The organism is Streptomyces sp. NPDC006463, from assembly GCF_042870715.1.
Taxonomy (GTDB): Bacteria; Actinomycetota; Actinomycetes; order Streptomycetales; family Streptomycetaceae; genus Streptomyces.
Genome location: NZ_JBIAHP010000014.1, coordinates 109,439 through 163,553, shown reverse-complemented (window position 1 = coordinate 163,553; position 54,115 = coordinate 109,439). Strand labels below are relative to the sequence as shown.

Here is a 54,115-nt window from a genome sequence, read left to right as displayed (position 1 = left end):
ATGCCGAGAACCGGCTGGCCGACCGGATCCAGGCCCGGCAGGGGCTGGCCGGGACCGCGGAGGTGGATATCCACGGATTCCCGTTCCTCACCCAGGCGCTCAGCCACGACCTGGACCGGGTGGACCTGAGGCTCCGCGGCGTGGACGTCGCCGCGGAGGGCCGCAAGACGCGGCTCTCCGAGCTCGACGCGAGCTTCCGCGACGTGAAGCTGAACGGGGACTACAGCGGCGGCACGGCCAAGCGTGCCGAGGGCACCGGCCTGATCACGTACACGGACCTGACCGCGGCCTCGCAGACCGGCGCGACGCTCTCCTACGGCGGGGCGCCGGGCAAGGTGAAGGTGACCGCGGCGGTGGACCTCCTGGGCAAGACGCTCACGCGCAGCGTGGTGTCGACCATCACACTGGAAGACGCGCAGGACGGCAAGGGCGGCCGGATCGTCCGGGTGCGCGCCGACGAGGTGCCGGGCGAGGGCATCCCCGGCGTCGAGAAGCTGATCCGCAAGAAGACCGACTTCGACCGCACCCTCGACAGCGGGCTGCCGTCCGGGCTGCACCTGTCCGCCCTGACCTCGGACGAGGCCGGTGTGCACCTCACGCTGGGCGGTACGGACGTGGCGCTGGCCGGATCGTGAGACGGAGCGGTCCGATCCGCAGAAGGACGGGCCGCAGGGCGGCTCCGGAGGGCGGCGCGGCGGCCGTCCGCGGAGCTCCTATCCCACCATTCGGACGATCCTGTCTCGGAATATGACACACCGGTGACAGGGCGGCTGATTCGTCCCTACGATCCATGGCTATGAAGCATCAGCAGGCGGACCTCACGAAGCGGCGGGCAGTAGACCTGTGTCGCGTCGCCGCCATGCTCTGTCGATCCATGTGACGTGTGAGCGCATCCGCTCCATCAGCCGGACGACGGCCCTTCCCGCGTGACCGCACCTGCCTCCTGATCCCCTGAGCCTCCCCGCACCGGGGAGAACTTCGAGGTACCCGGACGCACGCACCAAGCAACACCCGCAGCCGGTCCAGCCGGTTTGCAGCAGTATCCGCACCGCCCCGCCGCACACTGCCCCGGAGGAGAACACCATGAGCCGCAGCGACGTCCTCGTAGACGCCGACTGGGTCGAGGCCCACCTGAACGACGCCGACGTCGTCATCGTCGAGGTGGACGAGGACACGTCCGCCTACGACAAGAACCACATCACCAACGCCGTCCGGATCGACTGGAAGCAGGACCTCCAGGACCCGGTCCGCCGCGACTTCGTGGACCAGGAGGGCTTCGAGAAGCTCCTCTCCGCCAAGGGCATCTCCAACGACGACACCGTCGTCCTCTACGGCGGCAACAACAACTGGTTCGCGTCCTACGCCTACTGGTACTTCAAGCTCTACGGCCACCAGGACGTGAAGCTCCTCGACGGCGGCCGCAAGAAGTGGGAGCTCGACTCCCGCGACCTGGTCGACGGCAAGGACGTCCCCAACCGCCCCGCCACGCAGTACAAGGCCAAGGCGCAGGACACGTCGATCCGCGCGTTCCGCGACGACGTCGTGGCGGCGATCGGCTCCCTGAACCTGGTCGACGTCCGTTCGCCCGACGAGTTCTCCGGCAAGCTGCTCGCCCCGGCCCACCTCCCGCAGGAGCAGTCGCAGCGCCCCGGCCACGTGCCGAGCGCCCGCAACATCCCGTGGTCGAAGAACGCCAACGACGACGGCACCTTCAAGTCGGACGAGGAGCTGACCGCCCTCTACCAGGCGGAGCAGGTCGACCTGGCGAAGGACACCATCGCCTACTGCCGCATCGGCGAGCGCTCCGCGCTCACGTGGTTCGTCCTGCACGAGCTCCTCGGTCAGGAGAACGTCAAGAACTACGACGGCTCGTGGACCGAGTACGGCTCCCTGGTCGGCGTGCCGATCGAGCTCGGCGCCAACAAGTAACCCTGCCGGGCACGCAGGGCCCGTAGAAGCCAGTACGACTCTCTAGGACAGGACAGAGAACATGTGTGGAGCACCCATCGGCGGGCCCGACCTCGCGACGCTCAAGCCCGGTGAGACCGCGATCCAGGGTCAGATCACCAAGGAGGGCGAGCCGGTGTCCGGCTACGTCCGCCTGCTGGACTCGACCGGCGAGTTCACCGCGGAGGTCCCGACCTCGGCGACCGGCCAGTTCCGTTTCTACGCGGCCACCGGCTCCTGGACGCTGCGTGCGCTCGTCCCGGGTGCCACGGCGGACCGCAACGTCGTCGTCGCCGAGGCCGGCGGCGTGACGGACGTGGCGATCGCGGTCTGATCGACAGCTGAACCGGCCGAAGGGCCGCACCCCCGGGGGTTGGACGCCACTGGACCGGGGTGCGGCCCTTCGTGCCGTCCGCGTGCCTTGCCTTCGCAGGGCCCGGCCCTACGCTGGAGTCATGTACGCCCGGCGTCGGCGCGTCTACTTCCTGCTCATGGGCGGATGCCTGTTCCTCTTCGTCTCCGCCTGGTCCTTCGTGCGCCTGTTTTCGGTCGAGGCCGCGGTGGCCATGTGCGTCGTCGCCATGGTCATCCCGCCGGTCGCCGCGATGATCGCCAACCGGCGCGGCCCGGACGACCGCTGGTGGGACGATCCCTCGGGCGATCCCAAGTCCGACGAGTGGTGGGACGAACTGGACGGAAAGCGTCGTCACGAGGACTGAGACGGGGCGCGGACCGAGCGAGATAAGAATGTAATAAGCATCCATACAACTGCTTCCCCCAAGATCGGGTCATCGGTACGCGCGGGTAATCGAACCCGCGTCGCATGTCCTGTGGGGGGACCCTTTGGAACACGAACAAACCTTCCCTGAGCAGCGGAAAGAGGGGGAGACCGGCCCGGAATCGAACACCCCGGACACCCCGGACACGCCGGATGTGCCGGACGCGCCGGACGTGACCGCGGCCGGGCCCGCCCCGCGCCGCCGCCCGGCCCGTACGACCCTCCTGATCGCGGGCGCGGCCGCCCTCGGCGTCCTCGCCGGGACCGTCACCGGTTACGCCGTCCAGTACCACCGCGAACCCACCCCGCTGCCGCCGCTGGCCCAGCAGAAGCTGGTGACGCCGAAGGCCCTCGTGCCGGACGACGCCACCACGAACAAGACGATCAACGCCAACCGCTGGCACAAGACCGATGACGACATCAGCAAGCTGCTGATCGAGGCACCGGGCGGGGCGAAGATCATCGAGGAACCCGGCTACGACACCCTCGACTCCTTCGCGAGCCACTTCGAACGGCCGGGCCCGGCCCTCAGCGATTTGGCGAGCGACAGCTTCCGGCGGGTCGCCACCGAGATGTGGGAGGAGGACGACCGGGTCACGGAGGTCCGGCTGGTGCAGTTCAATGACTTCGCCGGGGCCAACGAGTTCCAGCGGGACCAGTCGGGCTACATGTCCGAGAAGAAGTACGCGGGCAACGGCGGTGCGGCAATCCCGGGCGTCCCCGCGGACCTCGGGCGGGTCTGGGTGTTCTCGGAGCTCCGCGAGAAGCCGGGTTACTACCCGATGCGCCAGTCCCGGGCCATCGTCCGGCGTGGCGACATCGTCGTTGAGGTCTTCTACAACGACAAACGCGGCCGGAACATCTCCGAGAGCGATGTCATCGACCTGGCCAAGCGACAGCTGGAGCGACTGTGACCGAGCCGCAGAACGACATGACCCCGGCTCTGGCCCCCGCTCAGGAGCCGGCTCAGGCGCCGACTCCGGCCCCGGCAGAGGCCGAGGCCCCGGCTCACGAGCCGGCGAAGCCCGCGCGTACGGCGGGCCGTAAGAAACTCGCCCTCATCGCCGCGGGCGTGGCCGCCGCCGTCCTCGTGGGCGGTGGCGTCTGGGGCTTCTCCGCGATCGCGGGCGCCGACAGGACCGCGCCCACCGCCTACTGGGTGGCTGCGGGCGAGCGGGTCCCGACGGCCGAGGAGGCCGCGGAGGTACCCCCGAACGCCCTCACGGGCAAGCTGCTCCCGGTTCCGGGCGGCTTCTCGCTCGGCCCCGACCTCGACGGCGACGGCAACAACTTCTTCGTCTCCGGCGAGAAGGCCGTCGAGAACCTCAAGGAAGCCAGGAACGGACTGTCCAGCTCGGAGCGCAAGAAGCGCGACGACATGCTGGCCGACCTGAAGCTGAAGGGCCTGGCGGGGCGCGGCTACACCGGGCGCCACGGCGACGTGGTCGTGGAGGTCAGCATCATGCAGGCCGACCCGCAGGCCCTGGGGAAGTTCTCCGAGATCAGCAAGAAGCTCCTCGAATTCGCCGGCGACGGCCGGGAGGCGCCGAAGGTGGACGGCTTCCCGGACGCCAAGTGCTCGCTGCTGGCCGTCGGTGAGGACGAGAAGAAGGAGAAGGTCGACTCCCTCTACTGCGTGGCGGTCGAGGGGGACGTACTGGTCAACTTCCGCGCGTACGGGCGCACGCCCTTCCAGACCTCCGACGCCGTCGCCTTCTTCAAGAACCAGCTGAGCCACCTGAAGTCCCCCGGGGAGTCCGCGTGACCGAGCAGAACACCACCGGGGCCCCGGCCGACGCCGTCGCAGCCCCGGTCGCCACCGCCCCCGCGGAACCCCTCGCAGCGCCGCAGGCCGCGGCCCCGGCGCCCAAGAACCGCCGCAGGCTGTTCGCTTTCCTGCGGTGGACCGCCGCCGTCGTCGTCTTCGCCGCCGCCGGCACGGGGGCCGCGTACGGGATCGCCCAGCCCGAGCGCACCGACATCCCCGGCCTGTCCACCCGGGACGACGGCCGCTGGGTGTACCCGGCACTGGTCAAGCCCACCCTGCCCCCCGGCGCGGCCCTGCCCTTCGCCAAGGACAACCCGGACGGCATCCACTACGCCGGTCTGACGGAGCTGCTCCTGCCGGCATCGAAGGGGTCCGCCCCGGACGCCACGCTGAAGCTGGAGAAGGATTCGGAGGTGTCCGCGGACACCTTCCTGGAGGAATACGAGCCCGCCGTGCGCGAGCGGCTGAAGCAGGACTTCACGGACAATGGCCTGCGCCAGATCGTGGCGCGCGGCTGGACCACCCCGGACGGCACCCGCACCCGGATCTACCTGCTGCGCTTCCACGCGTCCGGGTTCACGGACGCGTGGAAGGGCTGCGGCTCCGACCTGAGGCTGAACGGCGTCAAGCGGATCGAGGGCGACAGCGACTGGGCCAAGGCCAAGGGCGTCCAGCCGCAGCCGGACCTGCGCGGGATCTCGCTCCGCAAGGAATCCGCCCCGTTCGGCGACGAGCAGGTCAAGGTCGCGTGCATCCAGTCCGGTGACATCCAGGCCGTGATCCTCCAGACCCGCAAGGGCGAGGTGGCCACCGTCCCCTTCCACCAGACGGTGATCCTGCAGCACCAGCTGCTGGGCTGAGCCCCGCGACGAGCGGTACGGCCCACCTCACACAGTGCGCCGGTCCCCGGGCCAGTAGGCTTGGGGACCGGCCGTACCTCCCCCGAACGAATCCTCCGAGGAGCACCCCGTGCTTGAGGCAGTCTTCACCTCCCTGCTGGTCCTGGTCTGCGTCGGCGTCCTCGCCTTCACCGGCCTGGCCGTCAAGAAGCTGTACCAGGGTCAGCGCTGAGCATCCGCCCAGCTGACCGCGCCGGAACCCCTCCCACAGATCGCCTGAGCAGCCAATCATGATCCAGATCCCGTCCGACCTGAATCCGGGACTCGTCCCCCTCGCCTTCCTCCTGGGCAACTGGGAGGGTGCGGGAGTCTTCGACTTCCCGGGCGAGGAGAAGTGCAACTTCGGCCAGGAGGTCGTCTTCAGCCACGACGGCCGGGACTTCCTCCAGTACACCTCCCACACCTGGGTCCTCGACACCGAAGGCAACAAGGTGCGGCCGCTGGAGTCCGAGTCGGGTTACTGGCGCATCGACAAGGACCGCAAGGTCGAGGTCGTCATGGTCCGCGACCAGGGCGTCGTGGAGATCTGGTACGGCGAGCTCGCCGACCAGAAGCCCCAGATCGACCTGGCCACCGACGCGGTCGCCCGCACCGCCGCCTCCGGCCCGTACAGCGGCGGCAAGCGGCTCTACGGCTACGTGAAGAGCGACCTCATGTGGGTCGGTGAGAAGACCACCCCGGACGTCGAGCTGCGCCCGTACATGTCGGCCCAGCTGAAGAAGGTCGTCACCCCCGAGGAAGTCGCCGAGATGGCGCGCAACCTCCCGGACATGCCGGACGACGGCATCGCCTTCTTCCGCTGACCGGACCGGACCGGCCGGACATATCCACAGGCTGTGCAGGAAGGGGACCGCGGAGGAAGTCCGCGGTCCCCTTCGCGCGCTTACACTGGCCGGGTGGTGAGCACCGAGAGCACCGAAGGCACCGACTGGAAGACCGACCTGCGGCAGCGCGGATACCGCCTGACCCCGCAGCGCCAGCTTGTCCTGGAAGCGGTCGACGCCCTGGAGCACGCCAGCCCGGACGAGATCCTCGCCGAGGTGCGCAAGACCGCCTCCGGCGTCAACATCTCCACGGTCTACCGCACGCTGGAGCTGCTGGAGGAGCTGAAGCTCGTCTCGCACGCCCACCTCGGCCACGGCGCGCCCACGTACCACCTCGCCGACCGGCACCACCACATCCACCTGGTCTGCCGCGACTGCAGCGACGTCATCGAGGCCGATGTGGACATCGCCGCCGAGTTCACCGCCAAGCTCCGCGACGCCTTCGGGTTCGAGACCGACATGAAGCACTTCGCGATCTTCGGTCTGTGCAGGAAGTGCGCCGCCAAGCACCGCGACGGCCACGCGTAGGCAGCGCGGGTCCCGTCACCGCCGGGTCGTACGCTTGGTCCCATGACCAGCAGCCCTTTGCTCCATCTTCCCGGCGCCGTAGCGGCCGAAGGCCGTGACGAGGGCGTCGCCGCCCACTACGGAGAGCTGTACGGCGAACAGCGCGCCCTCGCGGACGGCCGCGGCTTCGTCGACCTCTCGCACCGCGGAGTCGTCACCGTCACCGGACCGGATCGGCTGAGCTGGCTGCACCTGCTGCTGACGCAGCACCTCACCGAACTGCCGGCCGGGCAGGCCACCGAGGCGCTGATCCTCTCCGCCCACGGCCACATCGAGCACGCGCTCTACCTCGTCGACGACGGCGAGACCACGTGGGCCCACGTGGAGCCGGGCACCCAGGGCGAGCTGATCGCCTACCTGGAGTCCATGAAGTTCTTCTACCGCGTCGAAGTCGCCGACCGCACCGAGGAGTTCGCGGTCGTGCACCTGCCGGCCGGCTCCATCGCCGAGGTCGCCGAGAAGCTCGTCGTACGGGAGACCGCGCACGGCCGCGACGTCTTCCTGCCCCGCGCCGAGCTGGAGGCCTTCGCCGCCTCGCACGGCCCGGCCGCGGGCCTCCTCGCCTACGAGGCCCTGCGCGTCGAGGCGCACCGGCCGAGGCTCGGCCTGGAGACCGACCACCGCACCATCCCGCACGAGCTGGGCTGGATCGGGACCGCCGTGCACCTGCAGAAGGGCTGCTACCGCGGCCAGGAGACGGTGGCCCGCGTCCACAACCTGGGCAAGCCCCCGCGCCGCCTGGTCTTCCTGCACCTGGACGGCTCCGAGGTGCTCCTCCCGGCGCACGGCGCGCCCGTCCGGCTCGCCGCCGACGGGGAGGAGGGCCGGCAGCTGGGCTTCGTGACCACCGCCGTCCGCCACCACGAGCTGGGCCCGATCGCGCTCGCGCTGGTCAAGCGGAACGTTCCGGTGGACGCGCCGCTGCTGGCCGGCAAGACGGCCGCCGCGCAGGAGGTCGTCGTAGCGCCGTAGTGGCGGCGGCTCAGACGTCGATGACGATGGTGAACGGGCCGTGGTTGGTGAGCGAGACCCGCATGTCCGCGCCGAACCGGCCCGTCTCCACCGTCGCGCCCAGCGCCCGCAGCTGCGCCACGACCTCGTCCACCAGCGGCTCGGCCACCGGTCCCGGCGCGGCCGCGTTCCACGTGGGGCGACGGCCCTTGCGGGCGTCTCCGTACAGCGTGAACTGGGAGATCACCAGCAGCGGCGCGTCCACGTCACTGCAGGACTTCTCCGCCTCCAGGATCCGCACGGACCACAGCTTGCGCGCCAGCAGCGCCGCCTTCTCCGGTGTGTCGTCGTGGGTCACCCCCACCAGCACGCACAGCCCTTCGCCGACGATCTCGCCCACCGTCTCGCCGGACACGACGACGCTCGCGCCGTCCACCCTCTGCACCACAGCTCGCATACCACCTGTGTACCAGGCGTGCACCCATCAGGGGCCGATCGGGTGGCGTGGGACTGCACCGGCACCACGGAGAGTGGCACGATGCACGCAGGCGGTGCGGGTGCGCCGCACCGGTCGAGGGGACGGGCTCGTTCGTATGACTACTTCTGGTACTTCCGTACCTGCATCGCCCGCGTCCATGTCCGCTGCCGCGGTACGACCGCCCGCGCAGCGCACCTCCGACGCACTGGGAACGGCCACGCTGGCGATCGCGCCGACCAGCGCGCTCGGGCTGCCGGAACTGCGCGCGCTGCGCCGCGACGCGCAGCGCGACGAGGCCGACCTGAGCTACGTACGCAGATTGCTCCAGGGCCGCATCGACATCCTGCGGGCCGAGCTGGCCCGGCGCACCGATCCCGAGACGCCGGTGGTGGACCGGCTCTCCGAGATCCTCGCCGACGCGCCCTCCAGCCGCAGCGCCTCGGCCCGGCACGTCACGCTGGGCACCCCGCACAGCGAGGAGTACCGGCTGCTGGCGGCGGAGATGCTGGCCGACGTGGAACTCTCGGACCTCGGCGCTCGCACGGACGGCGAGCTCTGCGACGGGATGGGGAAGCTGATCCGCTACGAGCAGCAGGTCTCGCGGCGCCGCTCGCAGCTCCAGCGCACGGTGGACGAGTGCAGCGCGGAGATCACCCGGCGGTACCGGGAGGGCGAGGCGCAGGTGGACGACCTGCTGGCCTGAGGCGCGGGAAAACCGGGCGACTTGGGCAGGCCCGGCGTTTAGCGTTGCTCGCTATGAGTGCTGACGTCCGGCCGATCGCCGAATCCGAACTCCACGAGTGGCTGAACACCCTGAACACGGGGTTCCTGAGCACGGCCCGGGCGACGGAGTCCGATGTCGCCCAGCGGGCCAAGTACAACGACCTGACCCGTCTCCAGGGTGCGTTCGACACCGACACCGGCCGCTGCGTGGCGGCCTTCCGCTCCTTCGCGCAGGAGCTGACCGTGCCCGGCGGGGCGGCCGTTCCCGCCAGCGCCGTCTCGAACGTGGCGGTGCTGGCCACGCACCGCCGCCAGGGCGTCCTGACCCGGATGATGGCCGCGGAGCTCGCCGCCGCCCACGCCCGCGGGGACGTGCTGTCGACGCTGATCGCCGCCGAGTACCCGATCTACGGGCGGTACGGCTACGGGGCGGCCACCTCGGTCTCGGAATGGGAGATCGACGTACCGCGGACCGGACTGGACCGGCGCCTGCCGCCCGCCCTGGACGGTGGCCGGATCGACTTCGTGGACGCCGCCGAGGTCCGGCGCGTGGGCCCGGAGCTGCACGAGCGGCTGCGCGCGGTCACGCACGGCGCGGTGGACCGGGACGAGCGCTGGTGGAGCCTTGCGACCGGCCTGGAGCAGATGTCGTACCGCCCGTACAAGGACAAGTTCCACGCCGTGTACCGCACGGCGGCAGGTGAGGTGGCGGGCCTGGTCGTCTACACGGCCGACGACAACTGGACGGATGCGAAGGTCCCGCAGAACACCGTGCGGGTCCAGGACCTGCTGGCGGTCACCCCCGAGGCGCAGCGGGCGCTGTGGCACTTCCTGTGCTCCATCGACTGGGTGCTCAAGGTCCGCACCGGCTACCGGGCCCCCGACGACCTGGTCACGCAGCTGCTGCCCGACCCGCGCTCCGCCCGGTCCCTGACCTGCTCGGACTTCCTGTGGGTGCGGCTGCTCGACGTCGTACGGGCGCTGAGCGCGCGGACGTACGCGGTGGGCGGGGTGCTCGTGCTCGACGTGACGGACGCGGCGGGCCCGGCGGGCGGCCGCTACCGGCTGGACGCGGGCGCGGGGACGTGCGAGCGGACCGAGGAGGCCGCGGACCTGCGGCTGGACGTGTCCGCGCTGGGTTCCCTCTACCTGGGCGACGAGTCCGCGGTGCGGCTGGGCGCGCTCGGCCGGGTGACCGAGGAGCGGCCGGGGGCGCTGGCGCTGGCCGACGCGGTGTTCCGCACGGCGCGCCGGCCGTGGTGCCCGGACGTCTTCTGATCCCTATCGTTTGATCATTCGAGATGACCGAGCAGTGAGCACCGAGGACTGAGGTATTTGACGACTGTCGTGGAACAACTGCGTGCGGCGGGCTGTGTCTTCGCGGAGGAGGAGGCGGACCTGCTGGTCTCGGCCGCGCGGGACGACGGCCACCTGGCGGAGCTGCTGGGCCGCCGGGTCGGCGGCGAACCGCTGGAACACGTGGTGGGCTGGGCCGAGTTCTGCGGGCTGCGGATGGAGGTGGGCGCGGGGGCCTTCGTACCGCGCAGGCGCACCGAGTTCCTGGTGGCGCAGGCGGTGGCGCTGGCCCGGCCCGGTGCGGTCGTGCTGGACCTGTGCTGCGGGGTCGGCGCTCTGGGCGCGGCGGTGGCGGCGCAGGTGCCGGGCGGTGTGGAGCTGCACGTGGCGGACATCGACGCGGCGGCGCTGGCGTACGCGCGGCGCAACGTGGCCCCGTACGGCGGCAGCGTGTGGGAGGGCGACCTGTACGCCCCGCTCCCGGCGTCGCTGCGCGGGAGGGTGGACGTGCTGGTGGTCAACGCCCCGTACGTGCCGACGGAGGAGATCGGTTTCATGCCGTCGGAGGCCCGGGACCACGAGCCCCTGGTCTCCCTGGACGGCGGCGCGGACGGCCTGGACGTCCACCGCCGGGTCGCGGCGGGCGCGCTGCCCTGGCTGGCTCCGGGCGGCCACCTGCTGATCGAGACGAGCGCCCGCCAGTGCCCGTCGACGGCCGCGGCCCTGACCTCGGCGGGCCTGGCGACCCGCGTGGCGACCTCGGAGGAGCTGTACGCGACGGTGGTCGTCGCCGCGGTCTGACCGCTACACGGGTGGGAGATGTTGCAAGCGTCTGCTTGCAATAGTTAGCAGAATCGGGCAGGATTCCATACATGGCAACGCTCAACGTCGGAAACCTCGGCGAGTACCTCCGTGAGCAGCGTCGGCAGGCCCAGCTCTCGCTGCGGCAGCTGGCCGACGCCGCGGGGGTGTCGAATCCGTACCTGAGCCAGATCGAGCGCGGGCTGCGCAAGCCGAGCGCGGACATCCTCCAGCAGCTGGCCAAGGCGCTGCGGATCTCCGCGGAGACGCTGTACGTGCAGGCCGGGATCCTCGATGAGCGGGACCGGGACGAGGTGGAGACGCGGGCCGTCATCCTCGCCGACCCGTCCATCAACGAGCGGCAGAAGCAGGTGCTGCTCCAGATCTACGAGTCGTTCCGCAAGGAGAACGCGCTCGACACGCCTGATGACGCCGACGAAGAGACCCCGTCGAAGACGACGGACTGAACTTGATCCGGGAGGACCAGCACATGGCCATCGCCGATGACCTGAAGAAGACCCTCACCGACCCCACCCCGCTCTACTTCGCGGCCGGCACGGCCGACCTCGCCGTGCAGCAGGCCAAGAAGGTGCCGGGGCTCATCGAGCAGCTGCGCGCCGAGGCCCCCGCGCGCATCGAGGCCGTGAAGAACACCGATCCGAAGGTCGTGCAGGAGAAGGCCAAGGAGGCGGCCAAGGAGGCGCAGGAGGCGGTCACCGCCAAGGTCGCCGAGGTGTTCGGCGCGATCGACCCGAAGAAGCTCGGGGAGGCCGCGCAGGACCTGGCGCTGCGCGGCGTCGGCGTGGCCGCCGAGTACGCGGTCCGCGCCAAGGAGACCTACGACAAGGTCGCCGAGCACGGCGAGCAGGCCGTCCGCACCTGGCGGGGCGAGGTCTCGGAGGAGATCGTCGAGATCGCCGTGGCCGTCGAGCCCGCGGCCGAGCCGGCCGCCGGGTCCGCCTCCGAGGCGTCCACCGGCGAGGAGAAGCCCGCCGCGAAGCGGACCACCGCGCGCAAGACCACGGCCAAGAAGGCCACCGTCACCGCGGGCGACGAGAGCTGAACCGAATGACAGACGGCGGGCCGGGCACCTTGAGGGTGTCCGGCCCGTTGTGGTTCATGAGGGCGTTTGTGCCGGTAGCGTGGGATCAGGCGTGCGGAAGACGAGCAGGAGAAGGCGGTCGAAGCGATGTTGATGGACGGGTTCGATCGAGGCGTGATCCCGCTGCTCGGGCTCGCCATGCTGGTGCTCGCCGTGGTGGCCTTCGTGTTCGCACTCGTGGCGCGCGAGGACGCCTACCGGGCGGCCGGCAAGCAGACCAAGACCTTCTGGCTGGTCATTCTGGGCATCACCGTCGTCGTGGACTTCTTCCTGCCCGGGATGCTGTTCCTGACGATCGCCGGCCTGGTCGCGACCATCGTGTTCCTCGTCGACGTACGCCCCGCGCTCAAGCAGGTCTCGGGCGGCGGACGGCGCAGCGGCGGCAGCAGCAGCGACGGGCCGTACGGGCCGTACAACGGCGGGCGGTAGCCGCTCCCGCCGTCACGCCCGACGGCATGCAGGTCGTCGCTCCGGTCGTTGCGCCGGTCGTCACGCCCGCCGCCACGCGTGGCGTCACTCCCGCCGTCAGGACTCGGCGCGGGAGAGCAGGACCACGGCCACGTCGTCGGTGAGCTCGCCCCCGTTGAGGCGGCGCGCCTCGGTGACGGCGGCTTCCAGCAGCCCCTCGCCGCTCAGCCCGCGGTCCAGGTGACGGTTGATCATCTCGACCATGCCGTCCTGCCCGAGGCGCTCCTTGCCCTCGCCGATCCGGCCCTCGATCAGCCCGTCGGTGTAGAGCATGAGGCTCCAGGTGCCGCCGAGCTCGACCTGGCGCCGGGGCCAGCGGGCCTTGGGCAGCAGTCCCAGTGCCGGGCCGCTGTTCTCGTACGGCAGGAGCCGCGCGGGGCGGCCCGGCCTGGATATCAGCGGGGCCGGGTGCCCGGCCAGGCACAGGCCCGCACGGCGGCCGTCGGGCGAGATGTCCACGGTGCACAGCGTCGCGAAGATCTCCTCGCAGGGGCGCTCCACCTCCAGGACCTCCTGGAGCGTGGCCAGCAGGTCGTCGCCGCACAGGCCGGCCAGGGTCAGGGCGCGCCAGGCGATGCGGAGCTCGACGCCGAGGGCGGCTTCGTCGGGGCCGTGGCCGCAGACGTCGCCGATCATGGCGTGGACGGTGCCGTCGGGGGTGCGGACGGTGTCGTAGAAGTCGCCGCCCAGGAGGGCCCGGCTGCGGCCGGGGCGGTAGCGTGCGGCGAAGCGGAGGTCGGAGCCCTCCAGGAGGGGGTTGGGAAGCAGCCCGCGCTCCAGACGGGCGTTCTCCTGGGCGCGCAGTTTCGATTCTGCAAGCTTGTACTGGGCGATGTCCGCCCGTTTTCTCTCCACCGCGTAGCGAATGGCGCGGCTCAGCAGCCTGCCGTCCAGCTCGTCCCGGAAGAGGAAGTCCTGGGCGCCGACGCGGACGGCCTCGGCGGCGCGCTCGGCGTCGTCCCCGGCGGTCAGGACGAGGACGGCGTGGCGCGGGGCGATCCGGAGCACCTGGCGGAGGGCGGCCAGCCGGTCCACGGTGGTGGTGGTCGTGGCGGCGGCCGACGTGGACGGCGACGGCGACGTCGTGCGGGGGCCCGTGTCCGGGAGGGCCAGGTCGAGCAGGATGCAGTGCACGTCGGGCGTGAGCAGCCGTGCGGCCTCGGTGAGGTTGCGGGCGGTGCGGAGCCGGATGCGGTGGCCGTCGGCGTCGAGGATCTCGGGGACGGTGAGGTCGCCCGTCGGGTCGTCTGCGATGACCAGGAGGGTCAGCGAGGTCGTGTGCGGGGTCGGCTGCGCGGTCGCCTCCGCAGTCGCCGTGAGGGGCGGTGCGGCGGTGTGCAGAACGGCCTGACCGCTCTCCGTGGCCGGGGTCTCCCTCTGCCGCGGTACGGGTACGGGCATCGTCTCCGGTTCCTTCCCTCCCCCCGAGGGTGCGCTCGTCCGGCAGACCCTAGCGCTCCAGTGGCGGCGAGCGGAATGCCGTTCTGGGCCAAGGCCACGGTCATATGCCGTTATCACGGGGGAAAATCGGCCTCACTGGATGACAAAGGTCACGCGGGGGCCGTGTACGTCCCGTCCAGCGAGACGTGTCGGCCGCCTGATCGGTTGCCTCCGCCGTCCGGAGCCCTTCCCGCTACGGGGGTGCGCGACGCGGACCGGACCGAAGCCGCGCTTCGAGCACGGCGCGGCCCGCCCGCGCCTCCGCCCCGGGCCCTGCGGTCCCCGCAGGGTCCGGACCTGCGTAATGGCCGGCGCCGGGCCAGGGCAGGCCGGGGCTCCGGGGCTCGTGCGGCCCCGCCAGGGGCGGCCCAGGCCCGGGAGCCGCAGGGGAGTGCCCGCGGCCCCGTGTGCCGGCCCGGCAGGGTTACGCGTCCGGGCGGACGACCGCCTTGATCGGCATGGAGCCCGCGCCCGCCATCGTCACGTTCCGGCCGGGGCGCGGGGCGTGGACCATCGCGCCGTCGCCGACATACATCGCGACGTGGCTCGCGTCGTCGAAGTAGATGATCAGGTCGCCCGGGCGCATGTCCTTGAGCGCGACCTTCGGCAGCAGCCGCAGCTGCTCCTGCGAGGTGCGCGGGATCCCTCTGCCCGCCGCCAGCCAGGCCTGGGAAGTCAGGCCGGAGCAGTCGAACGAGCCAGGACCCGCGGCTCCCCAGACGTACGGCTTGCCGATCTGGGCGGTCGCGAACTGCACCGCCCGCTTCCCGGCCTCGCTCGCCGCGCCGTTGACGTCCTTCATCGCACCCGTCGACAGCCACGCCGTCTGCGCCTTGTACTGCGCTTCCTGCTCCAGCTGGATCAGGCGGGCCTTCTCCTCGGCTTCGAGCTTGTTCTCCAGCTCCTCCGCCGCCTTGATCTTCTCCTCGATCGCTTTCTTCGAGGCCTCCTGCTTCAGCCGATTGGCCTCCAGCGTCGCCCAGTGCGCGCTCGCCTCCTGCGCGTACTGCTTCAAGTCGTTCTGCGTCCGGTCCAGTTCGGTCAGCATGTCCGACGCGGCCTTCTCGCCCTGCTTCAGCCGGCCCGCCCCGTCGAGGAACTTGCCCGGGTCGTCGCTCAGCGCCAGCTTCGCGCCCGCCGGCAGCCCGCCCGAGCGGTACTGGGCGCGCGCGGCCGCGCCCGCACGGCTCTTCAGGGTGGTGATCCGCTCCTGGCCGGCGACGATCAGCTTGGCGATCTCGACGATCTTGTCGGACTGGGCCTTGGCCTCGGCCTCGGCGAGGTTGTAGGCGTCCGTGGCGGCGCCCGCCTGGTGGAAGAGGTCCTCTATCTCCTTGCGGACCTGCTCCAGGGACTTGGCTCCCGGCTCCGGCGCGGGCGCGGGCGCGGCCGGCGTGGCGGGTGCCGCCGGTGCCGGAGCCGGAGCCGCATACGCCATGCCCGTCGCCAGGCCCGGCGCCGTCAGTACCGCCATTGCACACAGCAGCACGAGAGCACTTGCGCCTCGCTGTCGCCTTTCGGCCCCCATGGTCCCCCCAGGCACCCGAGTCAGACCCCGCATCACTGTGCAGGAAATCTGACTATTCGTCAGTAACTTATCGCCGCCTTCGGGATGGTGCCACGAGTCGATGGATTGCAACACCCTCACGGGCGCCCGTCCGATCCCGTCCGCCCCAACGGACCCCATCCCTGACGGCTCAACGGGCGATCCGTATCACCGGTTCCCCACGGCGCCGCTTTCACCCCGTCGGGCGCAACGCCTCCCAGCGCACCGTCAGTTCCCCCTGCCGCCACCGCCCCGGCCCGTCCGCCAGCGGCCAATCCCCGGACAGGGCCCGCGCCGTCCGGATCCAGCGCTGCCGGGCCCCGTACGACGCGTACGGAGCGGCCGCCGCCCACGCCCGGTCGAAGTCGCGCAGGAACGCGTGCACCGGTTCGCCCGGCACATTGCGGTGGATCAGCGCCTTGGGCAGCCGCTCCGCCAGGTCCGAGGGGCGCTCCAGGGAGCCCAGCCGGGTCGCGAAGGTCACCGTGCGCGCCCCCTCCGGCCCGAGCGCGACCCACACGTGCCGCCGCCCGATCTCGTCGCAGGTCCCCTCCACCAGCAGCCCGTCCGGGGCCAGCCGCGCGCACAGCCGCTCCCACACCGCGGCGACCTGCTCCTCGTCGTACTGGCGCAGGACGTTCGCCGCGCGGATCAGCGCCGGCCGCTCCCCGCCGCCCGGCCCGTCCAGCGGCACCTCGAAGCCGCCGTGGCGGAAACTCAGCCCCTCGCGCTCGTACGGCTTCGCCGCCGCGACCCGCGCGGGCTCGATCTCGATGCCGACCACCCGTACCCGCGGCGCCGCCTCGCGCAGCCGCGCCAGCAGCTCGACCGCCGTCCAGGGCGCGGCCCCGTAGCCGAGGTCCACGGCGACCGGCGCCTCTGCGCGGCGCAGCGCCGCCCCGTGCGTGGCGGCGATCCAGCGGTCCATCCGGCGCAACCGGTTCGGGTTCGTCGTCCCGCGCGTCACCGAGCCCACAGGGCGGCCGGGGGCGCGGCTCGGGGTCGGGGTGGTGCGGGAGGCCATGAGCCGAGCGTAAGCGGAGCGCCCTCGCCGGATGAAAACCCGGCCCCTCCCCTGGTCCGTCAAGAAACATCGAGGAAAACCGCCGGACCCCGGAATGCGCGGGGCGGCCGTCCGGGTTGCACTGCTTGCAGGGTGCCGAGTGCGCCCTTGCAGTCATGCCGTCCGTGTGGCCGGTCCGTCCGTCCGAGTGGCCCGTCCGAGCGAGAGGAACTGCTCCCTTGAGCCAGTACGTGTCCCGCATCAGCGGCCGTCTCGCCGCCGCCCGCGCGACCCGCCACGAACCGCCGCGGCTGCGGTTGCCGGCCGTGGGCCACCACCGCAAGCCCCGCCGGGTGGCCATGCTCAGCGTGCACACCTCACCGCTGCACCAGCCCGGCACCGGCGACGCGGGCGGCATGAACGTCTACATCGTGGAGCTGGCCAAGCGCCTCGCCGCGATCAACATCGAGGTCGAGATCTTCACCCGGGCCACCGAGGGCGGCCTGGCGCCCGTGGTCGAGCTGGCCCCCGGGGTCCTGGTACGGCACGTGGACGCGGGCCCGTACGAAGGCCTCGCCAAGGAGGAGCTCCCGGCCCAGCTGTGCGCCTTCACCCACGGCGTGATGCAGGCCTGGGCCGGCCACCGCCCCGGCTACTACGACCTCGTCCACTCCCACTACTGGCTCTCCGGCCACGTCGGCTGGCTCGCCGCCGAGCGCTGGGGCGTACCTCTCGTGCACGCCATGCACACCATGGCCAAGGTCAAGAACGCCGCGCTGGCCGAGGGCGACACGCCCGAGCCCGCCGCCCGCGTCATCGGCGAGACCCAGATCGTGGCCGCCGCGGACCGGCTCATCGCCAACACCGCCGAGGAAGCCGACGAACTCGTCCGGTACTACGAGGCCGACTCCGGCAAGGTCGCCGTCGTCCACCCCGGCGTGAACCTCGACCGCTTCACCGTCGGGGACGGCCGGGCCGCCGCCCGCGCCCGCCTGGGCCTGCCGCAGGACGCCGTCATCCCGCTCTTCGCCGGCCGGATCCAGCCCCTCAAGGCCCCCGACATCCTGCTGCGCGCCGTCGCCGAGATGGTCGACCGCGACCCCTCTATGCGCGGCCGCCTGTTCGTCCCCGTCGTCGGCGGGCCCAGCGGCAGCGGCCTCGCCAAGCCGGAGGGCCTGCAGAAGCTCGCCGCGAAGCTGGGCATCGCCGATCTCGTGCACTTCCACCCGCCGGTCGCGCAGGACGGGCTCGCCGACTGGTTCCGCGCGGCGTCCGTGCTGGTCATGCCCTCGTACAGCGAGTCCTTCGGGCTCGTCGCCATAGAGGCGCAGGCCAGCGGTACGCCGGTGCTCGCCGCCGAGGTCGGCGGACTGCCCGTCGCCGTCGACGACGGGGTCACCGGCATCCTCGTACCGGGCCACGACCCCGTGGACTACGCACGGGAGCTGCGCCGCTTCGTCGACGAGCCCGCGCTCGCCGACCGGATGGGTGCCGAGGCCGCGCGGCACGCGCAGTTCTTCGGCTGGGACACCGCCGCGAGCGGCACGGCCGACGTGTACACCGCAGCCATGCATGATCACCGCCGTCGCGTACGCTCCCACCATGGCTGACACCGCCGATACTGCCGAAACCTCTGATTCCGCCGATATCGCCGCGATCATCGAGAGCGCCCTGACCGGCGCGGAGCTGAGCTGGGAGAGCCCCGAGCCGGGCTCGTACGTGGTCCAGCTCCCCGGCACCCGCAAACTGAGCACCACCTGCTCGCTCCGGGTCGGCCGGCACTCGCTGTCGGTCAACGCCTTCGTGATCCGCCACCCGGACGAGAACGAGGCGGGTGTCCACCGCTGGCTGCTGGAGCGCAACCTCAAGCTGTACGGGATGAGCTACGCGGTCGACCGCCTCGGTGACATCTACCTGACGGCCAGGCTCCCGCTGTCCGTGGTCACCCCGGACGACCTGGACCGCCTGCTCGGCACGGTCCTGGAGGCTGCGGACGGCGCCTTCAACACCCTGCTGGAACTCGGCTTCGCGAGCGCGATCCGCCGGGAGTACGAGTGGCGCGTGTCCCGTGGCGAACCGACGTACAACCTCGACGCGTTCAAGCACCTCACGCAGCCGTCCTGACCCGTTCTGACCCATCCGGACCCCAGGCCGCAGCCGGGCCCTACGCCTCGGCGGCGGCCGGCAGCGGCGCGGACGCGGGCGCGGCGGCGCCGGTGGGATCAGCCCCGGCGCCGGCCGCGGCCCCGCCTTCGGCTCCGGTGTCCGTACCAGCGTCACCTTCGGGGAGCCCCCGCATCAGCAGCCAGTACCCGAGCCCCGCGACCGTCCCCAGGACCGCGGTCGTCCCCCACAGCCAGCCCGCCCCGAACCGGTCGATCACGAAGCCCGCCAGCAGTGGCGCGATCAGCGAGGCCACCGCCCAGGACAGCGTGTACATCCCCTGGTAGCGGCCGCGCCCGTGCAGCGGGGAGAGCCGCGCGACCAGGCCCATCTGGGTCGGCGAGTTGATGATCTCGGCCAGCGTCCACACGCAGACGGTCAGCGCGATCACGCCGAGCGAGCCGCCGAAGGCCGTGAGCCCGAAGCCGTACCCCGCCAGCAGCGCCGAGACCACCAGCAGCTTCTGCGGGTCGCGGTGCTCGATGAACCGTGTGACCGGGATCTGCAGCAGCACGATCAGCACGCCGTTCACGGCGATCGCCATGCCGTAGTCGCCCGTGCTGAAGCCCGCCTGCCCCATCGCCAGCGGCAGCCCGAACGACCCCTGCATGAAGATCAGCGAGATCAGGAACGACAGCCCGACCACGCCCATGTAGCGCCCGTCGCGCAGCACCGTCCCGAGCCCGATCTCCGCCTCGGCAGCCTCCGTGGCCGCGTCGCCCTTCTCCGGCCGCGACTCGGGCAGCTTCACGTACACGAGGACCGCGCAGAGCAGCGTCAGAGCCGCCTCGCCCAGGAACCCGGCCAGGTAGCTGTACTCGGCCACGAAGCCGGCGACGGTCGCGGAGACGGCGAAGCCGAGGTTGATCGCCCAGTAGTTGAGCGCGAAGGCCCGTACCCGGTCCTCGGGGCGCACGATGTCGGCCATCATCGCCTGCACGGCCGGGCGGGAGGCGTTCGAGGTCATGCCGACCAGCAGTGCGACGGCCGCGATCGACGCCGGGTGCTGCATGAAGCCCAGCAGTGCGACGGAGAAGGCGGTCGAGGCCTGAGCGGCCATCAGCGTGGGCCGCCGGCCGAGCCGGTCGGTCATCACTCCCGCGACGAGCGAGGAGATCACACCGCCGAGCCCGTGCAGGGCGACCACGAGTCCCGCGAAGGAGGCCGAGTAGCCCCGGTCCACCGTCAGGTACAGGGTCATGAAGGTGGCGACGAAGGCCCCGAGCCGGTTCACCAGGGTGCTCACCCACAGCCACCAGAACGCAGCGGGCAGACCCGACACGCTTTCCCGGGCGGCCTGTCTCAAACTGGCAGCGGACATAAGGAATCCCCCCGGGTGATGTAAGCGTCTCATCGGCTCCTGGCACATTACGAGTGACTGTCATCGCGGCGCCACTGGATTGACGCCCGGCGTCAATCGGGCGGGCGTGGACACCGCGCGCGAGCGGCCCGGCACGTCCATTAGGCTCGTACGCATGGCCGACGCACCGTACAAGCTGATCCTCCTCCGTCACGGCGAGAGCGAGTGGAACGCGAAGAACCTGTTCACCGGCTGGGTGGACGTCAATCTCAACGAGAAGGGCGAAAAGGAGGCGGTCCGTGGCGGTGAGCTGCTCAAGGACGCCGGCCTGCTCCCCGACGTCGTGCACACCTCGCTCCAGAAGCGCGCGATCCGCACCGCGCAGCTGGCGCTCGAGGCCGCCGACCGTCACTGGATCCCGGTCCACCGCTCCTGGCGCCTGAACGAGCGCCACTACGGCGCCCTCCAGGGCAAGGACAAGGCCCAGACCCTCGCCGAGTTCGGCGAGGAGCAGTTCATGCTGTGGCGCCGCTCGTACGACACCCCGCCGCCGGCCCTTGAGGACGGTACGGAGTTCTCGCAGTCCGAGGACCCGCGCTACGCCTCGATCCCGCCGGAGCTGCGCCCGCGCACCGAGTGCCTCAAGGACGTCGTCGTCCGCATGCTCCCGTACTGGTACGACTCGATCGTCCCGGACCTGCTGGACGGTCACACGGTGCTGGTCGCCGCGCACGGCAACTCCCTGCGCGCGCTGGTCAAGCACCTGGACGGCGTCTCCGACGCGGACATCGCGGGCCTGAACATCCCGACCGGCATCCCGCTCTCCTACGAGCTGGACGCCGACTTCAAGCCCCTCAACCCGGGCGGCACCTACCTCGACCCGGCCGCGGCCGCGGCCGCCATCGAGGCCGTCAAGAATCAGGGCAAGAAGAAGTAGATTCGGTGATCATGCCCCTGAGCTGCGCTTACGGCGCGACTCAGGGGCATTGTCATGCCGTGGAACCTCTCTGGAACCAGAGTCTTGATGCAGCTCGCCGCGCTCGCGCGCGACGGCGTCCGGGAGCTCCCGCCCGCCGCGTGCTTCCGGGGCGACTCGGACCTGGCGTGCCCGACGGGTCGGCACAGTCCCTGCGACTCTCCCGGCTACGCTCGCGCGGGAGCGCCCCGCGGAGCGTGGCTGCGGGGCGCCTTGCGGGGCTCAGTCGATCTGCTGCCCGTTGCACTCAGAAGGCGTGACGGTGGATGGGGCGCCCTGTGCGGTGGCGGTGACGGCGGTGGTGGGCGGCGCCCGTGAGGCCGAGTCCGGCGAGGGCTGCCGTGGCGATGGCGGCGGCGAGGATTCGTCTGATGCGCATTCGGTTCCCCTTTCACGGATTGCCTCGGTTGGGGCACTAGCCAGCGCCTCACCCATGTGGGTGGCACATCCTGTTGGGCCATTCGGTTGACAGTGCTGTTGGCGTCCCGGGAACGGCCGACGGGCCGGCCCCGGGACGCCTCGAAGCACTCTTTGGCTACTCGTTGTCGTAGTAGCCGAAGATGTCGACGACCAGGTCGGCGGCGTCCCAGCCCTGGTTCCAGAGGTCGACGATGCCGTAGTCGCCGGCGCTCGTCTGAACCAGGTTGGCGACGGTCTTGCCCGCCGTCCAGTTCAGGGTGGAGGACACCGGACGCTCCGGAGTGACGGCGGTTCCGTGGGCGTAGTCGATGCTGGAGTTGGGGTCCGGTGCCACCGAGAGGAAGCCCGTGCCGCGCGTGTTGGTGACCGTGGTGTTCAGCACCCAGGCCTCCTGCTCCAGCGAGAAACCCTGCCGGATGTACCCGCGCGTGGGCCACGGCCCGTTGGGCCAGCTCCGCGTGTCGATCGTCCGGACGGGCGTGACCGGCACGTAGGCGGCACCGCCGCTCGCGGTGCTGTACGTGCCGACCAGGTCCACGATGACGTCGGACGGGGCCCAGGCGCCGTTGCGGACGGTGATCTCGCCGTCCTTGCCGACCGGCACGATCACCGAGTTGGCCACCGTCTGCCCGGCGGTGAAGTTCACGTTTGACGTGCTCGGCGCCGCCTGCCCGGCCGGGTGGACGGTCAGGTGACCGGCCTCCCGCGGGTTGGTGACCGTCACGTTCAGCGCGACGGCGGTGGCGCCCGGTTGGGCCACCTTGACGGTGAAGGACCCCTGGCCGGCGACCGGACCGCGCTGCGTGCCGGTCCCGTAGCGGGTGTCGACGACCCGGGCCGGCGCTTGCGGGGCGTACCCGCTGGCTTCCTGCCGGCCGAAGTAGCCGGTGACGTCCGCGATCAGATCGACCGCCTCCCAGCCGCCGTTGTACAGCTCGACGTAGCCGTCATCGGCGACCTTCGCGATCACCAGGTTCGGAACGGTCTGACCGGCCTCGAAGTTGATGTTCGATGCGGTCGGCCGCGTGTCACCGGAGGCGAAGACGCTGACGTGCCCGCCGCTGGTGGTGTTGGCGGCGGTCACGTTGAGCGCGACGGCGGTGACCCCGGCGGGGATGCCGCCGTTCCCCGCGACCTTCAGGCGGATCGAGGAGTACCCCTGGACCTTGCCCTTGACGGCGCCCGTGCCGCTGCGGGTGTCCAGCAGGCGGGTGGGACCGTACGGGGTGAACTCCGAGCCCAGCGTCTTGACCCGGACCTCCTTGGTGTCCTGCGTCCCGAGTACCGGATCGACGACAGTGGCCTTGATCGTGTACTCGCCGAGCTTCTTGTAGGTGTGCTTGGTCCGCGTCTCCCAAGCACCGGAGGCCGTCACAGTGTCCGTGGTCCCGTCACCCCAGTCGATGGTGGTGTCCAGCGGCGGGGCAGTCCTGTTGAGCGAAGTCGTCAGCTCGAAGCCGTGCGCCGACGACATCCGGGCGCTCAGAAAGATACTCAGCTGCGCGCTGCCGGTGGCGGTGCTGGTGAAGGTTCCGAACCCTGCCGCCACACCCTCTGTCGGGTCGAAGGCAGGTGCTCCCGCCGCCTGCGCGGCGGGCTTGACCGGATCAGCGGCCTGAGCCGTGCCGGGTATGAAACCGATGCTTGCCGCCACGATGGCGGCAGCGGACATTACGAGTCGGCGATTGCGCACCGAGCCCCCCGTTTTTCAGCTTTTGAACGCGCTCAACATGAGCTCGCGCACAGCCTACATAGCGGCGCGCGGGTGATCACCCGCGCTTGGCCTGCGCGGCTCGCCGACCAGGGCTGAGAAGCGGGCCCGCCAGGCCCCGGGCAAGAAGCGGCAAGAAGCGCGATCATGCCCCTGACCTGCATACATGGTGCAGGTCAGGGGCTTTCGTCTGCTGCGGGCCCACTGTGTGCCCTCAGCGCTTGAGCGTGAAGGTGAAGTCACCCGAGAGCTTGCCGCTCAGGCGGACTGCCGACACGAGGTTCCCCTCGGCGGGCAGCCTCTCGACCTCGGCTCGCGAAAAGCCGAGACCTTCTGCGATCAGTCGCACCGGCCGCACGGGTATCCGCGCCGCGAAGCGGACCGAGACCTCGATCGCCTCACCCTCCGGCTGATGCGGCTGATGAGATTTCGGACGCGGAAATACACCGGTTCCAGTGAGAAGACCGCAGCGAAAAGGAGCGCGGCGCACATGTGCGACGCGCGACGGATCAGCGCTCGGGGGGTCTCACGATGCCTGCGGTGGGCGCCCGCACCACCCCCGACCCACCGGACGTGCCCTCGCGGTGTCATGCCAACAGCATCACCAGGCCTACGTTCTGATGAACTGAAAGAAATAGCCCGTGCGTTGTCCTGATGCATTGGGGCGAACTCATTCCCGAAGCAGGAGCCGTTATGTCTGATTCGACACTCTTTGTGTTCATCTATGTCCGTCACATCCGGCACACACTGAGGGGGCCTCCCTCACGGGGCCCTGTCTGCGTTGAGCAGTGAAAGGTGCATGTTCGTGATTCGAGGAACAAACGGACGGAACCACGGAAAGCGGCGGCTGCGCGCGCTTTCGGCGCTGGGCGCGGTGGGTATCGTCGCCGGGCTCGCTTCCAGCCTCCCGGCGTCACCGGCCGGTGCCGTCCCGGCCCCTGCGGCGGCTGTCGCGCAGCAGAGCCCCCATGGGGACGGAGTTGCGTGCGACGGGCAGGTCTACGTCTCGTTCGGTGACCCGGACCAGCTCTACACCGCCAACAGAGGACCCGGAACGGTCCAGTTCGCGCCGCTCGGCGACCCGACGCCGTTCCTCTACAACGCCATCGGCGTGAACCCGCACGACCGCTTCCTCTACGGGACCACGTTCGGCACCGGGAACAACGAGCTGGTCCGCTTCGACGGCAATGGAGACTTCACCAACCTCGGTGCCATCGACGGTCTGCCGTCCGCCGTCTACATCTCGGGCACGTTCGACGACGAGGGCAACTACTACGTCCTGGCCGACGACACGGGGCAGATCTATCAGATCGACGTCACCTCCCGCTCGGTCACGCGCGTCATCAACGTCCCGGAGCTGGCAGACCCGGAACTCGACGTCTTCGACATCGCGTTCCGTGACGGATTCCTGTGGGGCTCGACCGACGACGGTGCCATCACGCGGATCGACATCGCCAATGAGAGCGTGGACTTCTTCCCGGGCGTTCTTCCGGGGGGCGAGGACTTCGGCGGCGTCTTCACGTACGGCAACGGCGATCTCGGATTCTTCCGCAATTCCGGACAGCTCATCCGGGTGCACGTGAAGAACGCGACCGGTTCCAACCCCTGGTTCACCGTGCTGTCGACGCAGACCACCACCCCGGCGACGAACCTCGACGCCACCTCGTGCTTCCTCGACTCGTACGCCGACCTGGCGGTGCACAAGCACGGCCCCAAGAGGGTCGAGGCGGGCAGCGAAGTCAGCTACCGCATCACCGTGAAGAACGTGGGGAAGCGCGGCTCCTCCGGCTGGTCGCTGATCGACGACCTCCCGGCGAGGCTCCTGTCGCCCACCACGCCGACCGAAGGGTGCGAGATCACCGACGGCGTCCTCTCCTGCACGGGTGGGCCGCTGGCGGAGGGCGACCGCGTGGAGATCGAAGTGACCGGCACCGCGGCCAACGTTCTGGAGCCCACCAAGGTGAAGAACACCGCCAGGGTGTTCGGCGATGACGCGGACCCGCACAAGGACAACAACACGAGCACCGCGTACACCCACATCAAGCCGAGCGACAACAACTAGCCGGCAGCCCGTGCCCGGGAAGTAACCCTCACGTACGAAACAGCCCCCTACCCGCGGTTCCCGCCGGCAGGGGGCTTTTCGTCGGGGCGGCCGGGGTCGTCCAGGACCACGCCATCCCGTCAAGTCACGGTTTTTCAGGGCATGAAGTGAATGCCGCCGTCGTGCCTGCTGAAGGGGCGAAGATCCGGTGGCTTCTCCCGCCGGCCGTAGACCGTCAAGGAGCAGTCACGTCCTACGACCTTCATATCCCGGCCGCCGCCCGGTCCAGGCGGCGGCTTTCGCGCTTCGGGATGGCCCTCACCTCGGCCGCCTTCGTCTCCGGAGCCGTCGCCCTGCCGGCGTCCGCGGCGACCACGCCCGAGTCCCAGCCCTCGACCGTGAGCCTGCGCTCCGACGACAACCCCAACCGCGAGCCCGGCGCCTACGGGCCGAATACGTGCAATCCGGGCTACGTCTGGCGTGACAGTTATGACGGCGACGCCCTGTGCGTCACGCCGGCAGAACGGGCGAAGGGCCAGCTGATCGACAACGGCCCGCACCTCATCGGTATACCGGGCAAGTAGTCCCTCCCCACGGCGGGGGGTGAAGCGCCCCGTGCACGAAGAGGGCCCCGGCCGAGGACATCGGACGGGGCCCTTCGCGTGCGTCGAGCCGGAGCGGGCGGGTTCAGCCGCCGCACTGGCAGGGGGCGCCGGACTGGCAGCCGCAGCCGCAGCCCGAGCCGCAGCCACAGGCTGCGAGCAGCGGGAGGCGCAATGGTTCCGGCCTCGTCGGCTGCTCCTGCTCCGGGGTGATGGGTACGGGGGAATCGGGCATGGTTCCTCCTCGTGGGCGGCGTACGGGACTTCGCACGATGGACCGCCTCGCCTCATTCATGCCCAGCCACACCGGCGCGTCAACGGCGCACTGGGGCTCGTCGACCCGAAACGGGCCCGGGCGCGCCCGGGCCCGTGCCCCGTACGGTCAGACGCCCTCGACCTGGGTCGGCGGCTGCAGCTCGTCCGCGTGCTCGCCCGTCACCAGGTAGACCACGCGCTTGGCCACCGACACCGCGTGGTCGGCGAAGCGCTCGTAGTAGCGGCCCAGCAGCGTCACGTCCACCGCCGTCTCGATGCCGTGCTTCCAGCGGTCGTCCATCAGGTGCTGGAACAGCGTGCGGTGCAGCTGGTCCATCTCGTCGTCGTCCTGCTCCAGCTGGAGGGCGAGGTCGACGTCCTTGGTGATGATGACCTCGGCGGCCTTCGCCATCAGCCGCTGCGCCAGCTGTCCCATCTCCAGGATGGTGGCGTGCAGGTCCCGCGGCACGGCGGTGTCCGGGAAGCGCAGCCGGGCGAGCTTGGCCACGTGCTGGGCCAGGTCGCCGCTGCGCTCCAGGTCGGCGCTCATCCGCAGCGAGGTCACGACGATGCGCAGGTCGGTGGCGACCGGCTGCTGCCGGGCCAGCAGCGCGATGGCGCGGGCCTCCAGGTCGTGCTGCAGGTCGTCGACCTTCTGGTCGGCGGCGATGACGCTCTCGGCGAGCTTCAGGTCGGCGTCGAGCATGGACGTCGTGGCCCGCCCGATCGCGGAACCGACGAGCCGGGCCATCTCGACCAGGCTTTCTCCGATCGAGTCCAGTTCCTCGTGGTACGCGTCGCGCATGTCTCGTGTCCCTCTCTCGACCTACTACTGCGGTACTGCCCGGGGCGGGCCGGGGCGGCCTTGTGCCCCACGTTGACACGGTGGGCCGCGAACGCGTCCGACTTCGGCACCACAAGTGAATCAACCCCGTCGCCACGGTGAACTCTGGGCGACGACTGTTCGAGGTGCCACCCGAACGGCTGTGGAAGTGTCGTCGCGCCTGCTTAACCTGGATCCATGGACGTGAACGCGGCGGTCGCCGCAGCTGCAGCGATCGCCGGTCTTTGCACCGGTGTAATCGCCATGCTGGCGTTCCGCTGGAGCGAGCGCGACCAGGCCCGCCCCACCCGGAGCTCCATGCGCCCCGACATCAACGCGGTGCTCCCGCCCGGCGTGGACACCGTCCTGTCGGTGCTCCGCTCCTCCGCCGTCGTACTGGACGAGGGCGACGCGGTGGTCAAGGCCAGCTCGGCGGCGTACGCCCTCGGGCTGGTGCGCGGCGGGAAACTCGCCGTGGAACCCATGCTCCACATGGCCCGTGACACCCGCCGCGACGGGGAGATACGCCAGGTCGAGCTGGACCTCCCCCGGCGCGGTACCGGCCGGGGCGAGGCCCTCGCCGTCTCGGCGCGCGTCGCCCCGCTCGGCTCCCGCCTCGTGCTCCTCCTGGTCGAGGACCTCACCGAGGCCCGCCGCATCGAGGCCGTACGCCGCGACTTCGTCGCCAACGTGTCGCACGAGCTGAAAACGCCGGTCGGCGCGATCTCCCTGCTGTCCGAGGCCGTCATGGACGCGTCGGACGACCCCGAAGCGGTCAGCCGTTTCGCGGGCCGCATGCAGATCGAGGCCACCCGGCTGATCAACCTCGTGCAGGAGCTCATCGACCTCTCCCGGGTACAGAACGACGACCCGCTGGAGGACGCCGAGCCCGTCCGCGTGGACACGCTGGTGGCCGAGGCGATCGACCGGTGCCGCCACACGGCGTCCTCCAAGCAGATCACGATGGCCGCGGGCGGCACCGCCGACCTGCGCGTCTGGGGCAACCGCGGACAGCTCGCCGCAGCCCTCGGAAATCTGGTCGAGAACGCCGTCAACTACAGCCCCGCCCGCACCCGCGTCGGCATCGCCGGGCGCAGGGTGGCGGCACCTGGTGGAGACTTGATCGAGATCGCCGTGACCGACCAGGGCATCGGCATCCCGGAAAAGGACCGCGAGCGCATCTTCGAGCGCTTCTACCGCGTGGACCCGGCCCGCTCCCGTGCCACGGGAGGAACGGGCCTCGGCCTTGCGATCGTGAAGCACGTGGCTGCTTCGCACGGCGGGGAGGTGTCGGTGTGGAGCTCGGAGGGCCAGGGCTCCACGTTCACGCTGCGACTCCCCGAAGCGGCCGCGCCGGCCCCGGCGTCGGCCTCCGCACCGCCCCTGCCTGAATCAGCAACAGCCATCCCCTCCCCGGAGGTCCTTCCGTGACCCGAGTGCTCGTCGTCGAGGATGAGGAATCCTTCAGCGACGCCCTGTCCTACATGCTCCGCAAGGAGGGCTTCGAGGTCGCGATCGCCGCGACCGGGCCCGACGGGCTCGACGAGTTCGAGCGCAACGGCGCCGACCTCGTCCTCCTCGACCTGATGCTCCCCGGGCTGCCCGGCACGGAGGTGTGCCGGCAGCTGCGCGGCCGCTCCAACGTCCCCGTGATCATGGTGACGGCCAAGGACAGCGAGATCGACAAGGTCGTCGGGCTGGAGATAGGAGCCGACGACTACGTCACCAAGCCCTTCTCCTCGCGGGAGCTGGTCGCCCGCATCCGCGCGGTCCTGCGCCGCCGCGGCGAGCCGGAGGAGGTCACCCCGGCGGCCCTGGAGGCCGGCCCCGTACGCATGGACGTCGACCGCCACGTGGTCACCGTCGCCGGCGGGAAGGTGGACCTCCCGCTGAAGGAGTTCGACCTGCTGGAGATGCTGCTGCGCAACGCGGGCCGCGTGCTGACCCGCATGCAGCTGATCGACCGGGTCTGGGGCGCCGACTACGTCGGTGACACCAAGACCCTCGACGTCCACGTCAAGCGCCTGCGCGCGAAGATCGAGCCGGACCCGGGCGCTCCGCGCTACCTGGTCACGGTGCGTGGCCTCGGCTACAAGTTCGAGCCGTAGGCCGAGCCGTAAGGCCGTACTGCGCTGCAGCCGTGAACGCGGGAAGGGCCCCGGTCGCCGATGCGACCGGGGCCCTTCCCGTGTGCGTACGCGTACGCCGCTACGTGACTCAGTGGCCCGCGCTGTGCGAGGCGGCACCCGACGGCGTGCCGGCGGCGCTGCCCGAGGGCGATCCGGACGGGCTGCCCGAGGCGGCACCGGTGGCGGCACCCGAGGGGCTGCCGGACGGGCTGCCCGAGGGGCTGCCCGACGGGGTGGAGCCGGCGGCCGGGGCCGGGGCCGCGGTGGGGCCGTAGGGCGCGTAGTAGCCGGTGGCCGGGACCACGAAGGCCTCCAGCGCGACGTCGCCGGTGGTGCTCAGCTGGAAGACGACACCCTGCACGTCGCCGTCCTTGGCGGCCTCGGAGCCGCCCTCGATGACGGCGGAGGCGTTGCCCTTGCCGCCCAGCACCACGGAGCCGCCGGCCGGCACGGTGACCTTGCCGGTGCCCTCGGCCGGCTTCAGCACGACCTTGCCCTTACCACCCGCGAGGGTGATGCCGTCGAGGGTCTGCGCCTTGGTGCCCGAGTTGAAGAGCGTCGCCGATACGGCCGCGGGGCCCTTCTTGTCCTTCGCGCCCTGGCTGATCACCAGCGCGTTCTGGACCTTGATCTCGCCCTTGGTGACGGCGGCGTTGTCCGGCTTGATCTGGAGGGTCTGCGCGTCGTTGCCCGCACCGCATGCGGCCAGCGAGGCGATCGAGAACACGACGGCAGTGGCGGCGAGGGCGCCGCGTCGAAGGCTGCGGCTCACGGCGGCGGCAACTCCTTGGACGAACGGAAGGGGCGGGTGGGCTCTTGGAACGGCCGAGGTAAAGCCGCTCTAAGGGTGTGTCAGCGCGCTTAGGTTACCGAGCCGCCGCCCCGCCCCCGCACCCGACCCTCCGCAGCGCGGTGGGCGCTCCGGGCGGGGTGTCCCGCCCGCCCCGCGATCTTGCATTCCGGTGCCGTTACCCGTGCTGTTCCTCGGGTCGTTCCCGGTGCGGTTACCGCTGCCGTTCCGCGCGCACTTCGCCGCGCCGATCTTGCGGCGCGCGCATATCGTGCGACGGGTGCCCCGTGATCAATTCCCGGATTCCCCCGAACGCCCCTTCGTGATCAATTGAGGATTGGGCCGGAACCCGCTGCGTACGGGCACCCGCCAGTCGAACGGAGTAGTTCGGTTTCCCGACCCCGAAACCGGCAAAACGGGACGTATGCCACAGTGGCGGGGGTGCCGGGCGGGTGTAGCGTGGCCCTTTCGCCTGGTCCGCACAGCACCCCCGACCTGCGAATACCCCCCTCCGGAAGCCTTCCGCAGCACGTTCGTGTCGCTGTTGTCAAGCCCCGAGATGTGCCCTGACCTGCGAAAACGCCATTCATAACAGTCAGTTCTCGTGTTACCCTGGATAGCCACGGAAGGGGTACCTGTCACATGACGTTCAAGGTTGGCGACACCGTGGTCTATCCCCATCACGGGGCCGCGCTGATCGAGGCCATTGAGACTCGTCAGATCAAAGGCGTGGACAAGACCTACTTGGTGCTCAAGGTCGCTCAGGGCGACCTGACGGTTCGTGTGCCTGCGGACAATGCGGAGTTCGTCGGCGTTCGCGACGTAGTCGGCCAGGACGGGCTGGACCGGGTCTTCGAGGTGCTCCGCGCACCGTATGCAGAAGAGCCGACGAACTGGTCCCGGCGCTACAAGGCAAATCTGGAGAAGCTCGCTTCTGGCGATGTCATCAAGGTCGCCGAAGTGGTGCGTGACCTGTGGCGTCGTGAGCGTGAGCGCGGGCTTTCCGCGGGTGAGAAGCGCATGCTCGCGAAGGCGCGTCAGATTCTGGTGAGCGAGCTTGCGCTCGCCGAGAACACGAACGAGGACAAGGCCGAGGCCCTCCTCGACGAGGTTCTCGCGTCCTGACGCGAGTTCCCGTTCATCGAAGTTCATCAAAACAGTGTGTACACAGTTGTGCCGTGGTGCCCGATGACACTGCCTCTCCTTCACGAGGGGCTGTCGCCGGGCGCTGCGGCATGTCTGTTTCCATGATCTTCTTCACTGGCGTGCCGGGGGTACCCCCAGGGCCATACCCATGTCGGCCGAAGTCACAAACCTGGCTCGGAGCTACTGATGTCTGACGAAACGCGCCCCCACCGCACCGCCGCCGTGATCCCGGCCGCCGGCCGCGGGGTACGCCTCGGCCCCGGCGCCCCCAAGGCCCTGCGGGCCCTCGGCGGCACCCCCATGCTCATCCACGCCGTCCGCGCGATGGCCCGCTCCCGCGCGGTCTCCCTCGTGGTCGTCGTCGCCCCGTCCGACGGCGCCGCCGAGGTACGCCTGCTGCTGAACGAGCACGCGCTGCCCGAGCGCACCGAGATCCTGGTCGTCCCCGGCGGGGAGACCCGCCAGGAGTCCGTACGCGCCGGCCTGGACGCGCTTCCCCCGGACATCACCTCCGTACTCGTGCACGACGCGGCCCGCCCCCTGGTCCCCGTCGACACCGTGGACTCCGTCATCGACGCCGTCCGCGACGGAGCCCCCGCCGTGGTGCCCGCCATGGCGCTGGCCGACACGGTCAAGGAAGTCGAGCCCGGCAAGCCCGGCGACCCCGAGCCCGTCCTCGGCACCCCCGAGCGGGCCCGGCTGCGCGCCGTACAGACCCCGCAGGGCTTCGACCTCGCCACCCTCCGGCGCGCGCACGACGAGTTCGCGGCGGGCACGGCCGACGGCGAGGGCGCCACCGACGACGCCGGCATGGTGGAGCGCCTCGGCGTCACCGTCGTGGTGATCCCCGGCCACGAAGAGGCCTTCAAGGTCACCCGCCCCCTCGACCTCGTCCTCGCCGAGGCCGTACTCGCCCGCAGGAGGGCCACCGATGCCTACTAGTCCCCTGATCCCGCTCGTCGGCATCGGCACCGACGTGCACGCCTTCGAGGCCGGACGCGAACTGTGGTGCGCCGGGCTGCTGTGGGAGGGCGAGGACGGCCTGGCCGGACACTCCGACGGCGACGTCGCCGCGCACGCCGCCTGCGACGCCCTCTTCTCCGCCGCCGGCGTCGGGGACCTCGGCGCGCACTTCGGCACCTCCCGCCCCGAGTGGTCCGGCGCCGCCGGCGTCACCCTCCTGGCGGAGGCCGCCCGCATCGTCCGCGCCGAGGGCTTCGAGATCGGCAACATCGCCATCCAGGTGATCGGCGTACGCCCGAAGATCGGCAAACGGCGCGAAGAGGCGCAGAAGGCGCTCGCCGCCGCGGCGGGCGCCCCCGTCTCCGTCTCCGGCACCACCACCGACGGACTGGGCCTCACCGGCCGGGCCGAAGGGCTCGCCGCGATCGCCACGGCCCTCGTGTACCGGACGAACCAGGCCTGAAAACGCCCGGAGGCGGCACTTCTTCGGCAACAAAGGTGCCCCGGGGCCCCAAAGGGTCGCGGGGCACTGCTATACGCGCACTACCCTGGATGCCGTGACTATTCGCCTGTACGACACCAGCGCCCGGCAGATCCGCGACTTCACCCCGCTCACTCCGGGCTGTGTCTCGATCTACCTGTGCGGCGCCACGGTGCAGGCGGCCCCGCACATCGGGCACATCCGGTCGGGCCTCAACTTCGACATGATGCGCCGCTGGTTCGAGTACCGGGGCTACGAGGTCACCTTCATCCGCAACGTCACCGACATCGACGACAAGATCATCGCGAAGGCCGCCGAGCAGCGCCGCCCGTGGTGGTCCATCGGCTACGAGAACGAGCGCGCCTTCAACGACGGCTACAACGCCCTCGGCTGCCTCCCGCCCACCTACGAGCCGCGCGCCACCGGCCACGTCACCGAGATGGTCGAGATGATGCGCGGCCTCATCGAGCGCGGCCACGCCTACGAGTCCGAGGGCAACGTCTACTTCGACGTGAAGTCGTACGCCGACTACCTCTCGCTCTCCCGCCAGGAGCTCGACAACATCCGCCAGCCGGAGAGCACCGGCGAGACGGGCAAGCGGGACGCCCGCGACTTCGCCATGTGGAAGTCCGTCAAGCCCGGCGAGCCCTCCTGGGAGACCCCCTGGGGCCGCGGCCGTCCCGGCTGGCACCTGGAGTGCTCGGCCATGGCGCACAAGTACCTCGGCGAGGCCTTCGACATCCACGGCGGCGGACTCGACCTGATCTTCCCGCACCACGAGAACGAGATCGCCCAGGCCAAGGCCTTCGGCGACGAGTTCGCGAAGTACTGGGTGCACAACGCCTGGGTCACCATGTCCGGCGAGAAGATGTCCAAGTCCCTCGGGAACTCGGTCCTCGTCTCCGAGATGGTCAAGCAGTGGCGTCCGATCGTCCTGCGCTACTACCTCGGCACCCCGCACTACCGCTCGATGATCGAGTACAGCGAGGAGGCCCTGCGTGAGGCGGAGTCCGCCTTCGCCCGCATCGAGGGCTTCTACCAGCGCGTGATCGAGAAGGCCGGCGGGGCCGTCGAGCCCGCCGCCGAGGTCCCGCCCGCCTTCGCCGAGGCCATGGACGACGACTTGGGCGTCCCGCAGGCGCTCGCCATCGTCCACACCACCGTCCGCCAGGGCAACAGCGCGCTCGCCGCCGACGACAAGGACGCGGCCATCGCCCGGCTGTCCGAGGTGCGGGCCATGCTCACCGTCCTCGGCCTGGACCCGCTCGACCCGCACTGGGCCGGCGAGGCCGATCGCGGCGAGGACCTCCACGGCGCTGTGGACACCCTCGTGCGCCTCGTCCTGGAACAGCGCGAGTCCGCCCGCGCCCGCAAGGACTGGGCGACGGCCGACGCCATCCGCGACCAGCTCCAGCAGTCCGGACTGGTCATCGAGGACAGCCCGACGGGCCCGCGCTGGACGCTCGGCCCCCGCTGAGCCGGCGCAGCTGAACTTGGTGTGCCGCCCGGCGCTCCGGGCGGCACACTCTTCATACGTACATACCGCAGCATCAACGAAAACAGGTAGAAGTCATGGCCGGGAACAGCCAGCGCAGGAACCGCCGCACGTCCAACAAGAAGGGCGCCACGGTCGGCAGCGGTGGCCAGCGGCGCAAGGGCCTGGAGGGCAAGGGCCCCACGCCCAAGGCCGAGGAACGCAAGGGCCACAAGGCGTTCCGCGTCAGCAACGCCATGGCCAGGCAGGCCGCCAAGCGTCGCCCGGCCCCCCGTCGCGGCGGCCCCAAGGGCACCAGCGAGATGGTCGTCGGCCGCAACCCGGTCTTCGAGGCGCTGCGCGACGGGGTCCCGGCCACCACGCTGTACGTCCAGCAGTTCATCGACAACGACGAGCGCGTCCGCGAGGCCCTCCAGCTCGCCGGCGAGCGCGGCAACATCAACCTGATGGAAGCCCCGCGCCCCGAGCTCGACCGCATGACCAACGGGCTCAACCACCAGGGCCTGGTCCTGCAGGTCCCGCCGTACGAGTACGCGCACCCCGAGGACCTCACCGCGGCCGCGTACGACGAAGGCGACGACCCGCTGATCGTGGCCCTCGACGGCGTCACCGACCCGCGCAACCTCGGCGCGATCGTCCGCTCCGTCTCCGCCTTCGGCGGCCACGGCGTGGTCATCCCCGAGCGCCGCGCCGCCGGCATGACCGCCGGCGCCTGGAAGACCTCGGCCGGCACCGCCGCCCGTACCCCGGTCTCCCGCGTCACCAACCTGACCCGCGCCCTCCAGGACTACAAGAAGGCCGGCATCACCATCGTCGGGCTCGCCGCCGAGGGCACGCACTCGGTGAGCGACCTGGAGGCGCTCGGCGGCCCGGTCGTCATCGTCGTCGGCTCCGAGGGCAAGGGCCTCGGCCGCCTCGTCGGCGAGAACTGCGACTACCTCGTCCGCATCCCGATGCCGGGCGGTGCCGAGTCCCTCAACGCCGGTGTCGCCGCCGGCGTCGTGCTCTACGAGGCCGCCCGCCGCCGTGCGGACCGCAGTCGCGTCTGATCGGCCGCATCGGTCCGGATCGGCCCGGATCGCCCTGATGGGTCTGACCGGCCCTGTTCCGCGCGATCCGCTTGATCCACTTGGCTCACGGAAAGTGACCCGTGTGCGTGTCACCCCGCCCGTTCTGGGCGGGGTGGCTTGATCTTGACGGGTCTCGGACACATCCCTGGTGTCAAGGCAGTGTCCTAAACACTGATCACTCGGTTAGATGAGTGTGGACACCAGAACGTCAGGGTTCGACGACCAGCCCGCGCTGAGCATGGTCAAGGTGCCGTGCGACCCCGCACAGGTCATCGTCAACCACGCCAGCTTCCGCGTGCGGCTCGCACCGAGCCCGAGCGCGCGTTCCAAGCCCGCGAACGCCCCCGGCCGGGCAGCCGTCCTGGGCGGCGCCGTGGTCGCCGCCTCCGGAGCCACCCGCCGCAGATCGCCCGTGGTCTGGAGCGGCAGGTCGGAGGCGGGCGACTCCGCGGCCATGGGCGGACTCCTCCAGGCCGTACGCGGCCACGACGAGTACGACGGCGGCGCCACCCAGGTCATCCCGCGAGTCGACCTGGCCCACGACCTCGCCGAGGACACCCTGGCCAGGCCGACCGTCATCGGCCAGCGCACCTACGGGTACCCCGACGAGACGCGCCCGATGCCCCCCGTGCGGGACCTGCCGTACGCCGATCCGCCCGGCACCCGTCCCGGCGCGGACCCCCGGCGGCCAGGCCCGGACGCCCGCGCGCAGGCCTCCTACTACCCCGGCCGCCGGATGAACCTCGGCGTCGTGCTGCTCCCGCTGCGCGTCTTCCTCGGCTTCATCTCCATCTACGCCGGCATGGGCAAGCTGTGCGACCCCGTCTACTTCGACGGCGGCGAACGCGGCTCCATGGTCACCTGGCTGCACACCCTCCACCCCTGGGCCCTGGCCGAACCGCTGCGCGACTTCGCGCTCGCGCACCCGGTCGGCGCCGGCCTCACGGTGGCGTTCCTCCAGGTCATCGTCGGCGTGCTGACCGTCTTCGGCCTGTGGCAGCGGTTCGCCGCCTGCTTCGGGGCGCTGCTCTCCGCCGCGCTGCTGATGACGGTGAGCTGGAAGACCGTCCCGGCCTACGACGCGCCCGACATCATCTACCTCGCCGCCTGGAGCCCGCTGATCATCGCGGGCGCGCCGGTCTACTCCCTCGACGGCCGCCTCGCCGGCGAAGCCTGGCGCACCCTCGGACCGCGCTCCGAGGTCTGGCGGCTGCGTCGGCGCGTGCTGCGCCGCGGAGCCGTCATGGCCACCGTCGTGTGCGGGCTCACCCTGCTCATCGGCTCGCTGCTCGGCGGCGCCGTCCGCTCCACCACCGTGGTCACCGTCCCGGGACCGGGACAGGCCCCCAGCAACTACCTGCCGGGCCGGCCGCTGCCGAAGGCGCCGGCCAGGCAGCAGCCCACCCAACAGCCCACCCAACAGCCGTCGTCCAAGGGGCCGCAGCCCTCGGCCACGCCGTCCGAACCGGCCGCCGCGAAGTCCGGCAAGACCGCTTCCGGCGCCCCCGCCCGTGAGACCGCAGGATCCCGCTCCGAGTCGCCCACCGCGTCGAAGGGCACCACCAGCCGGCAGACCCCGCGCAGCACACCGCGGCAGTCCAGCTCACCGAAGGCTCCGGTCACTTCCTCGGGGTCCACGAGCGGAGGGTCCCCGACGAGGCAGCCCGGCCTCATCGGCGGAATCATCGGCTGAGCACCGGCTGATCACTTCTGGCAGCCTCGACCGACGGAGGGGCCCGGCACGCACGGCGTGCCGGGCCCCTCCGTGTGTGCCGTGCGACATGTGGCACGTGGCCTGTGGAGGGCCTCAGGGGCCCGTCTGCGCCGCCAACTCCCGTGCGGCCTCGGTCAGGTCCTTCGCCGTGTCGATCGCCCGCCAGTAGGCCCCCTGGGGCAGCGGGAAGCCCGCCAGCCGGCGCTCGCGCGCCAGCCGCGGGAACGTGGTCCGCTCGTGGTCCCCCAAGTCCGGGAGCAGCGCGGCGAATTCGGGCCCGAAGACGTACACGCCCGCATTGACCGGATAGGGCGAGGGCGGAGCCTCGATGAAGTCCAGCACCTGCCCGAACTCGTTGGTCTCCACCACCCCCCACGGAATCCGCGGCCGGGCCAGCGCGAGCGTCGCCACCGCGCCGCGCTCCGCGTGGAAAGCGGCCATCTCGCGCAGCGAGAAACGGGTCCAGATGTCCCCGTTCGTCGCGTACCAGGACCGGTCCGGGTGCGGGAGGTGGCGCGCCGCGTACTTCAGGCCCCCGCCCCGTCCCAGCGGCTCCTCCTCCACCACCGTCGTCACGCGCAGCGGCAACACCGCCTCCGCCAGCCATTCCTGGAGCACCCCGGCGAGATGTCCGCACGAGACCACGGCGTCCGTGACCCCTTCCGAGGCCAGCCAGGCCAGTTGGTGCCCGATGATCGGCACCCCCGTCCCCGGGATCTCGACCATCGGCTTGGGACGGTCGTCCGTGTACGGCCGCAGCCGCGAACCCTGGCCACCCGCCAGGACGACTGCCTGGGAGGGGGCCGCGGGGAACGCGGCTGCGGGAAAGGCGGACCGGGTGGAGCGGGCGGATCGGCGTGCGGGAGGCGCGGGTTCGGCGTCGGTCATGCCGGCCAGCGTAGGGACGCGGCGGCTCAGCCCATGGAGGCGACGCCGGTCGCGTACGCGGTGTCGCACACGGGACGGGCGAAGGACTGGGCCTTCGTCGGACCGTACGCGTCCACGGCCGCCCGCCCCAATGCCCGCGCGATCCCCACGCAGTGCTGGGCCAGCGACGGCCGCTTGTCCACCTCCTGCTGGAGGTGGGTCAGGACGTCACCCGGCTCCTGCCCCTGCTGGATCTCGCCGACGAGCTTGTCGCGCAGCAGGTCGTGCGCCGCGCGCGGCTTGGCGGGGACGGAGACGTCCTCGGCGGCGGCGGTGAGGATCTGGGAAGACGAAGTGTCCGCCCAGGGAACCATCGTGACCGCGAGGGTCCCGGACAGGACCAGGACGACGGGCAGGACCAGGGCGAGGGAACGGCCGATACGGCGGGCAGTGTGGGTCACGAGGGCGAGAGTAGCGCTCGGTGAAGAACCGGCGACAATTGGTCACCCTGATGGGGGATGGTTCGACGTGGCTTTTCGAATTAAGGGTTGACGGGTGGGGCCGAATGGCCCGGTCTGCCGGAGTTCCGCACGGCGGCCGCGCGACACGGAAAGGGGCGTCCCGTCCGACGGAACGCCCCTTCCCACCGTTTCACCGTCCGGGCGGTGTCAGCCGGAGAGCCGCTCGCCGGAGGAGGTCGAGAACACGTGGATCTCGCCGGCCCGCGGCACCACGTGCAGGTTCGAACCCTTCTCGGGCACCTGGCGGCCGCCCACGCGGACCACGAGGTCCTGCGAACCCTCGGCCGAGGCAGCCGATCCGTACACGTAGCCGTCGGCGCCGAGCTCCTCGACCACGTTCACGACGATCGTCAGACCGCCGGACTCGGCGATGTCGAAGTGCTCCGGGCGCACGCCCACCGTGACGGTACGGTCGCCCGCGTCGGCCGCGGCCGACAGCGCCTCGCGCGACACCGGGACCACGCTGTCGCCGAACTTCACACCGCCGTCGGTGATCGGGACCTCGACCAGGTTCATGGCCGGGGAGCCGATGAAGCCCGCGACGAACAGGTTCGCCGGGCGGTCGTACATGTTGCGCGGGGTGTCGACCTGCTGGAGCAGCCCGTCCTTGAGCACGGCCACGCGGTCGCCCATGGTCATGGCCTCGACCTGGTCGTGGGTGACGTAGACGGTGGTGATGCCGAGGTCGCGCTGGAGCGCCGCGATCTGCGTACGGGTGGAGACGCGGAGCTTGGCGTCGAGGTTCGACAGCGGCTCGTCCATGAGGAACACCTGCGGCTTGCGCACGATGGCGCGGCCCATGGCGACGCGCTGGCGCTGACCGCCGGAGAGCGCCTTCGGCTTGCGGTCGAGGTACTGGGTGAGGTCCAGCATCTTCGCCGCGTCCTCCACCTTCTTGCGAATGGTGGCCTTGTCCTCACCGGCGATCTTGAGCGCGAAGCCCATGTTGTCGGCGACGGACATGTGCGGGTAGAGCGCGTAGTTCTGGAACACCATCGCGATGTCCCGGTCCTTGGGCGGCAGGTGCGTGACGTCGCGGTCGCCGATGCGGATGGCGCCGCCGTTGACGTCCTCCAGGCCGGCGAGCATGCGCAGCGAGGTGGACTTGCCGCAGCCGGACGGACCGACGAGGACGAGGAACTCGCCGTCCTCGATCTCCAGCTCCAGCTGGTCGACGGCGGGCTTGTCGCCGCCGGGGTACAGCCGGGTCGCCTTGTCGAAAGTGACAGAAGCCATGGTGATGAATCCCTTCTACCGGCAGGAACGTGCCGGACGATCCGAGTGGAAGGAAGAATGGGTCTAGTCCACTAGATGGACTTCCGCCTGACGCTACCCGCCGATCCGCCTCCTGTCAGCACCCGCACCGACGTGACTTCGGACTCTGTGCGATCTGTCGGACCCGAATGCTTGGATGGCCGGCATGAACGGCACACACCGCCCCCGCGACGTCCACGAACTGATCCGGGTACTCCCCGACGTCGCGGTCCTGCGTGACCGCTGCCGGGCGCTGGCGGCCCTGGACGTGCTGATGGGCGGCCGGGGCGGGAGCTACTTCGACTACGACCCCGCGTGGGGTCCGGATACCGCGGCCGCGCTGATGGACAACGGCGCGGGTGACGAGTACGCGATCCTCTTCACGCCCGACGGGGTCTTCGGGCGCGGCTTCGACCACGAGTCCTGGATGAGCCCTTACACGAACGAGGACATGGCCCTGTGGCCCGGTCTCGTGGACACCCTGCCGGAGGTCTTCCGGCCGCTGCTCGCGGAGACGGCCTTCTGCGACGACGACGTGCAGGTGGCCACGGTGGTGTTCTGGCGGGAGGCTTCCGACACGGCCTGGCGGGCGGGGCCGGTGGAGATCCCCGCGGACACGGACGACGGTACGGGCCACCTCTTCCGCGTCCTGGCGGCCGGCACCCCGGAGGCGTACGTGGACTTCGCCGAGGGCTACTACGAGCGGGACGTCGACCTCGACGCGGTCCGCCACGTCTTCGCCCTGAGCCCCCTCACGGAGACCGTGGTCAAGACCCTGAACCCGCACGCGGACCTCGCCGCGGCGGCGGAGGCGGCGGAGGCGACCGGGTACCCGGTGGGTTTCTGAGCGCCGTCAGCGGTACACCAGTCCGTCCGGCGAACGTGCGCGTGGGTGGTTCCGGGTGCGGCTTCAATGCGATGGCTCGGGGAATCGGGCCCTGTGTAGAGTGATGGCGGCTTCGCTCGCAGTACATTTGCGGGCGGTGTTGTGCCTCCTTAGCTCAGTCCGGCCAGAGCAACGCACTTGTAATGCGTAGGTCGTCGGTTCGAATCCGACAGGGGGCTCCATGCGGAAGCGGAAAGGCCCCGGGTGTTCACCCGGGGCCTTTTCCGTCGGTCAGTGGCGGCCCGAGACGCGGTCCGCCAGGCGGGCCAGGGGGGTTGTCGTCGGGCGGTGGGTCGCGGTCTCGCGGCGGTCCGCCTCGCGGTAGGCGGCGTAGAGGGCCTGGACGCCGAGCCAGCGGAAGGGTTCCGGCTCCCAGCGGCGGACGCGGTGGCCCACCCACGGGAGGGTGGTCAGGTCCGTGGAGTCGCCGAGGACCAGGTCGCGCAGGGTCCGGCCGGCGAGGTTGGTGGTGGCCACGCCCGAGCCGACGTAGCCGCCCGCCCAGCCCAGGCCCGTGGTGGCGTCCAGGGTGACGGTGGCGCACCAGTCGCGCGGGACGCCGAGGACGCCCGACCACGCGTGGGTGATCTCCGTGCCGGTGAGGGCCGGGAAGAAGGAGAAGAGGAGGTCGCGCAGGGAGTCGATGGTGGCCGACTGGGTGCGGCCGTCATTGTCCGTGCGGGAGCCGAAGCGGTACGGGACCCCGCGGCCGCCGATCGCGATGCGGCCGTCGGCGGTGCGCTGGGCGTACATGTAGGCGTGGGCCATGTCGCCCAGGAGCGCCGGGTCCGACCAGGCCAGCTGATTCCAGGTCGACTCCGGGATCGGGGCCGTCACGATCATCGAGGAGTTCATGGGGAGCCACGAGCGCTTCTGGCCCTTGAGGGCGGCGGTGAACCCCTCGGTGCAGCGCAGGACGTACGGGGCGCGGACCGTCCCGTACGGGGTGACCGCCTTCCGGGGGGCGATCTCCGTGACCGGGGTGGACTCGTGGATCACCACGCCCATGCGTTCGCAGGCCGCGGCCAGGCCCTTGACCAGCTTCAGGGGGTGGATGCGGGCGCCGTGCGGGGTCCAGGTGGAGCCGACGGCGTCGGCGATGTCGATGCGGGCGCGGGTGTCGGTGGCGTCGTAGAGCTCGCGGTCGCTCTCGCCGAAGGAGAGTTCGGCGGCGTGGAACGCTTTGAGGCGGGTGAGCTGGGCGGGGGTGCGGGCGACTTCGAGGACGCCGCCGCGGTGGATGTCGGCGTCGATGCCTTCCTTGGCGGCGATGTCGATGACCTCGGTGACGGTGTCGTTCATGGCGCGCTGGAGGCGGAGGGCGGCCTGGTGTCCGTGGAGCGCGGCGTAGCGGTCGCGGCCGGCGATGCCGTTGTAGAGCCAGCCGCCGTTGCGGCCGGAGGCCCCGTAGCCGCAGAACTTCTGCTCCAGGACGGTGACGCGGAGGTCGGGCGCGGACGCCTTGAGGTAGTAGGCGGTCCACAGGCCGGTGTAGCCGCCGCCCACGATGACGACGTCGGCCGTGGCGTCGGCGGTGAGGGGTGAGCGGGGTGGGGCGGCCGGGGTGGTGTGGTCGGTCGCGTACCAGAAGGAGATGCCGCCGTTGATCGTCATGGGGGAGTTGCTACACCCCGTTTCGGACGGGTGTCCAGGGACTGGTTGTCGTGCTTCGGGGTGTGTTTCCAGGCCGGATGGCGGATGTGGGAGGGGTGGCGGGGGCCGTAGGGTGGTGGGGGTTTTGTTGCGTTTTGGGTGAGGGGTTCGGTTCATGGCGGCCCGCGGTGCGGGTCGGCGCGGAGCCTTTCGCCCGGACGCCGCAGGCGGCCGTCGTAGCCTCGGGGGCATGGCGGACATGGCGGACGTGGTGGAGGTACCGGAGGCCCTGGCCGATGCGCAGGCCAGGTTCAACGGGGCGGCGGGGCGGGAGTTCATCGCCGGGTTGCCCGCGCTGGCGGCCCGGTTCCTGGAGCGGTGGGAGCTGCGGCGCACGGGGCCGGGGATGCACGGGGTGACCGCTCTGGTGCTGCCGGTGGAGCGCCCGGACGGCACGCCGGCCGCGCTGAAGCTGCAACTGGTCGACGAGGAGAGCGCGGGGGAGCCGGTCGCGCTGCGCGCGTGGCGCGGGGAGGGCGCCGTACGGCTGCTGGAGCACGACGAGGCGACCGGGGCGATGCTGCTGGAGCGGCTCGACGAGGGGCGGCACCTGTCGGCGGTCGCGGAGCGGGATTCCCGGCGGGCGGTCCAAGTGGTCGCGGAGCTGCTGGCCCGGCTGACGGCGGTGCCGGCTCCGGTGGGGCTGCGCGGGCTCGGCGGGATGGCCGCCGGGATGCTGGAGGCGGTGCCGGGGGCGCTGGCGCGGCTGGACGACGTACGGGACCGGCGGGTGGTGCGGGACTGCGCGGCGGCGGTGGCCGAGGTGGTGGGGGAGCCCGGGGACCGGTTGCTGCACTGGGACCTGCACTACGACAACGTGTTGGGCGGCGGCGCCGACGGCGGTCGGGAGGAGTGGCTGGCGATCGATCCGAAGCCGCTGGCCGGGGATCCGGGCTTCGATCTGCTGCCGGCCATCGCCGACAACTTCGCGGTGGACGAGGTGCGGTGGCGGTTCGACCTGATGACGCAGGTGCTGGGCCTGGACCGTGAACGGGCGCGGGCGTGGACCCTGGGGCGGGTGCTGCAGAACTGCCTGTGGGACGTGGAGGACGGCGAGTTGCGGCTCCAGGAGCAGCAACTGGCCCTGGCCGAGGTGCTGCTGGGGCGGGGTCCGGCGGCCGGCTCTAGGGTGCGGGGATGATCCGTAGCGCTCAAGTCACCGATGTTCCTGCCATTCGCGAGATGATCCGTGAGCTCGCGGACTACGAGAAGGTGCCGCACGAGGCCCGGGCGACCGAGGAGCAGCTGCGCGAGGCGCTGTTCGGGGAGCGGCCCGCGGCGTTCGCGCACATCGCGGAGTCGCCCGAGGGGGAGGTCGTCGGATTCGCGGTGTGGTTCCTCAGCTTCTCGACGTGGCGCGGGGTGCACGGGATCTATCTGGAGGACCTGTACGTGCGGCCGGGTGCGCGCGGAGGCGGTTACGGGAAGGCGCTGCTGCGGGAGTTGGCGCGGATCTGCGTGGAGCGCGGCTACGGGCGCCTGGAGTGGTCGGTGCTGGACTGGAACGCGCCGACGATCGCGTTCTACGAGGCCCTGGGCGCGCGGCCGCAGGACGAGTGGTCGGTGTACCGGTTGACGGACGGGCCGCTGGCCGAGCTGGGCGCGGGCAGCGGGGAGGGATTTTCCTAGGGCTCCAGGACCACCTTGCCGGTCGTGGCGCGGGTCTCCAGGGCGCGGTGGGCGGACGCGGCCTCGGCGAGGGGGTGGCGCTGGACGGCCGGGCGCAGGCGGCCGGCGGCGGCTTCGGCGAGGGCGCGGGTCTCCAGGACGCGGAGGGGGTCGGGGGCGCCGACGGCCTGGAGCATGGCGGGGCCCAGCACGTTTCGGGTGGTGATGCCGCGGGCGGTGAGGCCGGCGCGTTCGGCGTCGGTGAGGTCGAGGGGGCCGGCGGACCAGCCGAAGACGAGGTGGCGGGCGCGGGGGGCGAGGAGGCCGAGGGCGGCGCGGGCGGTGGCTCCGCCGACGGAGTCGAAGAGCACGGTGGCGCCGCCGGCGGAGTGTTCGCGTACGGCGTCGGGCCAGTCGGGGGCGGTGTAGTCGAGGGCGAGGTGGGCGCCGTTGGCAGCGGCGAGGGCCGTTTTGGCGGGGCCTCCGGCGAGGGCGATGACGGTGGCTCCGGCGTTCCTCGCGTACTGGACGAGCAGGGTGCCGATGCCGCCGGCGGCGGCGGGGATCAGGGCGGTGGAGTGCGGGCCGAGTTCGGCGAACTGGAGGATCCCGAGCGTGGTGCGGCCGGTGCCGATCATGGCGACGGCCTCGGCGGCGTCGAGGCCGGGCGGTACGGGGTGCAGGCGGTCGGCGTCGGCGACGGCGTACTCGGCGTAGCCGCCGGGTGCGAAGCCGAGGTGGACGACGACGCTGCGGCCGAGCCAGGCGGGGTCGGTGCCGGGGCCGAGGGCGTCGACGGTGCCGGCGACCTCGCGGCCCGGGGTCGTGGGCAGCTCGGGGAGGGCGGGGGCGGGCCCTTGGATGCCCTGGCGGAGGGTGGTGTCGAGGAGGTGGACACCGGCGGCGGCCACGGCGATGCGGACCTGGCCGGGGGCCGGGACGGGGGTGGGGACGGCCTCGTACGTGAGGTTCTCGGCGGGGCCGAAGGCGTGCAGGCGGACGGCGTTCATGGTGTCTGTGGTGTCCATGGCGCAAGCCTTGGACCTCGACCGTGGTTGAGGTCAAGGTGCTGCCGCTACTGCCAGTGCTGCAGGTCTTTCCGGGCCTTGTCAGTGGGCTGCGCCACGATGGGGGCATGGCGCGCAAAGGGCAGCAGGAGACGGTGAAGTCGGCGCGGCGGCCGGAGGTGCGGTTGCCGGAGCTGGCGGTGTGGGAGGGGGACGGGCTGGAGCCCGACGGGGACTACGACGGGCTGGAGTTCGCGGATCTGGACCTGGCGGGGCAGGAGGGGGTCGGGGCCCGGTTCATGGACTGCGCGGTGCGCAGGTGCGCGCTGGACGAGGCGGGGCTGGCGAAGGCGCGGATCCTGGACTCGGTGCTGGAGGGGGTCCGGGGGGTGGGGACCGACCTGTCCGGGGCTTCGCTGCGGGACGTGGAGCTGCTGGACGCGCGGCTGGGCGGGGTGCAGCTGCACGGGGCGGTGCTGGAGCGGGTGGTGGTCCGGGGCGGCAAGATCGACTACCTGAACCTGCGGGAGGCGCGGCTGCGCGACGTGGTCTTCGAGGGGTGCGTGCTAGTGGAGCCCGACTTCGCGGGCGCGGTGCTGGAGCGGGTGGAGTTCCGGGACTGCACGCTGCGGGGGGTCGACTTCAGCGGAGTGCGGATGACGGACGTGGATCTGCGGGCCGCGGGTGTGCTGGAGATCGCCCGGGGGGTGGAGGCGCTGGCCGGGGCCGTGATCAGCCCGGGGCAGCTGTTCGAGCTGGCCCCGGCGATGGCGGCGCAGCTGGGGGTGCGGGTGATCGCGTAGCGGGGCCGCAGGGCGTCAGGCCGGGACGCGGGGGAAGCGGGACTGGAGCATCCAGATGGCGGGGTTGTCGGCGAGGGCGTCGTGCATGTCGACGAGGTCGGCGATGAGGTCGTGCAGGAAGTCGCGGGCCTCGCGGCGCAGCAGGCGGTGGCTGAAGGTCAGCGGCTCCTCGTCGCCCGGCATCCAGTCGGCCTCGACGTCGACCCAGCCGAAGCGGCGCTCGAAGAGCATCCGGTCGGTGGACTCGGTGAAGTCGATTTCGGCGTACTGGCGGTTGGCGGAGCGGCTGCCGCGCGGGTCCTGGTCGAGCTGCTCGACGATGTCGCACAGGGCCCAGGCGAAGTCCAGTACGGGCACCCATCCCCAGGCTGTGGACACTTCCCGGTCCGTGTTGGTGTCGGCGAGGTAGACGTCCCCGCAGAACAGGTCGTGACGCAGGGTGTGGACGTCCGCCGAGCGGTAGTCGGTCTGCGGGGGGTCGGGGAAGCGCCGGGAGAGGGAGTAGCCGATGTCGAGCACGTACCCGATGGTGTCACGGGTACGGGCGTGTCCCGACCCATGGTGCCCCCCCGCCGGTCAGGGCAGCAGGCGCTGTTCCTTGGCCACCGCGACGGCGCCCGCGCGGGTGTCCACGCCGAGCTTGTCGTAGATGCGGCCCAGGTGGGTCTTGACGGTGGCCTCGCTGATGAAGAGGGCGCGGGCGATGTCGCGGTTGCCGAGGCCGCGGGCCAGCTGGCCGAGGATGTCCAGTTCGCGGTCGGTCAGGGTGGGGCGGGTGCCGCGCATGTGGGCCATGACGCGGCTGGCCACGGGCGGGGAGAGGGTGGTCCGGCCCTGGGCCGCCGAGTGGATGGCGGCGAAGAGCTCCTCGGGGCGTTCCGCCTTGAGGAGGTAACCGGTCGCGCCCGCGCCGATGGCGCGGGTGATGTCGGCGTCCGTGTCGTAGGTGGTGAGGACCAGTACGTGCGGGGGCCTGGGGAGGGCGGTGATGCGGCGGGTGGCCTCGACCCCGTCGATGCCCTCGCCGAGCTGGAGGTCCATGAGGACCACGTCGGGGCGGAGCTTGGCGGCCAGGGCGACGGCCTCCTCGCCGCTGCCCGCCTCGCCGAGGACCTCGATGTCGGGCTCGCTGCCGAGGAGGGCCAGGAGTCCGGCGCGGACCACCACGTGGTCGTCGCAGAGCAGGATCGTCGTCATCCGGTGGGCTCCAGGGGGACGGCCGCGGAGAGGACGGTGCCCTCGCCCGGCGTGGATTCGACGGTCAGGGTGCCGCCGAGCTGGCGTACGCGGGCGCGCATGGCGGGGAGGCCGTGGCCGCGGTCCCCGGCTTCGCCCCGGGTCGGTGTGAAGCCGTGGCCGTCGTCGGCGATGTCCAGGACCACCTGGTCGCCGAGGAAGCTCAGGGTGAGCGCGGCCGCCCGGGCGCCGGAGTGTTCGCGGACGTTGGCCAGCGCGCCCTGGGCTATGCGCAGCAGGGCGGACTGGACCCGGTCGGGGAGTGCGGCCGGGGTGCCTTCGAGGTGGAAGCGGACCTCGATGTCCGGGCCGGCGTCCAGGGCGCGCAGGGCGTCGGCGAGGCCGGTGCCGTCCGCGAGTTCGGCCGGGGCCAGGTCGTGGACCAGGCGGCGGGCCTCGGCGAGGCCGCGGGCGGCGATGCCGGTGGCGGTACGGACGTGCGCGCGGGCCGTGGCGGGGTCCGTGTCCCAGGTGCGGTCGGCGGCCTGGAGGAGCATCTGCTGGCTGGAGAGGTTCTGGGCGAGGGTGTCGTGGATCTCCATGGAAAGCCGCTGGCGTTCGGCGAGCGTGCCTTCACGGCGTTCGGTGGCGGCCAGCTCCCGGCGGGTGCGGATCAGGTCGTCGATCAGTGCGCGCTGGGCCTGGGTCTGGCGCTCCATGTGCACGAAGACGGCGGTGGCGAGGGCGGCGACGGCGGGCGGGGCGAGGAGGAGGTTGGGGTCGAAGGACCCGGCCAGCTTCAGCTGGGCGATCACCACGAAGCCGGTGAGGAGGGCGACTAGGACGATCGCGGCGCGCGACGGGAGCGTGCGCAGGGCGGTGAAGAAGAGCGGTACGGCGCACCAGGCGAAGCTCGGCGCGAGCACGACCAGGACCACCCAGGTGCCGACGATCAGCCCGAGCCAGAGGGTCCGCCGTGCGGTGGGGGCGGCGCCGACCGCCGGGCCGAGTACGTACAGGAGGGCCAGGGTGGTGCTGAGGGCGATGACCCACGGCGTGCGGGGTTCGCCGGGGTGGTGGAGGAGGAAACGGGCCAGCGAGGCGCCGAGGAGCAGGAAGAACGCGGTGTGCGCGACCGTGGCCAGCGTGCGGGTGTCTGGCTTGCGCGCGGGGTGACTCACCGGGGGCTCCTGGGATGGGGGCGTACGTCCATTCTCGCCCGCGGCGCCGTTGCCCGGGCTCCGTCTTGGGCGGGGCCGGACGGACCGGCGGGGCCGGTCCGTCCGGCGTGACCAGCCAATACGGTCGTGGCGGCGATGCGCATCGACCGATCGGATGACCCCCGGGTCAGCCGCTGCGGCAGCCGGTGGGAGCCGGTACGTCGACGGGGTGGCGGGGGGTCCGGGGACAGGCTTGTACCAGTCACCGCGTCACCGTCCTCAGGAGCAGAGATGAACACCCGCACCCGCGTCCTCACCGGTACCGCCCTCGTCGTCGCGCTCGGCGCCGGGACCTTCGGCGCCGTCAGCGCCAGCGCCACCCCCGCCGCTCCGGCCGCCGCCTCCGCGAAGAAGGACGAGCCGGGCGACAAGAACTTCACCACCTCGACGCACCTCACCGTCGACGCCGCCACCCGCGCCGCGCAGGCCGCGCTCCAGGCCGCCCAGAGCGAGAACCAGAAGGTGACGGTCGCGGTCGTGGACCGCAACGGCAACACCATCGTCACCCTCCGCGGCGACGGCGCGGGCCCGCAGTCCTACGAGTCGGCGCAGCGCAAGGCCTTCACCGCCGTGTCCTGGAACGCCCCGACCTCGGTGCTCGTGGGCCGCCTCGCCCAGACCCCGAACCTGAAGGACATCCCCGGCACCCTCTTCCTCGGCGGCGGCGCCCCGGTGCAGGCGGGCGGCGCCCCGGTCGCCGGTATCGGCGTGGCCGGCGCCCCGAGCGGCGACCTGGACGAGAAGTTCGCCAAGGCCGGCGTCGACGCCCTCGCCAAGTAGTCCAGGACCCCGCCAGCCTAAGATCGAGTGCGTGGAACACCGCGCTCTTCCCCGCCTCGCCGCCCTCGCCGTAGCCGCCCTGCTCGCCCTCACCACGGGGTGTAAGGGCGGCACCGTGCAGGGGCGGCCGGGTGCGTCCGGGCTGCGCGACCCGTACTTCCCCAAGGCAGGCAACGGCGGTTACCAGGTCGAGCACTACGGGCTGGACCTGGACTACGACCCCGCCGACGGCCGGCTGCACGGTACGGCGGTGATCACTGCCCGCGCCGAGCAGGGGCTCAGCTCCTTCAACCTCGACCTCAGCGGCCTGAACGTCGAGGGCGTGACCGTGCAGGGCGCCGGGGCCCGGTACAACCGGACCGGCAACGAGCTGACCGTGCGCCCGGCCGAGGACCTGGACAAGGGCGAGGTCTTCGTCACGGAGGTCGAGTACTCCGGCAGGCCGAAGGCCCACACCGACGCCGACGGTGCCGAGGAGGGGTGGATCACCACGGACGACGGCGCGGTGGGCGTCGGCGAGCCGGTGGGTTCGATGACCTGGTTCCCGGGCAACCACCACCCCAGCGACAAGGCCGCGTACGACATCACGATCACGGTGCCGCAGGGCTACGAGGCCGTGTCGAACGGCGAATTGCGCTCGCGGACCACCGACGCCGACGGGCGGACCGTGTTCGCGTGGCACAACCCGGAGCCGATGGCGAGCTATCTGGCGACGGCCGTCGTCGGCAGGTACCGGGTGGCGACCGGGCGGACCCCGTCGGGGATCGCGCTGTACAACGCGGTGGCGCCCGATGAGGCGGCGGCGAGCGGGAAGGTCCTCGCGCGGCTGCCGGAGATGGTCGAGTGGGGCGCCGGCCGGTTCGGCCCGTACCCCTTCGGTACGGCGGGGGCGGTCGTTCTGCCCAACGGGACCCTCGGCTATGCGCTGGAGACCCAGACCAAGCCCGTCTTCCCCGGCGCGACCGACGAGGAGACCCTGGTGCACGAGCTCGCCCACCAGTGGTTCGGCAACTCGGTGTCGCCGAAGTCCTGGAAGGACATGTGGCTCAACGAGGGCTTCGCGACGTACGCGGAGTGGCTGTGGGCCGAGGACCACGGCGGTACCACCGCGCAGCAGGAGTTCGACGCGTTCCTGGCCGGCGACACGGACGTCGACGAGGACGCCGGCCCCGGCTGGGACGCCTTCCCGCCGGCCGCCCCGCCCGGGCCCGAGGACATCTCCGCGAGGCCGGTGTACGCGCGCGGTGCGATGGTGCTGCACCGGATCCGCCAGGAGGTGGGCGACGAGAAGTTCTTCGCCCTGCTGCGCGGCTGGGCGGCCGACCACCGGCACGGGAACGCCAGTACGGCCGACTTCACCGCCTACGCCCAGGAGAAGACCGGGCACGACCTGAAGAAGGTCTGGGACGTGTGGCTGTACGGGAAGGACCGCCCCAAGTAGCCGTTACGGGCCATCAGCCACCTGGTCGACAACAGCGAAGCCCCCTCCCCGGAACCAACAGCGTCCCGGCCGGGAGGGGGCTTTTGCCGCGGCGGTGCCGTCCGCCGCGGGGCGGGACTCAGACGTTGACGCCGAAGTCCTGCGCGATGCCGGTGAGGCCGGAGGCGTAGCCCTGGCCGACCGCGCGGAACTTCCACTCGGCGCCGTTGCGGTAGAGCTCACCGAAGACCATCGCGGTCTCGGTCGCCGCGTCCTCGGAGAGGTCGTAGCGGGCGATCTCGGCGCCGCCGGCCTGGTTCACGACGCGGATGTACGCGTTGCGGACCTGGCCGAAGTTCTGGCTGCGGGCCTCGGCGTCGTAGATGGAGACCGGGAAGACGATCTTGTCCACGTCGGCCGGGAGGCCGGCGAGGTTGACCTTGATGGCCTCGTCGTCGCCCGCGCCCTCGCCGGTGCGGTTGTCACCGGTGTGCACGATGGTCTGGTCCGGGGTGGACTTGTTGTTGAAGAAGACGAAGTGGCCGTCGGAGACGACCTTGCCCGTCGCGTTGACGGCGATGGCCGACGCGTCGAGGTCGAAGTCGACGCCGGTGGTCGTACGGACGTCCCAGCCGAGGCCGACCGTGACGGCAGCGAGGCCCGGGGCCTCCTTCGTGAGCGAGACGTTGCCGCCCTTGGACAGGCTGACAGCCATGGGAATGTCCCTTTCCTCATCCGACATGCACCTACAGGCGGTCAAGTTACCGCTCACCCCTATAACGCCACGAGGGGCCCGGCGGGTTCCCGTGTGAAATCAGGGCGACGGAAATGAGGGTGACGGGGCGGGGGCGGGCGCGGATCATAGGGGGCATGTCTGGTCCCTATGTCATCCGCGGTTCGGTCGTGCTCCCCGAGGGCGAGCTCGCCTGGCGTTTTTCGCGGTCCTCCGGACCGGGCGGCCAGCACGTGAACACCTCGGACTCCCGCGTGGAGCTGCTCTTCGACCTGGCGGCGACGAACGCGCTGCCCGAGGTGTGGAAGGCGCGGGCGCTGGACCGGCTCGCCTCCCGCCTGGTCGACGGGGTGGTGACCGTACGGGCCTCCGAGCACCGCTCGCAGTTCCGCAACCGGGAGATGGCGCTGGTCCGGCTGGCTTCGCTGCTGGCCGAGGCGACGGCGCCGCCGCCGAAGCCGCGCCGGCCGACGAAGATCCCGCGGGGGATCAACGAGCGGCGGCTGCGGGAGAAGAAGGCGCGGGCGGAGACCAAGCGGGGCCGGACCGGTCGGGATTGGTAGCGCCGCCCCTGCGCGGGACTACTGGCCCAGGTGCCGGTAGCGGCCGCGGAAGTACGTAAGCGGCTGTCCGTCCGGGGAGGGCAGGGCGGCGGTCAGGACGCGACCGATGACCAGGGTGTGGTCGCCCGCCTCGACGCGGTTCTCCGTACGGCATTCGAGGGTGGCCAGTGCGCCGCTCAGCAGCGGGGCGCCCGACACCTCGCCGCGTACGTGGGGCAGGTCGGCGAAGAGCAGCCGGTCGCTGATCCGGCCCTTCATGGCGAAGCGGCCGGCGACCTGGAGCTGGTGATCGGCGAGGAGCGAGACCGCCCACAGCGGCTGCTCCGCGAGCAGGTCGTCCATCCGGGAGCCCTCGCGCAGGCTCACCAGCACCAGGGGCGGATCCAGGGACACGGACATGAAGGCGGTCGCCGTCATGCCGACGTCCTCGCCGCGCGGGCCGTCCGCCGTCTGCGCCGTCAGGGGGGGCTCATGCGCGGTGATCAGACACACGCCCGCCGCCAGCCGGGACATGGCCGCCCGGAACTCGTCGTTGCTCACCCCCTCAGCATGGGGGCTGGCATGGGGCGCGGTGGTCACGGGTGTCGTCTTCAGCACGATGGAACGCTAATCCCGCCCTCCCGCGCGCACATCGGGCCCTGGTCCGAGTCGCGTCCCCGCCCCTCGGCCTAGGCCCCGGCGTATCGTTTGCTCACGGAAATCAGAGGGAGCGCTCCCCGTGGTGACGGCCAGCAGCACGCCATTATTCATCCCATGTGACTTGAGTCACAGAGGGCAAGATTTGTTGACCCTGTGTACCTGCCGCACAGCTCACTGTGATTCAGTGGACGGGACACCGCAACGAAACGCCGATGACAAACCTGGAGTTGCTGTCGAGGTCTCGGGGAGAGCGAGCAATGGAGACCGAGTCGGAGCCGTACGTCCGTCTTGCGACCCTGCGGCAGCTGCACCGGGTGGTGGCCGAGCTCAATACGGCCAGGAGCCTGGCGGACACTCTGCAGACCGTCGTGGACGGCATCGTCGTGGGCCTCGGCTACGAGCTCGCCTGTGTCAACCTCGTACGCCCCGACGGTGATCTGGTCGTCGCCGCCTTCGCCGGTGACCCCGCCGCGGAGGCCCTCATCACCGGCCGCGTCGGCTCACGCGGTTCCTGGGAACGCCGTCTGACGATGGGTGAGAACTGGGACGGCCTCCGCTTCATCCCGCACACCGAGGGCTGGGTGCTCATGGAGGACGACGTCCCCCAGTGGCACACGGAGGGCCCCGAGCCGCGCTTCGAGGACGAGTGGCACCCCGAGGACCGGCTCTATGCGCCGATGTATGCGTCCGGCGGGGAACTTCTGGGTGTCATTTCGGTGGACAGACCGCGCAACGGCCGCCGGCCCGGCGCCTGGGGCCGCGAGGCGCTCCAGATGTACGCCTTCCAGGCGGCGATTGCGATCAGCAATGCGCGGCTCCGCGCGAACATGCAGCGCGCCCTGGTCCGGCTGGAGCGCGAGCAGCAGGCACTGCGGGCCAGTGAAGAGTCGTTCCGCCAGGCCTTCGAGTACGCGCCCAGCGGCATGGCCATCGCCGAGATGGGCGGGGACCAGCACGGCCGGCTGCTGCGGACCAACGACGCGCTGTGCCGGCTGCTGGGCCGCCCGGCGTCGGTCCTGCGCCGCTACTCCTTCTCCGACCTGGTGCACCCCGAGGACATCGGCACCCTGCTGCGGACCTCTGCCGAGGGCGGCCGCGCCGAGCTGCGCCTGGGCCGGCGCGACGGCACGTACGTATGGGTCTCCCTGCGCAACTCGGTCGTCGCCGACGCCGCCGACGGCCCGCGGTTCCTGCTCACGCACGTCGAGGACATCGAGGAGCGCAAGCGGCACGAGCTCCAGCTCGCCCACCGCGCCAGCCACGACTCGCTGACCGGCCTGCCCAACGGCGCCGAGCTGCGGTCCCGGCTCGGCGCGCGGCTGTGCCGCAGGCCCCAGTCGGTGCGGGCCACCGCCGTGGAGGCCCTGGACGCGGCCTACGAGGGGCGCGGGGCGCACGCAGGGCACAGCGACGGCTACGAGGTACGGGGCGAGGCGGGTGGTGCCGGTGAGCACCGCTTTCAGGCCGACGGCCCCGACCGGTTCACGGGGTCCGAGCCCTTGGAGTACGCCGGGACGCTGCCCGCCCAGGCGGACGGCCCGTACGACCACCACGTGCACACCGTGGCGCCGACGACGGACATCGACGACGGGACGAAGGGGCTCGCGGTGCTCTTCTGCGACCTCGACGGCTTCAAGTCGATCAACGACCGGTTCGGGCACCACACGGGTGACGCGGTCCTGATCGAGGTGGCCCGACGGCTCACGACGGGCGTCAGGGACGGTGACACCGTCGCTCGGCTGGGTGGTGACGAATTCGTCGTCCTCGCCGACGGGCTGGGCGCGGCGGACGCCGCCGATCTCGCCGTCCGGCTGCGCAACGCGATCATCCCGCCGATCCGGGTCGACGGCCGTGCGGTGCGTGTCGGAGCCAGTTTCGGCATCGGCTGGGCCAGCTGCGGCATGTCGGCGGACGAGGTGCTGCGCTCGGCCGATCAGCGGATGTACATCGAGAAGAGGTCCCGCTCCAAGGCGCACCGCCGGGCCGGCTGAGGCGATCGGGCGCCCGTGGGCGCACCTGTTCGGGGTAGGCTCCCGGGGGTCGAAAGGAGTGACCTGCGATGACGACGCCCGCGAACAACGGCCCGCACGGTGGGGCGAACAAGCCCGAGGATGACGATCCGTTCGGCTATCTCTACGCGGACGGCCAGGAGGCCGGAGCCGCCCCGCCCACGTCGGGCGGTGGATACGGCTACCCGGGGCCCGCGGCAGGCGGTCCTTCCGGCGCGCAGCCCGGTGTTCCCCGTACCTCCCACCACCAGGTGCGGACGGTCGGCGAGCGCAGGAACGCCGGCGCCCAGCGCGGCCAGGTGCCCG

At 71.3% G+C, this 54,115-nt stretch carries 58 protein-coding genes, 1 tRNA gene and 1 pseudogene (2 of these 60 cut by a window edge); 40 read left to right on the top strand and 20 right to left on the bottom strand.

Features of this window, described 5'->3' with window-relative positions; all coding sequences use genetic code 11:
- The 11 genes from ACFYOB_RS25635 to ACFYOB_RS25585 form a co-directional block, all read left to right on the top strand.
- A protein-coding gene (locus ACFYOB_RS25635) for a DUF2993 domain-containing protein (RefSeq protein ID WP_388563162.1) crosses the window boundary here: on the top strand, positions 1-635 show its 3' portion. 82 nt of this gene lie to the left of the window's left edge; 635 of the gene's 717 nt are visible here — the last part of the coding sequence; the start codon falls outside the window, past its left edge; it ends in the stop codon at positions 633-635.
- Between the two features lie 155 nt (positions 636-790).
- Positions 791-880 carry an Ms5788A family Cys-rich leader peptide gene (locus tag ACFYOB_RS25630; protein WP_350875872.1) on the top strand — a complete coding sequence of 30 codons (90 nt, stop codon included), beginning with the start codon at positions 791-793 and terminating at the stop codon, positions 878-880.
- A 203-nt stretch (positions 881-1,083) separates the two neighbouring features.
- Positions 1,084-1,929, top strand: a complete 846-nt coding sequence (locus ACFYOB_RS25625) for a sulfurtransferase (protein WP_388563160.1) — start codon at positions 1,084-1,086, stop codon at positions 1,927-1,929.
- A gap of 61 nt (positions 1,930-1,990) precedes the next feature.
- Positions 1,991-2,281: a DUF1416 domain-containing protein gene (locus ACFYOB_RS25620; protein ID WP_388563158.1), complete on the top strand. Its 291-nt coding sequence runs from the start codon at positions 1,991-1,993 to the stop codon at positions 2,279-2,281.
- 121 nt (positions 2,282-2,402) lie between these two features.
- Positions 2,403-2,666 (top strand): DUF3099 domain-containing protein, encoded by a 264-nt coding sequence (locus ACFYOB_RS25615; protein WP_388563156.1) that lies wholly within the window; start codon positions 2,403-2,405, stop codon positions 2,664-2,666.
- A gap of 124 nt (positions 2,667-2,790) precedes the next feature.
- A complete protein-coding gene (locus ACFYOB_RS25610; protein WP_388563154.1) occupies positions 2,791-3,639 on the top strand; it encodes a hypothetical protein in 849 nt (282 codons plus the stop codon).
- The gene (locus ACFYOB_RS25605; protein ID WP_388563152.1) at positions 3,636-4,490 is read left to right on the top strand and encodes a hypothetical protein; all 855 of its coding nucleotides are present in this window, start codon (positions 3,636-3,638) and stop codon (positions 4,488-4,490) included. The genes ACFYOB_RS25610 and ACFYOB_RS25605 overlap by 4 nt, the downstream gene beginning before the upstream one ends.
- On the top strand, positions 4,487-5,353 hold the full coding sequence (locus ACFYOB_RS25600; RefSeq protein WP_388563150.1) for a hypothetical protein: 867 nt from the start codon (positions 4,487-4,489) through the stop codon (positions 5,351-5,353). The genes ACFYOB_RS25605 and ACFYOB_RS25600 overlap by 4 nt, the downstream gene beginning before the upstream one ends.
- Positions 5,354-5,622: 269 nt before the next feature.
- Positions 5,623-6,195, top strand: a complete 573-nt coding sequence (locus ACFYOB_RS25595; protein ID WP_388563148.1) for an FABP family protein — start codon at positions 5,623-5,625, stop codon at positions 6,193-6,195.
- 93 nt (positions 6,196-6,288) lie between these two features.
- Entirely contained in the window at positions 6,289-6,744 is a 456-nt protein-coding gene (locus tag ACFYOB_RS25590; RefSeq protein ID WP_388563146.1) for a Fur family transcriptional regulator, read from the top strand.
- Positions 6,745-6,786: 42 nt separating this feature from the next.
- Positions 6,787-7,755, top strand: a complete 969-nt coding sequence (locus ACFYOB_RS25585; RefSeq protein WP_388563144.1) for a YgfZ/GcvT domain-containing protein — start codon at positions 6,787-6,789, stop codon at positions 7,753-7,755.
- Positions 7,756-7,765: 10 nt separating this feature from the next.
- Here ACFYOB_RS25585 and dtd read toward each other — a convergent pair whose 3' ends face one another.
- Positions 7,766-8,191, bottom strand: a complete 426-nt coding sequence (dtd, locus tag ACFYOB_RS25580) for a D-aminoacyl-tRNA deacylase (protein ID WP_388563142.1) — start codon at positions 8,189-8,191, stop codon at positions 7,766-7,768.
- Between the two features lie 136 nt (positions 8,192-8,327).
- Between dtd and ACFYOB_RS25575 the strand changes: the two genes are divergently transcribed.
- The 6 genes from ACFYOB_RS25575 to ACFYOB_RS25550 all read left to right on the top strand — a co-directional run bounded on the left by ACFYOB_RS25575 (position 8,328) and on the right by ACFYOB_RS25550 (position 12,563).
- Positions 8,328-8,915 carry an AmfC protein gene (locus tag ACFYOB_RS25575; RefSeq protein ID WP_388563140.1) on the top strand — a complete coding sequence of 196 codons (588 nt, stop codon included), beginning with the start codon at positions 8,328-8,330 and terminating at the stop codon, positions 8,913-8,915.
- Positions 8,916-8,968: 53 nt separating this feature from the next.
- Positions 8,969-10,213 (top strand): GNAT family N-acetyltransferase, encoded by a 1,245-nt coding sequence (locus ACFYOB_RS25570; protein WP_388563138.1) that lies wholly within the window; start codon positions 8,969-8,971, stop codon positions 10,211-10,213.
- Between the two features lie 57 nt (positions 10,214-10,270).
- The gene (locus tag ACFYOB_RS25565) at positions 10,271-11,032 is read left to right on the top strand and encodes a putative protein N(5)-glutamine methyltransferase (RefSeq protein ID WP_388563136.1); all 762 of its coding nucleotides are present in this window, start codon (positions 10,271-10,273) and stop codon (positions 11,030-11,032) included.
- A gap of 71 nt (positions 11,033-11,103) precedes the next feature.
- Entirely contained in the window at positions 11,104-11,499 is a 396-nt protein-coding gene (locus ACFYOB_RS25560; protein ID WP_328926381.1) for a helix-turn-helix transcriptional regulator, read from the top strand.
- 23 nt (positions 11,500-11,522) lie between these two features.
- Entirely contained in the window at positions 11,523-12,095 is a 573-nt protein-coding gene (locus tag ACFYOB_RS25555; RefSeq protein WP_388563134.1) for a hypothetical protein, read from the top strand.
- Between the two features lie 126 nt (positions 12,096-12,221).
- Entirely contained in the window at positions 12,222-12,563 is a 342-nt protein-coding gene (locus ACFYOB_RS25550; protein ID WP_388563132.1) for a DUF2516 family protein, read from the top strand.
- 96 nt (positions 12,564-12,659) lie between these two features.
- Here ACFYOB_RS25550 and ACFYOB_RS25545 read toward each other — a convergent pair whose 3' ends face one another.
- The 3 genes from ACFYOB_RS25545 to ACFYOB_RS25535 all read right to left on the bottom strand — a co-directional run bounded on the left by ACFYOB_RS25545 (position 12,660) and on the right by ACFYOB_RS25535 (position 16,612).
- Positions 12,660-14,003, bottom strand: coding sequence for a PP2C family protein-serine/threonine phosphatase (locus ACFYOB_RS25545; protein WP_388563130.1), 1,344 nt, complete (start codon positions 14,001-14,003; stop codon positions 12,660-12,662).
- Between the two features lie 463 nt (positions 14,004-14,466).
- Positions 14,467-15,603 (bottom strand): NlpC/P60 family protein, encoded by a 1,137-nt coding sequence (locus ACFYOB_RS25540; RefSeq protein ID WP_388563128.1) that lies wholly within the window; start codon positions 15,601-15,603, stop codon positions 14,467-14,469.
- Positions 15,604-15,781: 178 nt separating this feature from the next.
- Positions 15,782-16,612, bottom strand: a complete 831-nt coding sequence (locus ACFYOB_RS25535) for a class I SAM-dependent methyltransferase (protein ID WP_388563126.1) — start codon at positions 16,610-16,612, stop codon at positions 15,782-15,784.
- 218 nt (positions 16,613-16,830) lie between these two features.
- Here ACFYOB_RS25535 and mshA point away from each other — a divergent pair, with 218 nt between their 5' ends.
- Positions 16,831-18,201, top strand: a complete 1,371-nt coding sequence (gene mshA / locus ACFYOB_RS25530) for a D-inositol-3-phosphate glycosyltransferase (RefSeq protein WP_388563124.1) — start codon at positions 16,831-16,833, stop codon at positions 18,199-18,201.
- Positions 18,194-18,715 carry a YbjN domain-containing protein gene (locus ACFYOB_RS25525; protein ID WP_388563122.1) on the top strand — a complete coding sequence of 174 codons (522 nt, stop codon included), beginning with the start codon at positions 18,194-18,196 and terminating at the stop codon, positions 18,713-18,715. Before mshA ends, ACFYOB_RS25525 begins: the two co-directional genes overlap by 8 nt.
- 40 nt (positions 18,716-18,755) lie before the next feature.
- Here ACFYOB_RS25525 and ACFYOB_RS25520 read toward each other — a convergent pair whose 3' ends face one another.
- On the bottom strand, positions 18,756-20,075 hold the full coding sequence (locus tag ACFYOB_RS25520) for an MDR family MFS transporter (RefSeq protein WP_388563120.1): 1,320 nt from the start codon (positions 20,073-20,075) through the stop codon (positions 18,756-18,758).
- 154 nt (positions 20,076-20,229) lie between these two features.
- Between ACFYOB_RS25520 and ACFYOB_RS25515 the strand changes: the two genes are divergently transcribed.
- On the top strand, positions 20,230-20,991 hold the full coding sequence (locus ACFYOB_RS25515) for a phosphoglyceromutase (protein WP_328926373.1): 762 nt from the start codon (positions 20,230-20,232) through the stop codon (positions 20,989-20,991).
- Positions 20,992-21,277: 286 nt separating this feature from the next.
- On the opposite strand, the gene ACFYOB_RS25510 is transcribed toward ACFYOB_RS25515, so the two are convergent.
- The 3 genes and pseudogenes from ACFYOB_RS25510 to ACFYOB_RS25500 form a co-directional block, all read right to left on the bottom strand.
- The gene (locus tag ACFYOB_RS25510) at positions 21,278-21,409 is read right to left on the bottom strand and encodes a hypothetical protein (RefSeq protein WP_388563250.1); all 132 of its coding nucleotides are present in this window, start codon (positions 21,407-21,409) and stop codon (positions 21,278-21,280) included.
- A 156-nt stretch (positions 21,410-21,565) separates the two neighbouring features.
- Entirely contained in the window at positions 21,566-23,104 is a 1,539-nt protein-coding gene (locus ACFYOB_RS25505) for a PKD domain-containing protein (RefSeq protein WP_388563118.1), read from the bottom strand.
- A gap of 271 nt (positions 23,105-23,375) precedes the next feature.
- Positions 23,376-23,567 (bottom strand): annotated as a pseudogene (locus ACFYOB_RS25500) (DUF1062 domain-containing protein); the annotation flags it as partial.
- Between the two features lie 399 nt (positions 23,568-23,966).
- Here ACFYOB_RS25500 and ACFYOB_RS25495 point away from each other — a divergent pair.
- Positions 23,967-25,223, top strand: coding sequence for a DUF6923 family protein (locus ACFYOB_RS25495; RefSeq protein ID WP_388563116.1), 1,257 nt, complete (start codon positions 23,967-23,969; stop codon positions 25,221-25,223).
- Positions 25,224-25,513: 290 nt separating this feature from the next.
- Complete coding sequence (locus ACFYOB_RS25490; RefSeq protein WP_388563114.1) at positions 25,514-25,786, top strand: hypothetical protein; 273 nt, start codon at positions 25,514-25,516, stop codon at positions 25,784-25,786.
- 400 nt (positions 25,787-26,186) lie between these two features.
- On the opposite strand, the gene phoU is transcribed toward ACFYOB_RS25490, so the two are convergent.
- Positions 26,187-26,864, bottom strand: a complete 678-nt coding sequence (gene phoU / locus ACFYOB_RS25485; RefSeq protein ID WP_190187206.1) for a phosphate signaling complex protein PhoU — start codon at positions 26,862-26,864, stop codon at positions 26,187-26,189.
- Positions 26,865-27,080: 216 nt separating this feature from the next.
- Here phoU and ACFYOB_RS25480 point away from each other — a divergent pair, with 216 nt between their 5' ends.
- Entirely contained in the window at positions 27,081-28,313 is a 1,233-nt protein-coding gene (locus tag ACFYOB_RS25480; protein ID WP_388563112.1) for a sensor histidine kinase, read from the top strand.
- Positions 28,310-28,990 carry a response regulator transcription factor gene (locus ACFYOB_RS25475; RefSeq protein ID WP_030387286.1) on the top strand — a complete coding sequence of 227 codons (681 nt, stop codon included), beginning with the start codon at positions 28,310-28,312 and terminating at the stop codon, positions 28,988-28,990. The genes ACFYOB_RS25480 and ACFYOB_RS25475 overlap by 4 nt, the downstream gene beginning before the upstream one ends.
- A gap of 109 nt (positions 28,991-29,099) precedes the next feature.
- Here the strand turns inward: ACFYOB_RS25475 and ACFYOB_RS25470 are convergent, their stop codons facing one another.
- A complete protein-coding gene (locus ACFYOB_RS25470; protein WP_388563109.1) occupies positions 29,100-29,783 on the bottom strand; it encodes a DUF461 domain-containing protein in 684 nt (227 codons plus the stop codon).
- A 660-nt stretch (positions 29,784-30,443) separates the two neighbouring features.
- Between ACFYOB_RS25470 and ACFYOB_RS25465 the strand changes: the two genes are divergently transcribed.
- The 6 genes from ACFYOB_RS25465 to ACFYOB_RS25440 all read left to right on the top strand — a co-directional run bounded on the left by ACFYOB_RS25465 (position 30,444) and on the right by ACFYOB_RS25440 (position 36,649).
- Positions 30,444-30,926, top strand: coding sequence for a CarD family transcriptional regulator (locus ACFYOB_RS25465; RefSeq protein ID WP_003953493.1), 483 nt, complete (start codon positions 30,444-30,446; stop codon positions 30,924-30,926).
- A gap of 207 nt (positions 30,927-31,133) precedes the next feature.
- On the top strand, positions 31,134-31,889 hold the full coding sequence (gene ispD, locus ACFYOB_RS25460) for a 2-C-methyl-D-erythritol 4-phosphate cytidylyltransferase (RefSeq protein ID WP_388563107.1): 756 nt from the start codon (positions 31,134-31,136) through the stop codon (positions 31,887-31,889).
- On the top strand, positions 31,879-32,373 hold the full coding sequence (gene ispF / locus ACFYOB_RS25455; RefSeq protein ID WP_328926367.1) for a 2-C-methyl-D-erythritol 2,4-cyclodiphosphate synthase: 495 nt from the start codon (positions 31,879-31,881) through the stop codon (positions 32,371-32,373). Before ispD ends, ispF begins: the two co-directional genes overlap by 11 nt.
- 94 nt (positions 32,374-32,467) lie before the next feature.
- Positions 32,468-33,868: a cysteine--tRNA ligase gene (cysS, locus tag ACFYOB_RS25450; protein WP_388563105.1), complete on the top strand. Its 1,401-nt coding sequence runs from the start codon at positions 32,468-32,470 to the stop codon at positions 33,866-33,868.
- Positions 33,869-33,963: 95 nt separating this feature from the next.
- Positions 33,964-34,935 carry a 23S rRNA (guanosine(2251)-2'-O)-methyltransferase RlmB gene (gene rlmB / locus ACFYOB_RS25445; RefSeq protein ID WP_388563103.1) on the top strand — a complete coding sequence of 324 codons (972 nt, stop codon included), beginning with the start codon at positions 33,964-33,966 and terminating at the stop codon, positions 34,933-34,935.
- 208 nt (positions 34,936-35,143) lie between these two features.
- Positions 35,144-36,649 carry a DoxX family membrane protein gene (locus tag ACFYOB_RS25440; RefSeq protein WP_388563101.1) on the top strand — a complete coding sequence of 502 codons (1,506 nt, stop codon included), beginning with the start codon at positions 35,144-35,146 and terminating at the stop codon, positions 36,647-36,649.
- Between the two features lie 114 nt (positions 36,650-36,763).
- On the opposite strand, the gene ACFYOB_RS25435 is transcribed toward ACFYOB_RS25440, so the two are convergent.
- The 3 genes from ACFYOB_RS25435 to ACFYOB_RS25425 all read right to left on the bottom strand — a co-directional run bounded on the left by ACFYOB_RS25435 (position 36,764) and on the right by ACFYOB_RS25425 (position 39,294).
- A complete protein-coding gene (locus ACFYOB_RS25435) occupies positions 36,764-37,558 on the bottom strand; it encodes an NDP-sugar synthase (RefSeq protein WP_388563099.1) in 795 nt (264 codons plus the stop codon).
- 26 nt (positions 37,559-37,584) lie between these two features.
- Positions 37,585-37,998: a hypothetical protein gene (locus tag ACFYOB_RS25430; protein WP_388563097.1), complete on the bottom strand. Its 414-nt coding sequence runs from the start codon at positions 37,996-37,998 to the stop codon at positions 37,585-37,587.
- Between the two features lie 207 nt (positions 37,999-38,205).
- Entirely contained in the window at positions 38,206-39,294 is a 1,089-nt protein-coding gene (locus ACFYOB_RS25425; RefSeq protein ID WP_388563095.1) for an ABC transporter ATP-binding protein, read from the bottom strand.
- A 184-nt stretch (positions 39,295-39,478) separates the two neighbouring features.
- Here ACFYOB_RS25425 and ACFYOB_RS25420 point away from each other — a divergent pair, with 184 nt between their 5' ends.
- The gene (locus ACFYOB_RS25420; protein ID WP_388563093.1) at positions 39,479-40,159 is read left to right on the top strand and encodes a hypothetical protein; all 681 of its coding nucleotides are present in this window, start codon (positions 39,479-39,481) and stop codon (positions 40,157-40,159) included.
- Between the two features lie 143 nt (positions 40,160-40,302).
- Positions 40,303-40,380, top strand: a tRNA-Thr gene (locus tag ACFYOB_RS25415).
- A 49-nt stretch (positions 40,381-40,429) separates the two neighbouring features.
- Here ACFYOB_RS25415 and ACFYOB_RS25410 read toward each other — a convergent pair.
- Positions 40,430-41,812: an NAD(P)/FAD-dependent oxidoreductase gene (locus tag ACFYOB_RS25410; RefSeq protein WP_388563091.1), complete on the bottom strand. Its 1,383-nt coding sequence runs from the start codon at positions 41,810-41,812 to the stop codon at positions 40,430-40,432.
- A 238-nt stretch (positions 41,813-42,050) separates the two neighbouring features.
- On the opposite strand from ACFYOB_RS25410, the gene ACFYOB_RS25405 reads away from it, so the two are divergent.
- Together ACFYOB_RS25405 and ACFYOB_RS25400 are read left to right on the top strand one after the other, a co-directional pair.
- Positions 42,051-42,992, top strand: coding sequence for an aminoglycoside phosphotransferase family protein (locus tag ACFYOB_RS25405; protein ID WP_388563240.1), 942 nt, complete (start codon positions 42,051-42,053; stop codon positions 42,990-42,992).
- Complete coding sequence (locus ACFYOB_RS25400) at positions 42,989-43,480, top strand: GNAT family N-acetyltransferase (RefSeq protein ID WP_388563089.1); 492 nt, start codon at positions 42,989-42,991, stop codon at positions 43,478-43,480. Before ACFYOB_RS25405 ends, ACFYOB_RS25400 begins: the two co-directional genes overlap by 4 nt.
- Here ACFYOB_RS25400 and ACFYOB_RS25395 read toward each other — a convergent pair.
- On the bottom strand, positions 43,477-44,469 hold the full coding sequence (locus ACFYOB_RS25395) for a zinc-binding dehydrogenase (RefSeq protein ID WP_388563238.1): 993 nt from the start codon (positions 44,467-44,469) through the stop codon (positions 43,477-43,479). The two genes, ACFYOB_RS25400 and ACFYOB_RS25395, sit on opposite strands and share 4 nt — an antisense overlap.
- A 125-nt stretch (positions 44,470-44,594) precedes the next feature.
- On the opposite strand from ACFYOB_RS25395, the gene ACFYOB_RS25390 reads away from it, so the two are divergent.
- The gene (locus ACFYOB_RS25390) at positions 44,595-45,269 is read left to right on the top strand and encodes a pentapeptide repeat-containing protein (protein WP_388563087.1); all 675 of its coding nucleotides are present in this window, start codon (positions 44,595-44,597) and stop codon (positions 45,267-45,269) included.
- Positions 45,270-45,284: 15 nt separating this feature from the next.
- Here ACFYOB_RS25390 and ACFYOB_RS25385 read toward each other — a convergent pair whose 3' ends face one another.
- The 3 genes from ACFYOB_RS25385 to ACFYOB_RS25375 are packed head-to-tail and all read right to left on the bottom strand — an operon-like array spanning position 45,285 to position 47,626.
- Complete coding sequence (locus ACFYOB_RS25385; RefSeq protein WP_388563085.1) at positions 45,285-45,788, bottom strand: hypothetical protein; 504 nt, start codon at positions 45,786-45,788, stop codon at positions 45,285-45,287.
- A 57-nt stretch (positions 45,789-45,845) separates the two neighbouring features.
- Positions 45,846-46,466, bottom strand: a complete 621-nt coding sequence (locus ACFYOB_RS25380; protein WP_328926355.1) for a response regulator transcription factor — start codon at positions 46,464-46,466, stop codon at positions 45,846-45,848.
- A complete protein-coding gene (locus ACFYOB_RS25375; protein ID WP_388563083.1) occupies positions 46,463-47,626 on the bottom strand; it encodes a histidine kinase in 1,164 nt (387 codons plus the stop codon). The genes ACFYOB_RS25380 and ACFYOB_RS25375 overlap by 4 nt, the downstream gene beginning before the upstream one ends.
- A 270-nt stretch (positions 47,627-47,896) precedes the next feature.
- Between ACFYOB_RS25375 and ACFYOB_RS25370 the strand changes: the two genes are divergently transcribed.
- Together ACFYOB_RS25370 and ACFYOB_RS25365 are read left to right on the top strand one after the other, a co-directional pair.
- Positions 47,897-48,445, top strand: a complete 549-nt coding sequence (locus ACFYOB_RS25370; RefSeq protein ID WP_388563081.1) for a heme-binding protein — start codon at positions 47,897-47,899, stop codon at positions 48,443-48,445.
- A 31-nt stretch (positions 48,446-48,476) separates the two neighbouring features.
- On the top strand, positions 48,477-49,886 hold the full coding sequence (locus ACFYOB_RS25365; RefSeq protein ID WP_388563079.1) for a M1 family metallopeptidase: 1,410 nt from the start codon (positions 48,477-48,479) through the stop codon (positions 49,884-49,886).
- A gap of 118 nt (positions 49,887-50,004) precedes the next feature.
- On the opposite strand, the gene ACFYOB_RS25360 is transcribed toward ACFYOB_RS25365, so the two are convergent.
- Positions 50,005-50,580, bottom strand: coding sequence for a TerD family protein (locus tag ACFYOB_RS25360; RefSeq protein WP_328926351.1), 576 nt, complete (start codon positions 50,578-50,580; stop codon positions 50,005-50,007).
- 155 nt (positions 50,581-50,735) lie between these two features.
- On the opposite strand from ACFYOB_RS25360, the gene arfB reads away from it, so the two are divergent.
- Positions 50,736-51,161, top strand: coding sequence for an alternative ribosome rescue aminoacyl-tRNA hydrolase ArfB (gene arfB, locus ACFYOB_RS25355; protein ID WP_388563077.1), 426 nt, complete (start codon positions 50,736-50,738; stop codon positions 51,159-51,161).
- Positions 51,162-51,179: 18 nt separating this feature from the next.
- Here the strand turns inward: arfB and ACFYOB_RS25350 are convergent, their stop codons facing one another.
- Positions 51,180-51,758 carry a flavin reductase family protein gene (locus ACFYOB_RS25350; protein ID WP_388563075.1) on the bottom strand — a complete coding sequence of 193 codons (579 nt, stop codon included), beginning with the start codon at positions 51,756-51,758 and terminating at the stop codon, positions 51,180-51,182.
- Positions 51,759-52,057: 299 nt separating this feature from the next.
- Between ACFYOB_RS25350 and cdgB the strand changes: the two genes are divergently transcribed.
- A complete protein-coding gene (cdgB, locus tag ACFYOB_RS25345) occupies positions 52,058-53,791 on the top strand; it encodes a diguanylate cyclase CdgB (protein WP_388563073.1) in 1,734 nt (577 codons plus the stop codon).
- A 68-nt stretch (positions 53,792-53,859) separates the two neighbouring features.
- Positions 53,860-54,115, top strand: the start of a protein-coding gene (locus ACFYOB_RS25340) for a CBM35 domain-containing protein (RefSeq protein WP_388563071.1). Its footprint extends 776 nt past the window's final position; only the first 256 of its 1,032 coding nucleotides appear in the window; its start codon is at positions 53,860-53,862; its stop codon lies off the right edge, out of view.

Bases quoted from the DNA above. Each gene is read 5' to 3' on its own strand.
- ACFYOB_RS25625 (WP_388563160.1), top strand. From the start codon at position 1,084: ATGAGCCGCAGCGACGTCCTCGTAGACGCCGACTGGGTCGAGGCCCAC.
- ACFYOB_RS25545 (WP_388563130.1), bottom strand. From the start codon at position 14,003: ATGCCCGTACCCGTACCGCGGCAGAGGGAGACCCCGGCCACGGAGAGC.
- ACFYOB_RS25515 (WP_328926373.1), top strand. From the start codon at position 20,230: ATGGCCGACGCACCGTACAAGCTGATCCTCCTCCGTCACGGCGAGAGC.
- ACFYOB_RS25535 (WP_388563126.1), bottom strand. From the start codon at position 16,612: ATGGCCTCCCGCACCACCCCGACCCCGAGCCGCGCCCCCGGCCGCCCT.
- ACFYOB_RS25480 (WP_388563112.1), top strand. From the start codon at position 27,081: ATGGACGTGAACGCGGCGGTCGCCGCAGCTGCAGCGATCGCCGGTCTT.
- ACFYOB_RS25570 (WP_388563138.1), top strand. From the start codon at position 8,969: ATGAGTGCTGACGTCCGGCCGATCGCCGAATCCGAACTCCACGAGTGG.
- cdgB (WP_388563073.1), top strand. From the start codon at position 52,058: ATGGAGACCGAGTCGGAGCCGTACGTCCGTCTTGCGACCCTGCGGCAG.
- ACFYOB_RS25400 (WP_388563089.1), top strand. From the start codon at position 42,989: ATGATCCGTAGCGCTCAAGTCACCGATGTTCCTGCCATTCGCGAGATG.
- ACFYOB_RS25370 (WP_388563081.1), top strand. From the start codon at position 47,897: ATGAACACCCGCACCCGCGTCCTCACCGGTACCGCCCTCGTCGTCGCG.
- arfB (WP_388563077.1), top strand. From the start codon at position 50,736: ATGTCTGGTCCCTATGTCATCCGCGGTTCGGTCGTGCTCCCCGAGGGC.
- ACFYOB_RS25425 (WP_388563095.1), bottom strand. From the start codon at position 39,294: ATGGCTTCTGTCACTTTCGACAAGGCGACCCGGCTGTACCCCGGCGGC.
- ispD (WP_388563107.1), top strand. From the start codon at position 31,134: ATGTCTGACGAAACGCGCCCCCACCGCACCGCCGCCGTGATCCCGGCC.
- ACFYOB_RS25555 (WP_388563134.1), top strand. From the start codon at position 11,523: ATGGCCATCGCCGATGACCTGAAGAAGACCCTCACCGACCCCACCCCG.
- ACFYOB_RS25360 (WP_328926351.1), bottom strand. From the start codon at position 50,580: ATGGCTGTCAGCCTGTCCAAGGGCGGCAACGTCTCGCTCACGAAGGAG.
- ACFYOB_RS25575 (WP_388563140.1), top strand. From the start codon at position 8,328: ATGACTACTTCTGGTACTTCCGTACCTGCATCGCCCGCGTCCATGTCC.
- ACFYOB_RS25435 (WP_388563099.1), bottom strand. From the start codon at position 37,558: ATGACCGACGCCGAACCCGCGCCTCCCGCACGCCGATCCGCCCGCTCC.
- ACFYOB_RS25560 (WP_328926381.1), top strand. From the start codon at position 11,104: ATGGCAACGCTCAACGTCGGAAACCTCGGCGAGTACCTCCGTGAGCAG.
- ACFYOB_RS25440 (WP_388563101.1), top strand. From the start codon at position 35,144: ATGAGTGTGGACACCAGAACGTCAGGGTTCGACGACCAGCCCGCGCTG.
- ACFYOB_RS25585 (WP_388563144.1), top strand. From the start codon at position 6,787: ATGACCAGCAGCCCTTTGCTCCATCTTCCCGGCGCCGTAGCGGCCGAA.
- ACFYOB_RS25410 (WP_388563091.1), bottom strand. From the start codon at position 41,812: ATGACGATCAACGGCGGCATCTCCTTCTGGTACGCGACCGACCACACC.
- ACFYOB_RS25420 (WP_388563093.1), top strand. From the start codon at position 39,479: ATGAACGGCACACACCGCCCCCGCGACGTCCACGAACTGATCCGGGTA.
- ACFYOB_RS25380 (WP_328926355.1), bottom strand. From the start codon at position 46,466: ATGACGACGATCCTGCTCTGCGACGACCACGTGGTGGTCCGCGCCGGA.
- ACFYOB_RS25525 (WP_388563122.1), top strand. From the start codon at position 18,194: ATGGCTGACACCGCCGATACTGCCGAAACCTCTGATTCCGCCGATATC.
- ACFYOB_RS25620 (WP_388563158.1), top strand. From the start codon at position 1,991: ATGTGTGGAGCACCCATCGGCGGGCCCGACCTCGCGACGCTCAAGCCC.
- ispF (WP_328926367.1), top strand. From the start codon at position 31,879: ATGCCTACTAGTCCCCTGATCCCGCTCGTCGGCATCGGCACCGACGTG.
- ACFYOB_RS25630 (WP_350875872.1), top strand. From the start codon at position 791: ATGGCTATGAAGCATCAGCAGGCGGACCTCACGAAGCGGCGGGCAGTA.
- ACFYOB_RS25465 (WP_003953493.1), top strand. From the start codon at position 30,444: ATGACGTTCAAGGTTGGCGACACCGTGGTCTATCCCCATCACGGGGCC.
- ACFYOB_RS25405 (WP_388563240.1), top strand. From the start codon at position 42,051: ATGGCGGACGTGGTGGAGGTACCGGAGGCCCTGGCCGATGCGCAGGCC.
- ACFYOB_RS25390 (WP_388563087.1), top strand. From the start codon at position 44,595: ATGGCGCGCAAAGGGCAGCAGGAGACGGTGAAGTCGGCGCGGCGGCCG.
- ACFYOB_RS25615 (WP_388563156.1), top strand. From the start codon at position 2,403: ATGTACGCCCGGCGTCGGCGCGTCTACTTCCTGCTCATGGGCGGATGC.
- ACFYOB_RS25490 (WP_388563114.1), top strand. From the start codon at position 25,514: ATGGCCCTCACCTCGGCCGCCTTCGTCTCCGGAGCCGTCGCCCTGCCG.
- phoU (WP_190187206.1), bottom strand. From the start codon at position 26,864: ATGCGCGACGCGTACCACGAGGAACTGGACTCGATCGGAGAAAGCCTG.
- ACFYOB_RS25595 (WP_388563148.1), top strand. From the start codon at position 5,623: ATGATCCAGATCCCGTCCGACCTGAATCCGGGACTCGTCCCCCTCGCC.
- ACFYOB_RS25550 (WP_388563132.1), top strand. From the start codon at position 12,222: ATGTTGATGGACGGGTTCGATCGAGGCGTGATCCCGCTGCTCGGGCTC.
- dtd (WP_388563142.1), bottom strand. From the start codon at position 8,191: ATGCGAGCTGTGGTGCAGAGGGTGGACGGCGCGAGCGTCGTCGTGTCC.
- ACFYOB_RS25520 (WP_388563120.1), bottom strand. From the start codon at position 20,075: ATGTCCGCTGCCAGTTTGAGACAGGCCGCCCGGGAAAGCGTGTCGGGT.
- ACFYOB_RS25540 (WP_388563128.1), bottom strand. From the start codon at position 15,603: ATGCGGGGTCTGACTCGGGTGCCTGGGGGGACCATGGGGGCCGAAAGG.
- rlmB (WP_388563103.1), top strand. From the start codon at position 33,964: ATGGCCGGGAACAGCCAGCGCAGGAACCGCCGCACGTCCAACAAGAAG.
- ACFYOB_RS25510 (WP_388563250.1), bottom strand. From the start codon at position 21,409: ATGCGCATCAGACGAATCCTCGCCGCCGCCATCGCCACGGCAGCCCTC.
- ACFYOB_RS25395 (WP_388563238.1), bottom strand. From the start codon at position 44,469: ATGAACGCCGTCCGCCTGCACGCCTTCGGCCCCGCCGAGAACCTCACG.